The sequence below is a fragment of the Streptomyces yongxingensis genome (genome assembly GCF_055597465.1).
The window spans coordinates 1,825,483-1,882,369 of the sequence record NZ_CM145717.1 but is presented as its reverse complement, the minus strand read 5'-3'; the positions used below and the strand labels follow the sequence as shown (position 1 = coordinate 1,882,369).

Sequence of the window (56,887 nt, the reverse complement as noted above, 5' to 3'; positions counted from 1 at the left end):
GTAGTCGCCGCGGAGGCCGTGGACGACCGAGGGGTCGTCGGAGGGGGTGTCGGCCGCGGCCGGACCGGGAGCGGTCAGCAGACCGAGCGCGCCAAGCGCCAAGGTCACGGTCGCGACCACGGATCTGGCGAAAGATGAACGAAAACGCACATGTCCTCCTTGCTGGAACAGCTTTTGGGACAGCTGCTGGGACAAGTGGGGCGCCGCCATTGCGCCATCCTCAACAGAACCTGTCAATAGTGAACGCAAGGCAACAGCCCGGCTGTTGGGTACTGAGCCTTGACGGGAATGCGCTTTCTTCCTAGCGTGCTTGTTCATAGATGTGACCGGAATTCAATAAGCTGCACTGAGGAGGCCCGTGATGGGGCGACGGATCGTGGTGTCGGGCGGCGGTACGGGCATCGGACTGGCGACCGCGGAGACCTTCGCCGCCGAAGGCGACCGGGTGGTCATCCTCGGGCGCCGCGCCGAGGTGCTGCGCGCCGCGGCGGACAAGCTCAACGCCGCCCACGGCGCCGACCTGGTCACCTGGACCAGCGCGGACCTCAGCGACCCGGAGCAGACCCGGCGCGCCGCCGAGTTCATCACCGCGGACGGTGAGGTGGATGTCGTCGTCACCAACGCCGGCGGGAATGTCGCGCCCTCCAACGACGGCACCCTCGAGGGCATCGCCGGCCAGTACCAGCGGAACTTCGAGGCCAACGTGCTGACCGCCGTGCTGCTCACCGAGGCGCTGCTGCCCCACCTCACCCGGCCCGGCGGCCGGATCGTCCACCTGTCCTCGGTCGCGGCGCTGCGCGGCCCCGGATCGTACGGCGGCACCAAGGCCGCGCTGCACACCTACACCTTCGAGCTGGCCAGGCGGCTCGGCCCGGAGGGCGTCACCGCCAACGCGGTGGCCCCCGGCTATGTCGAGGACACCGAGTTCTTCGGCGAGCGCGGCACCCCCGAGTTCATCGCCCAGCAGATCGGGCAGACGCTCACCGGACAGCCCGGGACGCCCGTCGAGATCGCGGCCGCCATCCGCTATCTGGCCTCCCCCGAGGCCGCGTATGTCACCGGCCAGGTGCTGCACATCAACGGCGGGGCGCAGTACGGCCGCTGACCCGGGCCCCACCATGGGCAGGGGGCCGTGAACCGGATCCGCGCTAGGGCCGTACGGCCCTGGAGCATGGGCCACACAGCCCTGCCGCCGCGTTCCGGCCATGGTCCACTCTGGTCCTCCACACAGGTGGGGGGAAGACGGACGGACGGCCGCGCCGAAGGAGTCAGCTCGCTGACTCCAAACCATCTTCGGGCGCGGCCGCCCGTCCGTCCTGCGCTAGAGCCTGTGTCATATCCCCGGTCGGATCAGCGTGCGTGCCAGGCGTCGCACGCCCGGCCGGGGATATGACACAGGCTCTAACCACCGCTTCACCACGCACCAACGCAAGGGGGGACTCATGTCCGCACGCACCGCCCGCATCGGCGCGGCGCTCGCCGCCGGCTGCGCGATCGCCCTGCTGTACCCGGCCACACCCGCCGGAGCCGCGGGCTCCGTACACCTTTCCAAGATCTACTACGACTCTCCGGGCACGGACAACCGGAGCAACTCCAGCCTCAACGGCGAGTACGTCCAGATCAAGAACTCCACCTCGCGCGGGGTCAGCCTCAAGGGCTGGGTGCTCGTCGACGCGAGCAACCACAAGTACACCTTCCCCAGCTACACCCTCGGCGCGGGCAAGACCGTGACCGTCCGGACCGGCTCCGGCTCCGACACCTCGGCCACCAAGTACCAGGACCGCCGGGCGTACGTCTGGAACAACGACCGCGACAAGGCCACCCTGCGCAAGACCGGCGGCTCCACGGTCGACACCTGCTCGTACAACAACAGCCGGGTCGACTACACGAACTGCTGAGCGCGCGCCGCGCGGGGGGCGCGGCGCAGCCGGTGAAGCCCTCCGGCCGGGACCACAATGGGGGTGTCGAGGAGGAGAGCCGGTGAGCGGCCGTGTCGGACTGGGTGTGGGAGTACGAGGGCTACGAGCCCGCCGAGGAGCGGTTGCGGGAGTCGCTGTGCACGCTCGGCAACGGCTATGTCGCCACCCGGGGCGCGGCCCCCGAAACGGCCGCCGATGACACCCACTACCCCGGCACCTATGTGGCGGGCTGCTACAACCGGCTGACCTCGGTGATCGGCGGACGCCAGGTCGAGAACGAGGACATGGTCAACCTGCCGAACTGGCTGCCGCTGCGCTACCGCGTCCGCGACCCGGACCGGCCCGCGGGTCCCGGGGGCTGGCTCACCCCCGACGGGGACGAGCTCAGCGGCTACCGGCAGACCCTCGACCTCCGGCACGGCACCCTCATGCGGCGGCTGCGGTTCACCTACGGCGACGGCCGGGTGCTCCACGTCGAGCAGCAGCGCCTCGTCCACATGGGGGATCCGCATCTGGCGGCCCTGCGCACCACCTTCCGGGCCGAGGGCTGGTCCGGCACCGTCGAGCTGGAGTCGGGGCTCGACGGTGCCGTGGCCAACACCGGCGTGGCCCGCTACGACGCGCTGGCCGGCCGCCATCTCGTCGACCACCGCACCGGCGCCGCGGGCCCCGGCACCGTATGGCTGAGCTGCCGCACCACCAGCTCCGAGGTGCGGGTGGCCATGGCCGCGCGTACCCTGGCCGTCCGCGGCGGGACGCCCACCGGCACCGGGCAGCGGCTCACCCACAGCGCCGCGCTGCGCACCCTGGCCGTGCCGCTCGCGCCGGACGCTCCCGTCACCGTCGAGAAGACCGTGGCGCTCTACACCTCCAAGGACCCCGCGATCAGCGATCCGGCCCAGGCCGCCCTCGACGGGGTGGCCCGGGCGCCGGAGTTCGGGAAGCTGCTCTCCTCCCACCGCACCGCATGGGAACACCTGTGGCGCGAGGCGGCGTTGGAGGTCCCCGGCGAGCCGGGCCACATCCTTCGGCTGCACCTGTTCCACATCCTCCAGACGCTCTCGCCGCACACCGCGGAGCTGGACGTGGGCGTCCCCTCCCGGGGCTTGCACGGCGAGGCGTACCGCGGACATGTCTTCTGGGACGAGCTGTTCGTGCTGCCGTATCTGAACCTCCACTTCCCCGAGGTGTCCCGGGCCCTGCTGCACTACCGTCACCGGCGGCTGCCCCAGGCGTGCCGCGCCGCCGCGGACGCCGGCCGGGCCGGGGCGATGTACCCCTGGCAGAGCGGCAGCGACGGGCGCGAGGAGACCCAGATCCTGCATCTGAACCCGCGCTCCGGCCGCTGGCTGCCGGACCACTCCCGGCTCCAGCACCATGTGGGCTCGGCGGTGGCGTACAACGTGTGGCAGTACTGCCAGGCCAGCGGCGACACCGAATTCCTGCACACCAAGGGCGCGGAGATGCTGCTGCAGATCGCCCGCTTCTGGGCGGACACGGCCGTGTCCGATCCGGAGCGGGGGCGGTACCGCCTCCGCGGGGTGGTCGGGCCCGACGAGTACCACGACGGCTACCCCGGCACCGACCGCCCCGGCATCGACGACAACGCGTACACCAACGTGACCGCCGCCTGGGTGCTCGACCGGGCCCTGGAGCTCGCCCGCACCCTGCCAGAACCGCGCCGCCGCGCGCTGTTCGAGCGGGTGGGTCTGGACCGCGCGGAGCCGGAGCGCTGGGAGGACGTCTCACGGCGGTTGCTGGTCCCCTTCCACCGGGGCGTCATCAGCCAGTTCGACGGCTACGGGGAGCTGGCCGAGCTCGACTGGGACGGCTACCGCGCCCGCTACGACGACATCCGCCGGATGGACCGGATCCTGGAGTCCGAGGGCGACTCCGTCAACCGCTACCAGGTCTCCAAGCAGGCCGACGCGCTGATGCTCGGCTATCTCTTCGCCCCCGCCGAGCTGTCGGACCTCTTCCGGCGGCTCGGCTACGCCCTGGACGACGACATCTGGCGGGCCACCGTGGAGTACTACCTGTCCCGGACCAGCCACGGCTCGACCCTCAGCGAGCTGGTGCACGGCTGGGTGCTGGCGCGGGCGCGCCGGGCCGAGGCATGGCGGCACTTCCAGGAGGCGCTGCTCGGCGATGTGGCGGACGTCCAGGGCGGTACCACCGGCGAGGGCATCCACCTCGGCGCCATGGGCGGCACCCTCGATCTGGTGCAGCGCGGCCTGACCGGTCTTGAGACCCGGGAGGACGCCCTGTGGCTGGACCCGGTGCCGCTGCCCGAGCCGTCCGGGCTGCCAGGGTTGTCAGGGCTGTCGGAGTATCGGTTCTCGATGCGCTACCGCGGCCACTGGGGCGTCGCGCTGCGGGTGCGGGCCGGGCGGCTGTGGATCAGCGTGCCGGACTCCGAGGAGAGCCCGATCGAGGTGCGGCTCGCCGACCGTTCGCTGACCGTGGCCCCGGGCGAATCCCACTGGGTTCCGCTGCCACCGGGCTGAGTCCGCGTCTCCGCCCGGCCGGTTGCCCGTCGGCCCGCTCAGCCGAGGCCGGGGACCACCATCGCCAGCCAGACGACCGGCGGCACCGCGACCACCATGATCCCGCCGTAGATCATCAGCTGCCGGAAGAACCGGTCCCGGTCCACATCCGGCGCGTTGGCCAGCACCAGCGCGCCGTTGGTCGAGAAGGGGCTGACGTCGACGACGGTCGCCGAGACCGAGAGGGCCGCGATCATCCCCACCGCGCCGATGTCGCCCTGGGCGAGGAAGGGAACGGCGAGCGGGATCAGCGCGCCCATGATGCCCACCGAGGAGGCGAAGGCGGAGACGATCGCGCCGATGTAGCAGAGCAGCAGGGCGGCGAGCAGCGGAATCCCGATGTCGCTGACCGCCTTGCCCGCGTAAGTGATGGTGCCCATCTCGTCCAGCACCCCGACATAGGTGAGCACACCGCAGATCAGCAGCACGGTGGGCCAGGTGACCTCGTTCACCGCCTTCTTGCCGTGGTCCGGCCAGAACACGCTCAGGGCCACGGCGAGGGTGATCGACGTGAGCCCGGCGTCCAGGTCGAACGCGAGCACCGCGACCACCAGCGCCACCAGCGCGGCCAGCGTGGCGATACGGGCCGGGGTGAGACGGCCATCCGGGTCGGCCGGTGGCTCCTCCGCCCCGTCTTCCCGCTCCTCCCCGGCGGTGGCGACGGCGGTCCTGGGGAGCTTCAGCCCGCCGCAGACGACGAAGACGACGGCGGCGATGATCAGGTTGACCACCAGGCTCGCGAGGAACAGCGTGACCTCGTTGCCGGGGAGCTTCTCCCGGTCCACGATGCCGTTGACGATCGATCCGTAGATGCTGATCGGGGAGAAGCCACCGCCCTGGGAGCCGTGCACCACCATGGCACCCATCAGCAGCGGGCTGATCTGGTACCGCGCGGCGAACGAGAGTGCGAGCGGGGCGACGATCGCGACCGCCGCCGGGCTTACCGCCCCGATCGCGGTCAGCGCCCCGCTGACCGCGAACATCACCCACGGGATCAGCGCGACCCGCCCGCCCACCAGCCGGATCGAGGCGTGCACCAGCCAGTCCGTGGTGCCATTGGCGCGGGCGAGGGCGAACAGATACGTCACCCCCACCAGCACCACGAACAGATCGCCCGGGAACCCGGCGAAGATGTGGTCCGCGCTGAAGTCGGCGACCAGCTCGCCCACGCCGAAGGCGGCGGCGAAGGACAGGGCGCCCATGTTGATCGACCGGGTGGTGGCGATGACGAAGACCACCACCAGCACGAGTATCGAGATCAATTCGTCGGACATCGAGCGCTCCCGTCACGGGGACCCGGTCGGCGGACCGGGGACGGTCGGGCCAAGTGGCCTGCTGGCTGACTCACGTTGAGGGCCGGGCGGTTCGGCCGTCAAGACATCGGTGGCAGATTGGCTCAGCCAATTGACCAATGCTCCACCGGACCACACAACCACCACACCGCCCGGCCACCCGGTGCTACGCTGCGAATCGGGACCATCACAAACCGCGATGGGGGGAGCCCGAATGGTCGAGGACGCGCTGCGCCCGATGAGCCGTCAGCGCCTGTACGAGCAGGTGCTGGAGAGGCTGCGCGCCTACGTCGAGGAGGGCGGTCTGAAGGCGGGCGACCGGCTGCCCACCGAGCGCGAGCTGGCCCAGCGCCTCGGCATCAGCCGCGCCTCGGTCAAACAGGCCATCGTCGTCCTCGAGGTGCAGGGGCTCGTCGAGGTGCGCCAGGGCGGCGGGATGTGCCTGCTGCGCGACAGCCTCGACACCGAGCCCGTCGAGCGGCTGGTGGAGCGCCGCCGCAGACTGCCCGATGTGCTCGACGCCCGCGAGGCGTTGGAGACCAAGCTGGCCGAGCTCGCCGCCGAGCGCCGCACCGACGACGACCTCATCGCCCTCCAGCAGGCCCTGCACTGGATGGAGGACGAGATCGAGTCCGACCGCCACGGCGTCGAGGGCGACCGCCGCTTCCACGCCGCCGTCACCGCGGCCGCGCACAGCCCGCTGCTCGCCGAGTTCATGCGCTCGATCTCCGACCAGATCGCCGAGAGCCGCGAGGAGTCGCTGCGCCAGCCCGGCCGCCCCAGGCGTTCGCTCGCCCAGCACCAGCGCATCCTGGACGCCATCGCCGAGCGCCGCCCCAAGGCCGCCGCCGCGGCCATGCGCCGCCATGTCCGCACGGTCGCCCAGGTGCGGCTGCTCAACTGGAATCCGGACGAAGCCCCTTGAGCCCGTCGCGGCATCCTGCCCGACCGTGACCGATCACGGCTTTGGTCTGGACTTTCTCCGGTGGCTCGCTAGGCTCTGCGCGATCGACACGTGAAAGCGCTCTCACTGCCGAGCAGAAGGGGAACTTCCATGAGACGGAAGCCCGTTGTCCGTGCCGGACTGTCCGCACTTCTCGTCCTCGGCGCCCTCTCGGGCGCCGGCGGGGCCTTCTCGACCGCCGCCGCGGCATCCGGCGCCGACGCCCCCGCGGCGAAGCCCGCCGCCGCGTCGGCGCCGTCCGCCGGCCTCGTCCGCGCACTCGGCCGGGACCTCGGCCTGACCGCGGACCAGGCGCGGGAGCGGCTCGGCCAGGAGGCCGCCGCCATGAGGCTGGAGCCCAAGGCCAAGCGCGCCGCGGGCGCCTCCTACGGCGGCTCGTGGTTCGACACGGGCAGCGGGAAGCTGGTCGTCGGCGTCACCAGCGCCGAGCGGGCCGCGTCGGTACGGGCCACGGGCGTCACCACCCGGATCGTGAAGCACAGCGCCGAAGCACTCGACGCGGCCAAGGCGCGCCTGGACGAGAAGGCCCGGAAGCAGGCCGCCCCGGCCGGGGTGAGCAGTTGGAGCACCGACCCGCGGGCGGGCGCCGTCGTGGTCCGGGTCCGCGAGGGGCGCGAGGGCGACGCGGCCGTCCGCGCGTTCCTCCGCGAGGCGAAGCGCTCGGCCTCCGTCCCGGTCACCGTCGAGAAGGCCCCCGCCCAGGCGCCGACGACCTTCGCCGCCGGTACGGTCGGCGGCGACCCGTACTACACCGGCAACGTCCGCTGCTCCATAGGCTTCTCGGTCCAGGGCGGCTTCGTCACGGCCGGGCACTGCGGCCAGGCGGGGGGCTCCGTCAGCGGCTGGGACGGCTCGTACATCGGCAACTTCCAGGGCTCCTCCTTCCCCGGCAACGACTACGCCTACGTCAGCGTCGGCAGCGGCTGGTGGACCGTGCCGGTGGTGCTCGGCTGGGGCACCGTCCCCGACCAACTGGTCCGTGGCTCCGCCGAGGCCCCGATCGGCGCCTCCATCTGCCGCTCCGGCTCCACCACCCACTGGCACTGCGGCACGGTCCTGGCCAAGAACGAGACCGTGAACTACAGCCAGGGCGCCGTGTACCAGATGACCAAGACCAGTGTGTGCGCCGAGGGCGGCGACTCCGGCGGCTCGTTCATCAGCGGTGACCAGGCCCAGGGCGTGACCTCGGGCGGCTGGGGCAACTGCTCCAGCGGCGGCGAGACCTGGTACCAGCCGGTCAACGAGATCCTGTCGGTGTACGGCCTGCGGCTGCACACCGCCTGACGGGACGCGATACGGCGACGGGGCGGGCCCGGCGGCCCGCCCCGTCGTGTCGCTCCGGCGGCTACCCCGGGCGGTGCGCCGACAGCCGGTGCGGGTCGTAGCCGGGGATGGTGCCATCGGCCTTGGCGACCAGGAACAGCCCGGCCATGCCCATGTCGGAGTGGCTCTGGACATGGCAGTGGTACATCCAGGCGCCCGCGCCGACGTTCTCCCCGGCGATCACCTGGAAGCCGAAGGAGTCGGCGGGCCCGGTGATCTTGTTGTCGATGATCCGGCTCACATCGTCCGGGCCCTCCAGCAGTCCGGTGCGATTGTCCGCCCACCGGTGCCCGTGCATATGGAAGGTGTGGTAGTACTCGCCGTGGGTGATCATGATGATCTCGACGCGGTCGCCCACCGTGGCCCGGAACTCGGGGGCGTCATGCCCCGACTTGTTGTTGATCGTCATGTCGTTGAAGACGATCGTGAACTGCTTGTCCGGCAGGATGTCGCCCGCCCGCCGCACCACCACCGGTCCGTACAGCCCCTTCCGGAGGCCGCCGGTGCCGTGCGGGGTGCCCACCGCGTGGTCGTGGTAGTGCCAGTAGCCCGCGCTGCCCGGGCGCCAGGTGCCGTCGGCGCGCTTGCCCGGGACGTGGGTGCGCCAGGTGTAGGTGCGGGTGCCGCCCGGTTCCACGGCGCTGCGGTTGAGCTGGGTGCCGTCGCTGGCGACGTCGTAGTCCAGGCCGTGCACATGGAGGCTGGCCGTGACGTCCATGGTGTTCTCGAACTCGATGTGCAGGGTGTCGCCCTCGGTCAGCTCGATCAGCGGACCGGGGATGCTGGCCTTGCCCTTCTCGAGCCCGTACCCCATCTGGCCGTCCGGCAGCTTCTCCGCGTAGAGCTTGAGATGGCGGACCGCGCCGCCCGCGGCCGCCGTTTCGACCCCGCCGGACGGGGCCTTCGGCGCCTTGGCGGCGGCGGGGGAGGTGAGGGTCAGCGGTCCGACGGCCGCGGCGGCCGCGCCGCCGGTGAAGAGCCGTCTGCTGAGACCGCGTCTGGAGGTGGAGCCGGGTGCGTCGCTCATCGTTCTCCCAAATCGCTGTGGATCCCCTGCCGTTGACGATGCGCAGATGCCCCGGGGTGCTTTCACGGTAGCCGGGGGATCCTCGTTCATCCACACTCAGGACAAAGTTCGTTGAGTTGCGGTCATAGCTATTGGCGACTTGCGAAAAGCCGTCTAGCTTCCTTCAGCGGTGTTATCGGTACGTGAGAGGGATGGGTGACCAATGCGGGACATACCGTACCAAATGCCCTCAAAGAGGAGAGGGCTGACAGTCGGTCGGCTGCGAAGGAGACGTGCGGGGGTGGCGGCCCTGCTCTTCGGCGCCCTCACCGCGACCCTGCTCGGCGGGACCCCCGCCAGCGCCCGGCCCGAGGATCGTGCGCCACTCACGCTGCCGTCGCCGCCCGGCGGTGACAACGTCCGGGTCCTGGTGTTCCACGGCTCGGCGGGGGACGAGCCCGCCACGGTGAACGCGGGCATCGAGGCCATCGAGCGGATCGGCAACCAGGGACCCGCGGCGACCCGGTTCACCGTCGACGCCACCGCCGACGCCTCGGTCTTCACCAAGCCCCGGCTCGGCAAGTACAACGCCGTGGTCTTCCTGACCGGCGCCGGCGATGTGCTCGACCCCGAGCAGGAAGCGGGGCTCGAGGCGTACATGGAGGCGGGCGGCGGCTTCCTCGGCATCCGTGACGCGGCCCGCAACGAGCCGTACTCCGACTGGTTCACCGGGCTGATCGGCGCCCGCCCGGCCGCCGGCGGCCCGGCCACCGCCCAGCGCGCCGTGGTGGAGGTCGGCGACCGCGTCCACCCGGCCACCAAGGAGCTGCCGCTGGAGTGGAAGCGCACCGACACCTGGCTCAACTGGAAGAACAACCCCTCCGGCACGGTGCACACCGTGGCCCGGGTCCGCGAGTCCAGCTACCAGCCGGGCGCGGGCGCCAACGGCGCGGACCACCCGATCTCCTGGTGCCGTGACTACGACGGCGGCCGCTCCTTCTACACCGGTATGGGCGGCACGGTGGCCACCTTCCAGGAGACCGACTTCCGCGCCCATCTGCGCGGCGCGTTGCTGTGGACCACCCGCCTCTCCCGCGCCGACTGCAAGGCCACCATCAACGCGAACTACAAGGCCGAGCGCGTCACCAAGCCCAATCAGCCGGGCCAGTCCGACCAGATCGGCGAGCCGCACGGCCTCGTCGTCGCGGGGGACGGCCGGGTGCTGTACATCGGCCGGGGCGGCGGTGACAACAGCGCGCCCGTGGTCACCGACTGGAACGACCCGGAGATCGGCAAGGGCCAGGGCCAGATCCACGTCTACGACCCGGCCACCGGCAAGGTGACGCTCGCGGGTGCCGTGACCGTCTTCGGCAACAAGGGCGGCGGCGATGAGCTGATCAAGAACGAGGAGGGGCTGCTCGGCATCGAACTGGACCCGGACTTCCTCACCAACGGCTGGGTGTATCTGCACTACACCCCGCACTCCCGGATCAACCGGGACACCCAGATGGCCGAGCGCCGCGTCTCCCGGTTCACCCTGGACCTGAAGAGCAACAAGCTGGACCTGGGCTCGGAGAAGGTCCTGCTCTCCTGGCCGGTCCAGATCCACAGTTGCTGCCACGCGGGCGGCGGGATGAGCTGGGACTCCAAGGGCAACCTCTACATCGCCACCGGGGACAACAACTCCTCCCAGTTCAGTGACGGCTACTCCGGCAACAACCCGCAGCCGAACTACAAGGGCGTCTCCTTCGCCGACGCCCGCCGCACCGCGGGCAACACCCACAACCTCAACGGCAAGATCCTGCGGATCCACCCCGAGGACGACGGCACCTACACCCTCCCCGAGGGCAATCTCTTCACCGGCAAGGAGCCCGACGAGGGCGGGGGCAAGACCCGTGGCGAGATCTATGTGATGGGGGTGCGCAACCCGGCCAGGATCTTCGTGGACCAGAAGACCGACATCCTCTACGCGGGCTGGGTCGGCCCGGACGCGGGCGAGCCCAGCACCACCTGGGGCCCGGCCAAGTACGACACCTTCGCCGCCATCACCAAGGCGGGCAACCACGGCTGGCCGTTCTGCATGGGCAACAAGCAGCCCTACCGGGACCGCAATCTGCCCGACCCCAGCAAGCCGCTGGGCTGGTACGACTGCGACCACCCCAAGAACGAGTCACCCAACAACGACGGTCTGGTGAACCTGCCGCCCATCACCGGGAACACCATCTGGTACTCGCCCCAGGGCGGCGCCCCCGACTATCCGCGGGACGCGAACGGCATCCCCAGCTACAAGGTGTCGGAGGCCAAGTACCTGCTGCCGTGGCTCAAGGGCGGCGGCCAGGCCACCATGAACGGCCCGGTCTACCGGTACGACGCCACCAGTGACAGCACCACCAAATGGCCCCAGTACTGGGACGGCAAGTGGTTCGTCGGCGACTTCTACGACGCCGACCAGCCGCGCCACGCGGTGGTGACCGACCCGAAGACCGTCGGCAAGGGCGGGCTGCCGGTGCACGCCGAATCCCTCAAGAAGATCATCCCGGTGGGCGCCGACGGCATCCGCAACCTCATGGACTGGAAGTTCGCCCCGGACGGCTCGCTCTACGTCCTCGACTACGGGCGCGGCTTCTTCACCTCCGACTCCAAGTCGGCGCTGTGGCACATCACGTACACCGGCGGCGAGCCCACTCCGCTCGCCCAGGATCTGGCCAGGAAGGCGGAGTGACCGTGAAGCGAAGGCGCCCCAAACCCATCAGACCCTGGTTGCCGCTGCTCGCCGCGCTGCTCATGGTCCTCGGGCTGAGCTCGGCGACGGCGACGGTGGCCTACGGGCAGGACGACACCCGGCAGGCCGCCCAGCAGACCCTCACCTGGACCGCGGGTGACGACATCACCAAGTACACCTCGGCGCCCACCACGGCGGTCGCCGGGAAGGCCACCATCGTCTTCGAGAACAGCACGGCCACCGGCAACACCATGGGGATGCCGCACACCCTGACGTTCGATGTCTCCGACCCGGAGTACAACAACGACGTCCCGCTGAACATCCTCGCCAATCCCTCGGACGACAGCGGCGGCAAGCACACCGCCGAGGTCACCCTCAGCCCCGGCCGCTACCGCTACCACTGCACCATCCCCGGCCACGGCCAGATGCAGGGCATCCTGGTGGTCACCGACGGCGGCGGGGGCGAGGACACCACCGCGCCCGAGGTCTCGGCGAAGGTCGAGGGCGAACGAGACGCGGACGGCGCGTACATCGGGATGGCCACCGTCAGCGTGTCCGCCACCGACGAGGGCTCAGGCGTGGACCGGATCGAGTTCGCCGAAGGCGACGGGGCGTTCCAGCCCTACACCGCCCCGGTGATGGTCCACCAGGTCGGGCAGCACACCATCCGCTACCGGGCCGTGGACAAGGCGGGGAACGTGTCGGAGGTGAAGTCGGTGGACTTCCGCCTGGTGGCGCCGCCGACGGACGACACCACACCGCCGGAGACCTCCGCCACCGTCTCCGGTGAGAAGGACCCGTCCGGTGCGTACATCGGCATGGCCACCGTGACCATCACCGCCTCCGACACCGGCTCCGGGGTCAACCGGATCGACTACGCCCTGGGCCAGGGGGAGTTCCAGCCCTACACCGGTCCGGTGATGGTCCATGACGCGGGCGCGCACACGGTGCGCTTCCGGGCGGGGGACAAGGCGGGGAATGTGTCCCAGGTGAAGTCGGTGGACTTCCGCGTCGTGGTCCCGCCGGCCGAGGACACCATCCCCCCGGTGACCTCCGCGCAGGTCGACGGCACGAAGAACTCCGACGGCGCCTATGTGGGCAGCGCCAAGGTCACGCTCACCGCCGCGGACGACGACTCCGGGGTGGAGAAGGTCGAGTACTCCCTGGACAGCGGTCCGTACCTCGCCTACGCCACCCCCGTGGTGGTGGACCGGGTGGGGCGTCACACCGTGGCGTACCGCGCCACCGACAAGGCGGGCAACACCTCCGAGGCGCAGGCGATCGCGTTCACCGTGGCCGCGGGCGGTGGGGTGCCCGCACCCGCGTGTCCGGAGTGGGACGAGCGCCTCACGGTGATCGTCGGCACGGTGGACACCGGCGTCCCCAACCGCATCACCCGCAGCCGCTGCACCATCAATGAGCTGATCGAGGACGAGAAGGACTGGTCCTCCCACGCCCTCTTCCTCAAGCACGTCACCGCCGTCACCGACAAGCTGCTCGCCGACGGCGTCATCGACCAGCGCGAGTACCGGGCGATCAACAAGGCGGCCAAGCAGTCCGGGATCGGCAAGCCCGGTCAGGACGAGGGCTACCGCCCGCTGTTCGACGGCACCAAGAAGTCCTTCGAGAAGTGGCAGCACGTGGGTGGCGGGGCCTTCGGTCTCAACGACGACGGCAGCATCACCAGCAGCACCTCGGTCGAGGGCATGGGCATGCTGTGGTTCCCGCAGCGGACGTACGACGACTTCTCGCTGAAGCTCCAGTTCCGCGATGACGCACCCGGGACGGGCAATGCCAATGGAGGTGTCTTCGTGCGCTTCCCGTACGTCCATGACCACCCCGAGGAGTCCCGTCCGGAGTGGGTCGCCATCAAGTACGGGCACGAGGTGCAGATCCTCGACCGCCCGGACGGCGATATGTACAAGACCGGATCGATCTACGGTTTCGACCGGGTCGGGCTGGCCGGGGCGGGGGTCACTCCCAAGGGCAGCTGGAACGACTATGAGATCCGGGTGGTCGGTCAGCACTTCTCGATCTACCGCAACGGTGTGCTGCTCAATGAGTTCGAGAACACCGGCGGCCAGGAGTTCACCCCGCCGCGCTCGGACGACCCCGGCACGGACGGCCGTCGGTACTCCTCCGGATACATCGGTCTCCAGGTCCACAGCACCGATGATGTGATCTCCTACCGCGACATCCGCATCAAGGAGCTGTAGGGACCGCCTCGTACGGCATGAGGAACGGCGCGAGGGTGAGTGGCCGCCGGAGCACCCCAGTCCCCGGCGGCCACGGACCATGGGCCACGGGCCACGGGCCCTGACGTTACCTCAGGTAACACCCGTCGGTAACCCCTGTGCTCCAGGCATGCCAAACCCCCGCTCCCGGCTTGCGGAAGCGGGGGTTTGACGTATCGTCAGCAGATTGGCGGGCCGCCGCGGGCTCGAGGTGGGCCGCACCGGCTCGTCAGGAGGCCAGGGTGTCCAGAATCCCCTGCCCGTACTTCACCAGCTTGTTCTCGCCGACCCCACTCACCGTGCCGAGCTCCTCGAGCGTGGCCGGGGCACGGGTCGCGATCTCGCGCAGGGTGGCGTCGTGGAAGACCACATACGCGGGGACGCCCTGCTCCTTCGCGGTCGCCGCACGCCAGGCGCGCAGCCGCTCGAAGACCGGCACGGCCTCCTCGGGCAGATCCACCGGGGCCTTCTTGGCCTTCCCCGAGGCCCCCGTCTTCCCCGCCGCGGTGCGCGACGCCTTCTCCGGCTCGCGCCGCAGCCTGACCTCGCGCTGCCGGCCCAGCACCTCCGCGCTCGCGTCGGTGAGCACCAGCGTGCCGTAGTCCCCCTCGACGCCGAGCAGGCCCTGGGCCAGCAACTGCCGTACCACACCGCGCCATTCGGCCTCGCGTAGCTCGGTGCCGATGCCGAACACCGAGAGCGCGTCATGGTCGAACTGGATGACCTTGGCCGTCTTCTTGCCGAGCAGGATGTCGATGATCTGCCCCGCGCCGAACTTCTGGTTGCGCTCCCGCTTGAGCCGCACCACCGTGGACAGCAGCTTCTGCGCGGGGATGGTGCCGTCCCAGGACTCCGGGGGCGTGAGGCAGGTGTCGCAGTTGCCGCAGGGGGTGGACTTCTGGCCGAAGTACGCCAGCAGCCCCACCCGGCGGCACTCCACCGTCTCGCACAGCGCCAGCATCGCGTCGAGATGGGCGCCGAGGCGGCGCCGATGGGTGTCGTCGCCCTCGGAGGTGTCGATCATCTTCCGCTGCTGGACCACGTCCTGGAGTCCGTACGCCAGCCATGCGGTGGAGGGCTGTCCATCACGCCCGGCCCGGCCGGTCTCCTGGTAGTAGCCCTCCACGGACTTGGGCAGGTCCAGATGGGCCACGAACCGCACATCGGGCTTGTCGATCCCCATCCCGAACGCGATCGTGGCCACCACGACCAGACCGTCCTCGCGCAGGAAGCGCGCCTGGTGCTCGGCGCGGGTCCGCGCGTCCAGCCCGGCGTGGTACGGCACCGCGTCGATGCCCTGGGCCACCAGGAACTCGGCCGTCTTCTCCACCGAGGAGCGGGAGAGGCAGTAGACGATCCCCGCCTCGCCCGGGTGCTCGGTGCGCAACAGCTCCAGCAGTTGCTTCTTCGGCTCGTTCTTGGGGGCGATCCGGTACTGGATGTTCGGGCGGTCGAAACTGGCCACGAAGTGCAGCGCGTCCTGGAGCTTCAGCCGGGACGCGATCTCGGCGTGGGTGGCCTCGGTGGCGGTCGCGGTCAGCGCGATCCGGGGCACGGTGGGCCAGCGCTCGTGCAGCTCGGACAGGGCCAGGTAGTCGGGCCGGAAGTCGTGCCCCCACTGGGCCACACAGTGTGCCTCGTCGATGGCGAACAGCGAGACCTGGCCCCGGTCCAGCAGCCGCAGCGTGGACTCGACCCGCAGCCGCTCCGGGGCGAGATAGAGCAGATCCAGCTCGCCCGCGAGGAATTCGGCCTCGACCATCCGCCGCTCGTCCAGGTCCTGGGTGGAGTTGAGGAACCCGGCCCGCACCCCGAGGTTCCGCAGCGCGTCGACCTGGTCCTGCATCAGCGCGATCAGGGGGGAGACGACGACGCCGACGCCCTTCCGCACCAGCGCCGGGATCTGGTAGCACAGCGATTTGCCACCGCCGGTCGGCATGAGGACGAGCGCGTCACCACCGGCCACCACATGGTCGATGATCTCCTGCTGCCCTCCCCGGAACGAGTCGTAACCGAAGACGCGGTGCAGAACGCCGAGCGCCTCGCTCGTCTCGGGGCCGGGCGCGTCGCTCATGTCGGGGCCGGTGTCGGGGAGAGCCATCCGGCGATTCTAGGGTGCCGGGAGGTACTCGCGGTGACCACCTGTGGACAACCGGCCGGATGAGAGAAGGTGGGCGGGCACAGTGGCCGACGAGACGGCGACATGCCATGCTCATGCCCACTTGCTCCGTCCATCCTTCCCCCACGAGGAGGCCGATCGTGAGATCCAGCACGTTCGTACGCGCCTTACCCGCCGCGGTGACGGCGGTGCTCGCCCTGACGGCCGGACAGGCCGTGGCCGCCCCCGCCTCCGCCGCCCCGGCGGAGCACACCGCCGCCGCGCGGACGGTGACGTACGACGCCAGCGGGGCCGCCGAGTTCAAGGACGCCGTGGCCAAGGGCGCGGCGATCTGGAACCAGAGCGTGGTCAACGTCCAGCTGAAGCCGGCCACGTCCGGGCAGCGGGCCAACGTCCGCATCATCGCGGACAACGGCTGGCCCCGCACCCTCTCGACCGGTCTGGGCAGCGGCACGATCTACTTCGGCCGCCAGGCCGTCGACGAGGGCTACAACACGGTGCGGATCTCCTCGCACGAGCTCGGCCACATCCTCGGCCTGCCGGACATGAAGCCGGGGCCGTGCTCGAGCCTGATGTCCGGCTCCACCGCCGGGGTCTCCTGCACCAACCCCAACCCGAACGCCGCCGAGAAGGCCGAGGTCGAGGACAGCTTCGGCCTCGTGGGCGCGGGCGCGACGGCCGCGGCCGCGCCGCGGATGTACCGGGACTGACCCGAGCGGGCCAGGTACACCGGGACTGACCCGAGCGGGCCGGGAGCACGGCTCCCGGCCCCTCACCCCGTCGCCGCCACCGTGGCCGTGGAGGTGCGCCGTCAGACGATGATCACCTCGGTGTCGGGCAGCGCCCGGAAGGGGCCGAGCTGGTCATCGGTGGCGTCGCTGTCGGTGACCAGCGTCCACGGCCGGTCCAGCGGGGCCCAGGCGGTGAACGGGGACTGGCCCAGCTTGCTGCTGTCGGCGAGGACGTACACCTCCTTGCCGCGGTCGGCCATCATCTCCTTGAGCGAGGTCTGCTGGAGGCTCGCCTCGCAGATCCCCAGCCGCGCGTCCAGCCCGTCGGCGCCGAGGAACACCTTGTCCGCGGTCAGCCGGGACAGGGTCAGTTCGGCGAGCGGCCCGACGAAGCCCTGGCTGACGTGGCGCAGGGTCCCGGCGAGGGTGATCAGCTCGACGCCGTCCGCCTCGGCCAGCTCGCGCAGCGCGGTGAGCCCGCAGGTGATCACGGTCAGGTCGCTGCGGGCGCGCAGATGGTGGGCGAGCCGTCCGGTGGTGGTGCCGGCGTCGAGGATGACGGTGTCGCCCGGCCCGATCCGCGCGGCCGCCCATCGCCCTATGCGGTCCTTCTCGGCGACCGCGAGCCCGCTGCGCTGCCCGAGGGTGGGCTCGGCGGTGTGACCGGCGCTCATCGCGCCGCCGTAGGTGCGGGCGATGGCGCCCTGTTCGGTGAGGAGCGCGAGATCCCGGCGGATGGTGGAGGGTGTCACCTCCAGCGAGCGGGCCAGTTCCTCCACGACGACCGTGCCATCGGTCTGGATCATTCGGGCGATCAGTTCCCGGCGGTCCCCGGCGCGCAGCCGTCTGCGCTCCTCCGCCCCGGCCCCCTGACGCATCGCGGCCCCCATCCTTCCGTAACTCTGCGCGACTCTGCGCAGCCCTGAGCAACCCTATCAGTCTGCGCATTTCGCGCTGATTCCTCGCGGAAAATGCGCAGTCACTTGCGTGTTACGTGCAATCGTGCGAGCGTGCCGCTCATAACGCGCATGGAGCGAAGAGGCCGCACAACTCGCCGAAGGAGAGAAGCTGACAGCATGAACACTTCCCCCGCCGACTTCGCGGCCCGGCTGCGCGCACGCCAGCGGATCATCGGCTACTGGGTCGTCCTCGACAATCCCGTCGGCACCGAGCGCCTGGCCGGGCTCGGCTACGACTACATCTGCGTCGACGCCCAGCACGGCCTCCTCGACTACAAGGGCACCCTCGGCGCGATGACCGCCATCGACGCCCGCGGCACCGCCGCCGGTATGGTGCGCGTCCCGGGCAACGACGGCTTCTGGATCGGCCAGGCCCTCGACGCCGGCGCCCGCGGGGTGATCGTCCCGCTGGTCAACACCGCCGAGGAGGCGGCCGCCGCGGTGAGCTACTGCCGCTACCCCCCGCTCGGAGTGCGCTCCTACGGCCCGATGCGCGCGGGTCTGCGCGTCGGCCCCGCCCCGGCGGAGTCCAACCGGCAGGTGGCCTGCGTCGTGATGATCGAGACGGCCCAGGCGCTGGCCAACACCACGGAGATCTGCGCCACGGACGGGCTCGACGGCGTCTACATCGGCCCCTCCGACCTCACCATCGCGCTCGGCGGCCGCACCTCGACGGACACCTCGGTGGCGGAGAAGTTCGACGCGGCGCTGGCGAAGGTCGCCGAGGAGGCCCGGACCGCGGGCATCGCCGCCGGTATCCACTGCCCCGACGGGGCCACGGCCGCCAAGCGCCTGGCCCAGGGCTTCACCTTCGCCACGGTCAGCAGCGACCTGGCCCACCTGGAGCAGGCGGCGGCCGCGCATCTGCGCGACGCGACCGGCTGAGCGCACCCTCCCGGGCACTTTCCCGGGTCAGCTCTCCACACGCAGCGGCGGGTCCGTCAGGCCCCGGGCCCTCGGCAGCAGCACCGTCCGCAGGGCGACCCCGGGGGACAGCAGCCGGGACGGCCCCGCGGCCAGATAGATGACGTCGCGGAACGCCGCTCCGACCACCCGGTCGACCGACGCCCGGTCCGCCAGCCGCCCGACGTACCAGCTCCGCAGCCGCTCCGCCGCCCCCGGTGGCGTGGCGTCCCCGTCCGTGGCGTACGGGCGGTCCGCGCCGACGGCGGTCAGCCAGGCGGTGTCGCCCGCCCGGGCCACGGCGCGCTGCGCCGCGGCCGCGAAACCGGGCCGCAGGCCCCCCTCGGCCAGGCAGCGGCGCAGGGCCAGCCCGCTGAGGGCGGCCACCGCCATGCCCTGGCCGTAGACCGGGTTGAAGGTGCAGGCGGCGTCCGAGACCGCGAGGAACCCCTCCGGCACCCCGCCCGGGACGTCGTAGTGGCGGCGGCGGTTGGAGGTGTCGCGGAACCCGTACGGCGGGGACACCGGCTCACAGGTCAGCAGATGCTCGTACAGCGCGGGCTCGCCCAGGGACTTGACGAAACCGGGCACCTTCGAGCCCTCGGTCGGCGGATGGTGACCGCGCACACCGCCCAGCGTCAGCAGCCAGGTGCCCCCTTCGACCGGGGACCACGCCGCACCGCGCGGACAGTCCGGACGCGGCTGGACGACCATCGCCATGTCCAGCGGTTCGGCGGGCCGGAACTCTTGGGTGCAGTAGCCGATCCCGGCGTCGACGACCTCCTCGCGCGGCGCCGGAGCGCCCAGCTCCGCCAGCCACTTGGGGGCGCGCGAGCCGCGCCCCGAGGCGTCGACGACCAGATCGGCGGGCAACTCCCGCTCGGCGCGTCCGGCGTCCCGCGCCCGCACCCGTACGCCGGTCACCCGGTCCGCCCCGCCGAGTAACCCGATGGCCTCGGTGCCCTGGAGCACCTCCACCCGGGTCCCGGACCCCTCGGCCTCGGCGAGCACCCGCGCCCGTACGGTGGCGTCGAACAGCGCCCGGGTGCAGCTTGTGGTGGCGTGTCTGCCCTCGTGGAAGCGGCGCTGCCAGCCGTTGCCACCCTTGGTGATCACATCGCGGGGCGCCTCCAGGCGGTGCGCGCCCGCCGCCTCCAACTCGCCGTTCAGCCCGGGGAACAGCTCCTCCAGGGCGCGCCGCCCGCCGCTGAGGAAGACATGCAGATGGCGGCCCTGGGGCACGCCCTTGCGGAAGGCGGGCCGGTCCGGGTAGCGGTCGCGCTCCACCAGGGTGACCGTGTCGACGTGGCCGAGGAGCGCGCCCGCGGCCAGCGTGCCCGCGAGACCCCCGCCCACCACCACCGCGTCGCCCTTGCCCATGTGCCCGCCCCTCCCGCCGACCGTGATCGATAACGGCCCAAGCCTGGTGCTCCGGGCTTGGGCCGTCAACCACACACGGTTACGGGACGACCACGATCTTCCGGCCCACTCCCGCCTTGAACTGGTCGAGCGCCTTGGGGTACTCCTCCAGCGGCATCCGGTGGCTGATGAAGATCTTCGGGTCCAGCACCCCGCTCGCGAACAGCCCGGCGGCACGCTCGTAGCTGTGCAGTACGGCCATCGAGCCGGTGATGGTGATCTCCTGGTTGTAGATCTTGTACGGCTCGATGGTGGCCCGCGTCGCGTAGTCGGAGACACCGAACTGCAGGAACGTTCCGGCCTTGGCCACCCGGCCCAGGCCGTCCTGAATGGCGGCCTGGTTGCCGGTGGCGTCGATGACCACGTCCCAGCCCCGCGGCTGGTCCAGCTCGTCCGCCGAGGCGGCGGACCGGGAGCAGCCGAGGGTGGTGGCGGTGGACAGCCGCTCGGGGTTGACATCGAGCATGTCCACGCTGGTGGCGCCGGTCCGCTTGGCCAGCTCCAGCATCATCAGCCCCATGGTGCCGGAGCCGTAGATGAGCACCTCGGCGCCCAGGTTGCCGTTGAGCACGTCATAGCCGCGCACCGCGCAGGACAGCGGCTCGATCAGGGCCGCGTCGGCCACGTCCACCTGCTCGGGCAGCTTGACGCAGTTGGCCACCGGGGCCACCGCGAACTCGGCGGCCCCGCCGGGGACGCTGACCCCGATCGCGTTCCAGTTGTCGCACAGATTGCCCCGGCCGATCCGGCAGTAACGGCACTCGTGGCAGTGCAGGGAGGGGTCCACGGCGACCCGGTCGCCCACCGCCACCTCGGTGACATCGCTGCCTACACCGACGACCTCACCGGCGAACTCATGCCCGGGGACGATCGGCAGCGTGGGCGCGAACTCCCCCTGCAGGATGTGCAGATCGGTGCCGCACAGCCCGCAGGCCGCCACGTCCACCACGACCTCACGGGGGCCCGGGGTGGGGTCCGCGACGGTGGCGACGGTGACCTTCCCGGGCGCTTCGATGACTGCGGCCCTCATTTGACTGCTCCTAGCGACAGGCCCTGGACCAGCTTGTCCTGGGCGGCGAAACCGGCGGCGAGCACCGGCAGGGAAATGACGATCGACGCGGCGCACACCTTGGCCAGGAACAGCCCCTGGCTGGTCACGAAGGTCGTCAGGAACGCCGGGGCGGTCTGGGCGACCACACCGGTGAGCACTTGGGCGAAGAGCATCTCGTTCCAGCTGAAGATGAAGCAGATCAGCGAGGTGGCGGCGATGCCCGGACCCGCGATCGGGGCCACGACCCGCCACAGGATGGTGGGCAGCCGCGCCCCGTCCATCTGGGCGGCCTCGATGATCGACACCGGGATGTCGGCGAGGAAGGACTGCATCATCCACACCGCGATCGGCAGGTTCATCGAGGTGTAGAGGATCACCAACAGCCAGACGTTGTCCAGGAAGTTGATGTCCCTGGCGAACAGGAACACCGGCAGCAGTCCGGCCACCACCGGCAGCATCTTCGTGGACAGGAAGAAGAACATCACATCCGTCCACTTGCGCACCGGCCGGATCGACAGCGCGAACGCCGCCGGAAGCGCCAGCAGCAGCACGAAGCAGGTGGAGAAGAGGGATGTGCCCACCGAGTTGAGCAGCGCGGGCCAGGGGCTCGCCCCTCCGCCCACGCCGAAGAAGTCCTTGTACCCGTCGAGGGTCAGCGGAGCGGCCAGCGACGGCGGGTTGGTGGCGGCGTCGGCCTCGGAGTGGAACGAGGTCAGCAGCATCCACAGCACGGGCAGTACGAAGAGGATGCCGACGAACCAGGCCAGCACGCCGAGCGCGGCACCGCGCCGCTTGGCCCGGCGGGTGGCTTCCGGTACGGATGTGATGGTCACCGGGGTGCTCACGGCGGTCATGCGCGGGACGCCTCCTCACGGAAGAGGGACGACACCACGCGCAGCGCGAAGGTGGCGATGATGATCGTGCCGATCACCACCACGACTCCCGCGGCCGATGCCAGCCCGTACTCGTGGGCGTTGTAGAAGGTTTCGTAGATGGTGTAGGGGAGGTTGGCGGTGTCCAGGCCACCGCGGGTCATGGTGAAGACGGCGTCGAAGTTCTGCACGATGTAGATGGACCCCAGCAGGGTGCCGAGCTCCAGATAGCGGCGCAGATGCGGAAGCGTCAGAAAGCGGAAGATCTGCCAGTTGCCCGCCCCGTCCAGCCGGGCCGCCTCGACCATGTCCAGCGGGCGGCTCTGCAGTCCGGCCAGCAGGATGAGCATCATGAACGGCGTCCACTGCCAGATCAGCGACGCCTCCACCGCGATCAGCGGCGTATCGGTGAGCCACTCCGGCTGGGGCCCGCCCAGCCAGTTGAGCACGCCGTTGAACAGGCCGTACTCGGGGTTGTACAGCGCGTGCTTCCACAGCAGCGCCGAGGCCACCGGCACCAGCAGGAACGGCGCGATGAGCATGGTGCGCACCAGGCCCCGGCCGCGGAACTTGCGGTCCAGCAGCAGTGCCAGCAGCAGCCCCAGCACCACGCTGACGATCACCACGGAGGCGGTCAGCAGCACGGTGGTGACGATGGACTCGCGCAGCGAGGCGTCGCTGAGCACCGTCTTGTAGTTGTCCAGCCCCGCGAACGCACGGCGGTCGGGCCGGAACGAGTTCCAGTCGAAGAGCGAGATCACCAGCGTGGCCACGAACGGAAGCTGGGTGACCACGATCAGGAAGATCAGCGCGGGCAGCAGCGGTGCCCGGGTGGCCCACTCCCGGGCCCGGTTCCGGGTTGCCACGGGGCGCCCCGCGGAGGCGGGGGCCGCGGTCGGTGGCCGCTGGCCGCTCACGGGTACTGCCGTCGTCGGATTACTCATCGGTACTCCTCGCCGACCTTCTCGGCCAGCTTCTGCGAATTCTTCAATGCCGCCTCGACGGACTGCTTTCCGGCGATGGCGGCGCTGATCTCCTGGGCGACCTTGGTGCCGAGATCGGCGAATTCGGGGATGTCGACGAACTGGATGCCGATGGTCGGCCGCGGCTGCACTCCGGGATCACGGGGCTTGGCGCTGAGGATCGCCTTGCGGGTCTCCTCGGAGAAGCTGCCGGCGGTCTCGCGGTACTCCGGAGTGGTGTAGGTGGACGACCGCTTTCCCGCGGGCACATTGGCCCAGCCGAAGGTCTTGCCGACCAGGGCCTCGTACTTCTTGCTGGATGCCCAGGAGATGAACTTCCACGCGTTGTCGGGGTGGCGCGACGCCTTCTGGACGCCCCACGCCCAGGTGTAGAGCCAGCCCGAGCTCTCGGTCTTCACCACCGGCGCCTGGACATATCCGATCTTGCCCTTGACCGGGGACTTGCTCGCCTCCAGCGACCCGGCGGCCGAGGTGGCGTCGTACCACATGGCGCTCTTGCCCTGGGTGAGGTTGTTCAGGCACTCGGCGAAGCCCGACTGGGCCGCACCGGCCTCACCGTGCTTGCGCACCAGGTCGACATAGAACTTGGTCGCCTTGGTGAATTCCGGCGAGTCCAGTCGCGCTTTCCAGTCCTTGGTGAACCAGGTGCCGCCGAAGGTGTTGACCACCGTGGTGAGCGGGGCCATCAGCTCCCCCCAGCCGGGCAGTCCGCGCAGGCAGATGCCGTTCATCCCCTTGCGGGAGCCGTCCACCTTGGCCGCGATGTTCGCGACCTGCTGCCAGGTGGGCCGCTCGGGCATCTTCAGATGCTTCTCGGCGAGGACGTCCTTGCGGTACATCAGGAACGACGACTCACCGTAGAAGGGCTCGGCGTAGAGCTTGCCGTCCTCGGCGGTCAGCGACTGCCGCATCGAGGGAAGGACGTCCTTCTGGTCGAATGCCTTGTCCTTGGCGGCGTAGCCGTCGAGCGGCAGCAGCCAGCCGTTCTTCGCGTAGAACGGCACCTCGAAATTGCTGATGGTGGCCACGTCGTACTGGCGCGCCTGATTGGCGAAGTCCTGACTGATCTTGTCGCGGACCTCGTTCTCGGGCATCATCGTGAAGTCGACCGTAATGCCCGTTTCCTTGGTGAAATACTTCTTGGTGAGTTTTTGCAGGTCCACCATCTGCGGGTTGTTCACCATCAGGACGCGGATGGTCTTGTCGCCTGAGCTGCCGCCCCCCATACCGGCGCAACCGCTCAGGAGCGCGCCCGCGGTCAGGGCCACCAGCGGTATCCGGGCAGCGCGAAGAGTCAGGACTGGCATAACGGGTCCAATCGAAGGGACGTGGGGAAGGAAAAACAGCGGGGGAAGGGCGTCAGACCCTGACGATCTGGGGGCCCAGCAGCGAATAGCGGTGTGCCTCGGTCAGCGGTAGACCCGTGTCGGTCACGATCGTTTCGAAGTCCGAGACATCTGCGAACCGGCAGAAGCTGACGGCTCCGAATTTGGTGTGCACCCCGGAGAAGATCTTCCGCCGGGACACCCGCACCACCTGCGCCTTGATCTCGCTGACCGCCGGATCCGGGGTGGTCAGGCCGTACTGGCGGGAGATGCCGTTGGCGCCGATGAACGCCAGGTCGATGACGAAGCCCGAGAGCATATGCGTCGCCCAGTGATCGACGGTGGCCATCGTGCCCCCGCGCACCCGGCCGCCGAGGAGCAGCACGGTGGTGTTGTCACGGGTGGCGAGGCCGGTGGCGGTCGTGAGGGAAGCGGTGATCACGGTGAGCGGCCGGTCCCTGGGCAGGGCCTCCGCGATGAGCTGCGGGGTGAAGCCCTCGTCGATGAAGACCGTCTCGGCATCGCCCAGCAGATCGGCCGCCGCGGTCGCGATCCGCGACTTCTCCGGTACGTGCATGGTGGTGCGGAAGGCGAGGGTGGTCTCGAAACCGGCGCTCTCCACGGGGTAGGCGCCGCCATGGGTACGCCGCACCAGTCCGTGCTGTTCCAGGACCCGCAGGTCGCGGCGCACCGTCTCCTTGGACACCCCGAGGTCGGCGGCGAGCTTGCCGACGTCGACGACGCCGGCACGGCGAGCCGTGTCGAGGATCTCCCGACGGCGTTCCTCCGCGTCCACGCCGCACCTCCTGCCTAGGTCTTTCGGCTTGCGTGGCAGTTTTACAAGCCTGCAACAGGGGAAGCCAGCCTTGGCACCACAGAGATCATGACCGTATGCGCCCGTTTCACAACCGTTATAAGAGCAGGCCGAGGCGGATGAGGCAACGGACGGTGAGGAACCCGGCTGCCTGGTTGTCCATCCGGTGGGCCCGTTTCTCGCCCGTTTGCCGAAAGGGGGCGTGAACGGAGCCCGTCCGGGCGGGTTCAGATACTGGGGAATGCCCGAACGGACATGTGCTAGAGGCGGGCCGGCGCCCCGGAGGCGTCGAGAATCCGGCCCGCGACCTTGACCGAGTCCACCAGTGGATGGAGCGCCAGGGCCCGCAGGGCCGCACCGCGGGCGATGCCCGAATCGCTGCCCGCTTCGGTCGTGACCGCCTCGATGGCCGAGCGCTCCACCGCCTTGATCGACAGCATCAGACCGAGCTGGTCCGGCGCCACCGCACCGGTCGCCAGCGGCCGCGCCCCGCCCGCGTCCACCAGACAGGGCACCTCCACCACGGCGTCCTCGTCAAGACCGGGGACGGCCGTCCGGTTGCGTACGTTGAGGATCAGCGTGGCGCGCTCATCGCGGGCGATGGCCCGCATGATGGCCAGCGCGATCCGGTCGTAGCCGCCGCCGTCCAGATCGCAGGAGTCGCGCTCCCAGCCGCCGGTGGCCTCGCGGCTCTCGGCCATGTAGGTGGCCTCGCGCTCCAGCCGGGTGCGCTCCCACTCCCTGAGCGCGCCGGGCGCGCCGGAGCCCGCCGTCTCGTAGAACCGGGCCTGCTGGTCGCGGAGGAACTCGCCACGGGTGGCCGGGGCCTGGCGGATCGAGGCCACCGCCTCCCGGTTGAAGTAGTAGTAGTGCAGATACTCGTTCGGCAGCGCGCCGAGCGCCCGCAGCCACTCGGCGCCGAAGAGCTTGCCCTCCTCGAACGACTCCAGGGCGCCGGTGTCGCCGAGCAGTTCCGGCAGCCGGTCCCGGCCGTCCACCACCACCCGGCGCAGCCAGCCCAGATGGTTCAGGCCCACATAGTCGTACACGGCCCGGTCCGGATCGGCGCCGACCGCCCGCGCGGCGCGGCGGCACAGGCCGACCGGGGAGTCGCAGATGCCGATCACCCGGTCGCCGAGCACCCGCTGCATCGCCTCGGTGACCATGCCCGCCGGGTTGGTGAAGTTGATGACCCAGGCGTCCGGGGCCACGGTGGCGATCCGCTCGGCGATCCGCAGCGCCACCGGCAGGGTGCGCAGCCCGTAGAGCACCCCGCCCGCGCCGACGGTCTCCTGCCCCAGCACCCCTTCGCCGAGCGGAATCCGCTCGTCGTTCGCCCGGCCCTCGAGACCGCCCACGCGGATGGCCGAGAAGACGAAGTCGGCGCCGCGCAGCGCCTGATCGAGATCGGTGGTGGCCCGGACCGCGGGGGCGGTGGGGCGGCCCGTGGCCTGTTCGGCCAGGACGGCGCGGATCGCGTCCAGCCGGCGGGAGTCGGTGTCGTACAGCACCAGTTCGGTGCAGCGCCCCGCCTCGTCCCCGGTGTCATCGAGCAACGCCCGGTACACCAGGGGCATACGGAACCCTCCGCCGCCCAGCACAGTCAGCCTCATACGGTCACTACCTCCACATCGCCCTCGCGGAACACGGCGAGCGTCGCCGGGTCGGATGTCTTGTTGGTGATCAGGGTGTCGATGCCCTCCGGTCCGCAGATCCGGGCCAGGCCGGTGTCACCGGGGAACTTCCCCGCGGTGACCAGCAGCACCACCTCCCGGGCCGCGCCGAGCATGGCCCGTTTGACCGGCACCTCCACATGGGTGCTGTCCAGCACGCTGCCGTCGGGGAGCACCCCGCTCGCGCCGAGGAAGAGCCGGCCGACCCGCAGCTGGCGGACATTGGACTCGGTGAGGAAGCCGACCACGGAGCGGTAGTTGGCGCGCACCTGCCCGCCCAGCAGGATCAGGGTCACCCGCGGGTCGTCGCGCAGCTCGTCGTAGACCGCGAGATTGCTGGTCACCACGGTGACCGGACGGCCGCGCAGCAGCTTGGCGAGCTGGAGGGTGGTGGTGCCGATGTCCAGCAGCAGCACATCGCCGTCCGCCACCAGCTCCGCGGCGGCCCGGGCCACGGCCTCCTTGTCGGCCAGGTCGTCGACCACCACCTCGCTGAACGGGCGCTCCTCGTCCTGAGTGGGTGCCGCCACCGCGCCGCCGTAGACCCGGGTGAGCCGGCCCGCCCGGCCCAGCTCGGTGATGTCCCGGCGAGCCGTGGCCTCGCTGATGCCGAGACGCGTGGCGATCTCCCCGATGGGGAGCACGCCCTCCTCGCCGAGGATGCTCAGCAGCTTCTCGTGGCGGCTCTCTCGCAGCATGGTGGCAACGTACTGCAGATGAGCGAGTGTGCGCGACTCTGATCGACCTCTTGCATTCACCTCGGGTGAGGTGCAAGGTGTCGCTCACGCCACCAGGGTCCTTCTGACGGATTTCCGTGGGCGAAGGAGCGGCGTCCGGTACGGCGAGAGGGCGTGCCGGGCGTCGCGACGCCGCGGAGATCCGTCAGAAGGACCCTGGGCGCGAACAGGCCATGCCGCACAAGGAAAGGCACGTCGGTGAGCACCACGGCCGGAACCCCTGATCCGATCCAACCGATCGACCCGCTCGCGGCGCTGCGCGCCGCCACGGATCCCGAGCACGACGTCTACCTCACCGGCACCGTGTTCCTGGACATCATCTTCACCGGGCTCGACCACGCCCCCGTCCGCGGCACCGAGTCCTGGGCGCGCGGCATGGGATCGAGCCCCGGCGGCATCGCCAACATGGCCACCGCCCTGGCCCGGCTGGGCCTGCACACCACGCTCGCCGCCGCCTTCGGCACCGATGTCTACGGCGACTACTGCTGGGAGAGCCTCGCCCTCGGCGAGGGCGTGGACCTCACCCCCTCCCGCCGTGTTCCCGGCTGGCACTCCCCGGTCACGGTCTCCATGGCGTACGAGGGCGAGCGCACCATGGTCACCCATGAACACCCGGCCCCGCCGCCCGCCGTAAGGGGCGCGCCGCCCCGCTCCCGCGCCTGTGTGGCCTCCTTCGAACCGGGGCGGCAGGAGGACTGGGTGCGCCGGGCGCACGCCCAGGGCAGCAAGATCTTCGCCGATGTGGGCTGGGACGAAACCGGCCGCTGGGACCCCGCCGCGCTCCCCGATCTGCCCTACGCCCACGCCTTCCTGCCCAACGCGGCCGAGGCCCAGCGCTACACCCGCACCGACAGCCCCGAGCGGGCGGTGCGCGCCCTGGCGGAGCTGGTGCCGATCGCGGTCGTCACCCGGGGCGCCGAGGGCGCCGTGGCCATCGACTCGCTCACCGGGGAGAGCGCGGAGGTGCCCGGGCTGCCCGTGGACGCGCTGGACCCGACCGGGGCGGGCGATGTCTTCGTGGCCGGATTCATGACCGGCACGCTCGCGGGCTGGCCGCTCGCCGACCGGCTCGCCTTCGCCAACCTCACCGCCGCCCTCTCCGTCCAGCACTTCGGCGGCTCCCTGGCCGCGCCCGGCTGGCCGGAGATGGCCGCCTGGTGGAACCGTGCGCGCCGGGCGGCCGACGGCGGGGCGGACGCGGCCGGACTCGCCCGCCGCTACGCCTTCCTGGGCGATCTGATCCCGGACCGGGTGCACGGCTGCCCACGGCTGCGGGCCCTGCCCACCATCGGTTTCCGGGTGCATGACAGTGCGCAACGGTCCTGACGGTCCTGATCACCGCATCGAGGAGAACCCCATGGAACTCGCCCGTACCGGGGCCCGCCGGACCCGCGGCAGAGCCGTTCCGGCCGCGCTCGCCATCGGCGTCGTCCTGCTCGCCGCGGGGTGTGTCCCCGGCACCGACGGCTCGGGGGCCGCCGGTGCCGGGACCGGCGCGGCCACCGCCATACCCGATCCGGCCAAGGCCGGAAAGACCACGCTGACCGTGTGGGACCAGGAGATACGCGGCGGAACCAACGGGGAGATACAGCAGCTCAACCGGGAGTTCGAGCGCAAGTACCCCAATGTGCGGATCAAGCGGGTCGCCCGGAGCTTCACCGATCTGAAGACCACCCTGAAGCTGGCCGTCTCCGGCAACAATCCGCCCGATGTCATCCAGGCCAACCAGGGCTACCCGGACATGGTGGCCTTCGTCCGGGCCGGGCTGCTCGCCCCGCTGGACAACTACGCCGGGATCTACGACTGGAACACCCGCTACCCCGCCACCCTGCTGGGCCTCAACCGGGTCTCCGCCGACGGCAACGACTTCGGCAGGGGGCGGCTGTACGGCATCTCCCAGACCGGCGAGTACATCGGCCTCTACTACAACAAGGACCGGCTGAAGCAGGCGGGGCTCCGGCCCCCGCGCACCTGGGGCGAGTTCACCGACGGCCTGGCCCGGCTCAAGGCCCGCGGCGAGCTGCCGATCCAGTTCGGCAACCTCGACAAGTACCCCGCCATCCACACCTTCGGGGTGCTGCACGACCAGCTCGGCGCCGCCGACGCCCGCGACACCGTCCTCGGCCGCGGCGACGGCTTCGACAACGCCGCCACCAAGAACGCCGCGGCCACCCTCGCCGACTGGGCGAAGCGCGGCTATCTGCCCGGCGGCGCCAACGGCCTCGGCTACGACGACGCGGCCAAGAAGTTCGCCTCCGGCGACGGCGCGTATCTGCTGACCGGCACCTGGCAGCTGGCCGACCTGAAGAAGCCCATGGGGGACAAGCTGGGCATCATGCCGCCCCCGCCCGCCAAGGCCGGCGGCGACCCCGTCACCACCGGGGGCCAGGGCCTCGCCTGGTCCATCACCTCCCGCTCCCGCCACCCGGAGGTGGCCGCCGCCTATCTGGACTTCCTCACCAACGCACACGCCGCGGACGTGATGACCCGGCACGGAGTGCTGCCCGCCGTCCCCGCGAAGGCCGCGGCAGGGGTGCGCCCGGACAGCGCCGACGGCCAGATGATCGCCGGCTGGAAGCGGCTGAGCGCCGCCGATGGACTCGTCCCGTACCTGGACTACTCCACCCCCACCTTCTACGACACCCTCTCGGCCGCCCTCCAGGGCGTGGTCAGCGGCAAGACCTCCCCGGACGCCTTCGCCGCGACCCTGCAGAAGGACTACGGGGCCTTTGTGAAGAAGCAGCGCGAGCAGCACACCTCAGCGGGGCCCCGATGAGGCTCGCCGCCCTGACCAGGGCCTACCGCCGCCGCGCGCCCGGCGAGCCGCGGGCCATCGGCTACCTCTACATCCTGCCCGCGCTGATCGTGTACGCCGTCTTCCTGCTCTACCCCTTCGGACAGTCGGTGTGGCTGTCCTTCGTGCACTGGGACGGGCTGACGGTCGCCACCCCCGCCGGATTCGACAACTACCGCGCGCTGTTCACCGACGCCGGCCTGCGCGCCCCCTTCCTCCACGCGCTGCTGCTGCTCGTCTTCTACGCCGCCCTGCCGGTGGCCATCGGGCTGCTGCTGGCCGCCGTGATGTCCCGGGCCCGGGTGCGGGGGATGACCTTCTTCCGTACGGTCCTGTTCCTGCCGCAGGTCCTGGCGCTGATCGTGGTCGGCGTGGCCTGGCGCTCGATCCTCGCCCCCGACGGGCTGCTCAACGACGTCCTCCGCGCCGTCGGCCTCGGCGGCCTCGCCCGCCCCTGGCTCGGCGACTACACCTGGGCGCTGCCCGCCGTCGGCGTCGTCGGCACCTGGGTCGGCACCGGGCTGTGCATGGTCCTCTTCCTCGCCGGAGCCCAGCGCATCCCGCGCGAGCTGTACGAGGCGGCGCGGATGGACGGCGCCGGGCCGCTGCGCGAGTTCCTCACCGTCACCCTGCCCGGTCTGCGGCCGCAGATCGCGGTGGCGCTGACCCTGACCATCGTGGCGGGGCTGCGCAACTTCGACCTGATCTACATCACCACCAGCGGCGGCCCCGGAAACGCCACCTCCGTCCCCGCCTACGAGGTCTACCGCCGGGCCTTCGAGACCAACCAGGTCGGCTCGGCCGCCGCCGTCGGCGTGGCCCTCACGGTCCTGATCTTCGTCCTGACCGTCACGGTCTCCCGGCTCGTGGAAGGGCGGCGGGCATGACCACACGCCTGGAACGCAACGTCACCTACGGCATCCTCGCCCTCTTCACCGTCATCGCGCTCACCCCCGTGATCGGCATCCTCTCCACCGCCTTCGGCTCACAGAGCTCCCTGGACACCGGCTTCTCACTGCCCAGGGACGGTCTGCACTGGAGCAACTTCGCCGACGCCTGGAGCCGTGGCCACTTCGGCACCTATCTGGGGAACTCGGTGCTGGTCACGGTGGTCGTGGTGGCCGCCACCACGGTGCTGGCCATCCTCGCCGCGTACGCCTTCGGGGTGATGCGCTTCCCCGGCTCCACGGTGCTGTTCCACCTCTTCGTGATCGGGCTGACGCTGCCGCAGGAGGCGCTGGTCGTCCCGCTCTACTTCGATCTGCGCTACGCCGAACTCACCGACAGCTACTGGGCGTTGATCCTGCCGCAGACCGCGCAGTCCCTGGCCTTCGGGGTCTTCTGGATGCGCACGTACTTCCGCGGCAGCGCACGGTCGGTCATCGAGGCGGCCCGGCTCGACGGGGCGAACACCTGGACCACGCTGTGGCGGGTGCTGGTCCCGATGGGCCGCCCGGCGATCTCCACCATGGTCGTGATCACCTTCATGTGGACCTGGAACGAGTTCCTGATGGCCCTGGTGATGGTCAGCGACGAGGCTCATCGCACGGTCCCCCTCGGCCTCGCCTTCTTCCAGGGCCAGCACAGCTCCGACGCGGCGCTGCTCGCGGCGGCCTCGGTGCTCATCGCCCTGCCGGTGGTCGTGGTCTATGTGGCGCTGCAGCGCCGGTTCATCGAGGGCATGCTGGGCGGGGCGGTGAAGGAGTGAGCCCGGCGGGCGCCGGGCTCAAGCCGATGGGGTGCGGCTGACCGGGCGGCCGAGGCGGGCCACGGCGCGGGCGAAGACGGCCGCGTCGTGCACCGCCGCCCCTCCCGTGTCGTTGTTGAAGTACGCATAGACCTCCGCGTCGTCCGGCCAGGTGTCCCCGACCCGCCGCGCCCAGGTGGCCAGCGCCTGGCGCCCGTACCGCGGGGCCGGGCGGGCGAGGCCGCCGTGGAAGCGCAGATACCCCCACCCGGTGGTCCGCCACAGCGGGGTGACCGGGCGGGAGCCGGAGTCGGCCCAGCACAGCGCGGCCGAGCGGCGCTCCAGCACCGCGCGGATCTCCTCGGTCCACCAGGAGGTGTGCCGGGGCTCGACGGCCACCCGCGTCCCGGAGGGGAAGCAGCCCAGACAGCGGTCCAGCAGCTCGCCGTCGGCCCGCAGGGTGGGCGGCAGCTGCACCAGCACCGGGCCCAGCCGGTCGCCGAGCCCGGCCGCATGGGACATCAGCCGCTCCACCGGCTCCTCCGGATCGCGCAGCCGCTTGATGTGGGTGAGGTAGCGGCTTGCCTTGAGCGCCATCACGAAGCCCTCGGGCAGCCGCTCCCGCCAGGTGGTGAACTGGTCGTACGAGGGCAGCCGGTAGAAGGCGTTGTTGCTCTCCACCGTGGCGAAGGCACGGGTGTACTCCTCCAGCCACAGCCGCTGCGGACAGCCCTCGGGGTAGAGCCCGCCGCGCCAGTCCCGGTACTGCCATCCCGAGGTGCCGATCAGGACGGTCATGCCTCGCCCGGATGCCAGGGCGGCCACTGCCCGGGCCGGTCCTCCCAGTGCACCTGGGCCGGGTCCTCCAGGTCGATGTCGGGGAAGACCTGCCGGACCCGGGGCTCGAACTCCTCCCGTTCCAGCGGTTCGCACCCCAGGCCGCGCAGCCGCACCAGCCGGTAGCGGCTGTCGGCCTCGATTGACTCGACGAAGACGGGGTAACCGGACTCGTCCGGGCCTGTGGCGTTCTCCATACCTCCAGGGTGCCGGGTCTCCGGTATCCGCGCGCCCCGGCCATCGGCCGGGGACCGCCGGTTCGCGGACGGGCGAACCGTCGGCTTGATTCGCAGACGAGTCCTTCAGGAGCGGGGGTGAGTCATGATCTTCACCGACCGGACGGACGCCGGGCGGCGCCTCGGCGAGGCACTGCGCCCGTTGGCGGATGAGAAGCCGGTCGTGCTCGGGCTGCCGCGGGGCGGGGTGCCGGTGGCCTTCGAGGTGGCCCGGGCGCTCCATGCGCCCCTGGACGTGATCATCGTCCGTAAGCTCGGCGTCCCCTACCACCGGGAGCTGGCGTTTGGCGCCATCGGCGAGGGCGACGTACGGGTCGTCCACGAGGCGATCGTCCGGATGAGCCGGGCCGATGAGGAGGACCTCGCCGAGGTGGAGCGGACCGAGCGGGAAGAGCTGGCCCGCAAGGCGCGCCGGTTCCGCCAGGGCCGCTCGCGGATCCCGGCCGAGGGCCACACCGTGATCATCGTGGACGACGGCATCGCGACCGGCGCCACGGCCCAGGCCGCCTGCCGGGTGGCACGGGCCCAGGGAGCCGCGCGGGTGGTCCTCGCCGTGCCGGTGGCGCCGCCGGACGCGGTCGCCGCGCTGCGCGAGGACGCGGACGAGGTGGTGGCCCTCTCCACCCCCTCGGACTTCGCGGCGGTGGGGGAGTGGTACGAGGACTTCTCGCAGACCGCGGACGGCGAGGTGGTGGAGTTGCTGTCCCGGTCGACCGGAGAGACCGGTGAGGCGCATCCTGGAAGGTGACGCAGGAGGTGAGCGCGATGGAGACGATCGTGGGATGCGACATTCAGATGGAGTTCCGTGAGATCGGTCCGCTGACCGAGGCGGTCGTCCGGCTGAGGATGCACGACGGCACGGAGATGCTGGCCCAGGGCCGTGCCAACCGCAACCCCGACGACCCGGCACAGCCGAGGGTCGGCGAGGAGATCGCGGCGGCGCGGGCACTGAGCAATCTGGCGCACCGGCTGATCGGCAAGGCGGGCGGCGACATTGAGGAAGTCACTCATTCCAAGGCGCATTTGGTGATGTAAGGCCGCCCTGGCGAAGGAGCGTCCGCCGCGGTGGACCACCGCGGGCGGATGCTCCTGTGCGTATGCGCTGCTGGTGCGCGCGTTCGTTCAGTGGCGTCCGAGGGCGAGCTGCTGGCCGGGCCGGATCAGATCCGGGTCGGCGCCGATGACCTGGCGGTTGATCTCGTAAAGTCGCTCCCAGCCGCCCGAAACTCTCTCCCTGTCCGCGATCCGGGAGAGGGTGTCGCCGCGGACGACGGTGTACGACCCGGCCGGGGGCTGGGCCTTGGCCGGTGGCTCGGGCACGGCCTTCGGGGCGATGAGGAGCGGCTGGGCCTTCGTGGCCGTGACGGCCGTGACGGTGGTCGCGGCCGGGGTCGGCGAGGTGGGCGTGGCGGCTGAGGCGGCGTTCGCCTGGCCGATGCCGATGAGCGGCAGGGCGACGCCGGCGCCGCCCGCGGTGATCGCGAGCTGGGCGCGGGAGACACGGTGCGGCCGGGGCCGGCGATGACGTCCGCGTGCGGCCATGGATTCCTTCTTCCTGTCCTGGTACGGCAGTTGGCGATTGCGATGGCTGCCGAACAGTAATCCCAGGGTTCTGGCGTGGACAAGGTGTTCGGATGTTTGCGGTAGAGAATCCAATGTGAGGAATTTGAGCGCCGACGCGATCAATGTGCCCCGGACATAAGAGCCTGCGCGCGGGGAAGGGAGTCCCAGGGGGGAATGCACGGGAGGTGTCGGGGCACCCGACTTCGACGCCGGTGGCCCCGGCAGACGGCTGACCTCGGGAGGTCGCTCATGAGTCAACGGAACGGTTCGGCTCCTCGGCGCACGACGGCAGCGCGGTCCCGGCCGCCGGTCTTATGCGCGCTGCTGGTCGGCGCGCTGGCCACGGTCACCGCCTGCGGCAGCGACACCGGGGACGGGGATTCGGCGCGGCGCGCCTCGTCCGTCACCTCCGCCTCCTCCGCCGCGCCACCCGCCTCTCCTTCGGCCGCCTCCTCCGCCTCTTCGGAGAGCGGATCCTCCCGGAACGAGCGGCCCGCCTCGCAGACCGCGCAGTCCCCTCCGCCCTCGGCGCAGCCCTCGCGCCCGTCCTCCTCGCGGCCCGCCGCCGCGTCCGGTGTACGCCGCGTCTGCTCCAAGGCGCGGTTGACGCTGGCGGTCGGCCGGAAGGACATAGGCGCCGGCAATGTGTATCTGCCGCTGGTGTTCACCAACAAGTCCTCCACGGCCTGCACCCTCACCGGATACCCCGGTGTCTCGCTGCTCGACTCCACCGGCGCGGTGATCGGCGACCCCGCCACCCGGCGCGGCCCCACGCGCTCCCCGGTCTCCCTGCCGCCCGGCGGCAGCGCCTCGAGCAGTCTGCACACCCTCAACGAGGGCATGAGCGACACCCCGTGCCGACGCACCGCCGCGCGGATCCGGGTCTATCCGCCGGATTCCTTCGACGCGATGACCGTCTCGGCGCGGTCGTTCCGGGTGTGCGGAGGCGTCTTCGAGGTCGAGACGATGCAATCCGGAACGGGGGGATGACACCGGCATATCGGGGGGCTCCCAGGCGCGCGGAAGTGACCGAAAATCTTGACAAGGCAGGCGCCGACTGGCCGTGTTCACTCTTTCGCAATCAAAAGGGGTAGGACACCATAGGGATGCCTCATATGAGCCGTTAGGGAGCGTCCGGAGGGGGACGGTGTCATGGAGCGGGTCGCGACCGAGGTCGAGACAGAGCTGCTGGACCTTTCGGGGGCGACACTCGAAGACCTGGAGCGGCACGAAGGGCTTTCCGCGGTGACGGAGCGGCTGCTCGACATCGTCCAGTACCCGCCGACGATCAGCGGCAACTCGTCGTCGTCGGAAGGCTGTGGGAGCGGCTATGACGTCCTCCGCCACACGGGGCCTTAACCATCGTTTGTCGGTGGAGTCTTTCGCCGAGTTGGCGCGGGGTTCGGGTGGCCCCTCGACCGTGGCCGAACTGACGTCGGGGCAGCGCAGCCGGGCCATGCTGCTGCTGCGCGCCCTGGTGGACATCGCTGCCGCGCACCCCGCCCTGCCCGGCCCCCTTCCCCCGCCCCGGGACGCCTGGCACCTGCTGATTCGGGCCGAGCGCCGCTCCCCGGCCGCCGTGGAGACGCTGTTGCTGCACCCTTCCGTGGGGGTGTGGCTCAACCGCTGCCTGCGCAGGCTGCGCGGTCTGGAATCGGGGGACGGGCCGCTGTGGAGCGCGGTGGGTCATCTGCATGCCGTAGCCGCCTCGGCCGCTCTTCTCGCCGGAATCGACTTTCGCGGCGCCGTTCCGGTGCGTGAGGGCGCGGTGATGTTGCCCGCCCTGGGACTCGCCCGCATTCCGGACGCCACCGATGTCGCCGAGGTCGTCGGATACGGCCGGAAGGCGGCGGTGTTATCCGGCCCCAATTCGGTGACGCTGCCCGCCGACTTCTCCGAGGACGCTCCCGGTTGGCACGGCCTGCGGCGGTTGCGCGGAGAGCACGGGGGGATTGTCTGTGCCCCCCTCGTCGATGACCTCGATCCCTATCGCGACTTTCTCCGGATCCGGGCCCCGGAGCGGCTCGGCGACGAAGAGTGGCAGGGCTGGCAGGAGCGATTCGGCAATGCGTGGCGGCTGGTCGCGGAGCAGCGCCAGGTGGACCCGCGGGGAATCGGAGCCTGCCTGGCCTCCGTCGTGCCCGTGCCGTACGCCGCCTGGCCCGAACCGTTCAGCGCCTCATCGCCGGAGGCGTACGGCTGTGTGCTGCTCAACGGGGTCACGGACCCACTGACCCTCGCCGCCGCGCTGGTGCACGAGGCCCAGCACATCAAGCTCAGCGCCCTGATGGACCTGGTGCCCCTGATCGAAGGGGGTCTGGAGGAGATCCACTACGCGCCCTGGCGGCTGGACCCGCGACCGCTGCGCGGGCTCCTCCAGGGGGTGTACGCGTTCCTGGGCGTGACCGGATTCTGGTGGGACCGGCTGCGGCGCGCCGAGACCGGCCCGGCCCGGGACAACGCCGCGTACGAGTTCGCCCTGCGCCGGGCACAGACCGCCTCGGGACTGCGCACGCTCCTCACCCACGCCGAACTGACCCCCAGGGGCGGGGAGTTCCTCCACCGGCTGGAGGAACGGCTGACCCTGTGGCTCGCGCAGCGGGTGCCCTCCGTACCGGCGCGCCTGGCGGCGGACCTGATCCACGATCACCGGCTCGTCCACCGCATGCGCCACCTGGTGGCGGACCCGGAGCCGACCGCCCGGTGGGCGCGGGCCTGGCGGGAGCGGACCGACCCTCCCGGGGAGCTGCCCGGGACCTCGGTCCGGCCGACCCGCCCCGAGGCGCCGGCGCGCCCCGCGCTCGCCCGGCTCCGGCTCGGGGACCCGGCGGGGTTCGCCCGGCTGCGCGAGGGCGCGGGAGCGGGGCTGCCCGGGGGCGGTGACGCCCCCGACCGGGCCGACCTCGACTGGGCCGCGGGGGACACCGCGGCCGCGCTGCGCGGCTACCGGGCCCGCTTGGAAGCGGACCCGGACGACATCGCGGCATGGGCGGGGCTCGCGCTCGGCCTGCCGGACGGCGCGGCCAGGACGACGCTGCTGAACCACCCCGAACTGGCCCTGGCCGTCCACCGGGAGCTGCGCACCGCACCGGGCACGGGCCCCGATCCGGTGGCGCTTGCGCGGTGGATCGGGACGCGTACGCGCGGGTGAACGGCGCGCGGCACGGCGCCCCGCGAACGGCGCCGCGGACGCCGGTTCAGATGGAGATCGACTCCACATCGCAGTCCGCCCGGATGCCCCGGGCCGCCGCCACCGTCGCCGGGTGGTTGGCCGTCAGCACCCGGCGCAGCCGGCCGAGCGCGTCCTGGTGCAGCTCCTCCGCCTGCCTGCCCTCGCCCAGCGCGCGCAGATCCCCCGACAGGTTGACCGCACACGCGAGCGTGGTGGGATGGTCCTCACCGAGCCCGGACCGGCAGGCCGCCAGGGTCTCGGTGTCCAGGTCGTGGGCCTCCTGGTAGTCCGCGAGGGTGTAGTGGTCGCTGGCCATATTGATGGCACAGGCCAGCGCCATGGGGTGGCCGGCCCCCAGCCGCTCGACGAGTACCGGCAGCGTCTGCTTGTTCAGCGCGAGCGCCTCGTCCGTCTCGCCCAGCAGCCGCAGCGTCACGGCGAGGTCGACCGCCGCGCCCAGGGTCGCCGGATGCCGTTCCCCCAGCAGGACGCGCATCTCGTCGAGGCATTTCCGACCCAGCTCACGGGCGCCCTCCAGATCGGCGGTCTGCCGCAGATCCATCGAGAGGGCCAGGGCCGTGATGGTGATGTGGAGGTTGGGCTCGGTGTAGCGCAGCCGGTACCGCTCCAGCACCTCCCGGCTGAGGTCCAGGGCGCCCTCGTGGTCGCCCGCCTTACGACGCGCCACGGCGAGGTTGCGCAGGGCGAAGACCCCGATGGGCGCGTTCTGCGGGAGCACTCGGCGGACGCGGGCACAGGTCTGCTCCAGCATGTCGCGGGCGGCCATGTAGTCCCCGCTCTCCCGGACGTCGATGCTGAGGTTGGCCTCCACCAGAATGGTGAGCAGGGCGTCCTCGCCGAGCACCAGACCGGCGGTGCGCCGGGCGCCCTCGTCCAGCTGCCGGGCGCGTTCGTAGTCCCCCACCGCGCGCAGTGCCAGGGCGTAGTCGTTCGCCGCGCCGATGGAGTACGGGTCCTCGTCCCCGAAGAGCCGCAGGGTCCTGGTCCAGCGGTCCTTCTCCAGCTCCACGTATCGCGTGTAGTCGCCCTGGTAGCGGGTGTCAACGGCGACCGCGCCCTGGGTCACCAGGGTGTTCTCGTGGTCGTCGCCGTCTTTGGCACGCTGGAGCTCCAGCGTCCGGCGGTTGAGCTCCCGGGCCTCGTTGAAGTGGCCGAGCACGGTCAGGACATGGCCCAGGGTGCGGGAGACGGCCAGCGTCTCCGCGCTGTCCTCGCCGAGCGTCTCCACCCATTCCCGGCGCACCTGGGTGCCGAGCTCCAGCGCACCCTCGTGGTCCCCCCAGATGTAGAGGAAGCGGACCAGATTCCGCACCATCTGCCGCACCCATTTGTCATCGCACTCCATCGCGCGCGACGCCCGGACATGGGAGAGGAGGTCGGCGTACCGCCCCCAGTTCGCGGGAGTCACGTCGTTGGGGTCGCCGACGGCCAGCAGCACATGGGCGCTGTGCCGCATGTCCGCCTGCTGCTGTGTGGACATCTGGCCGATCAGCACGGCCTGCACCAGCCGGTGCATCTCGATCGTGTTGCTGCGGTGATTGATCTTGATCAGGGCGTAGCGGTTGATCTCACGGATCGCGTGGCCGAGCTTGATGGGGTCCTGCAGCACCTCCGACAGCTCGGGGGAGAGGGACACCCCGCGCACGCCGGAGAAGAGCCGGCGGGAGACCGGCTCGGGCGCGAAGAACGAGCACATCTGGAGGAGTTGGAGCGCGCCGGGATGGGTTTCGGCCAGCCGCCGCAGCGACATGTTCCAGGCGGCGGCGACCGGTTCGGGGTAGTCCACCGGAACGCCCGCCGCCAGCAGCTCGTTGCGGCGGGTGGAGACATCGGCCCGCTCGTCCTCGAAGACCTGGAGATACTCGTCGACCGGCATCCCGGTCTCGGTGAGCCACGCGGCCGCCTGCTCGATGGCCAGCGGAAGGTCCCCCAGCGCGTCGGCGACCCGGTCCGCCTGGTCGCGCGGCAGCTCCGGCCCCCGGCGGCGCAGCAGCTCGATGCTCTCCTCCCGCTCGAAGACGTCCACTTCGACGGTGCGGGCGGCGCGCGACCACTGGGCGTTCCTCGAGGTGACCAGGATCCGGCCCGGCCCGCCCGCGGGGAAGAACGGCCGAACCGTCTCCAGCTCCTCGGCGTTGTCGAAGACCAGCAGCCAGTTTCGGCAGGGGCGCCCGGTGCGCAGCGCGTCGAGCACGCTGGGCACGGCCGTGTTGGCCTCCATGCCCGCGTGCAGCCCGAGCCGGTCGGCGAGCTGGACCAGCGCCTGGCGGATCTGCTCGGGGCGCTCCGCCGGGATCCACCACACCGCGTCGTAGTCGGCGGCGTGCTGATGGACGTACTCCAGGGCGATCTGTGACTTGCCCACCCCGCCCAGCCCGTGCAGGGCCTCCGGCAGCACGGCGGCGGTGCCCTCGCTCCTCAGCCGCTCGTGGAGGGTGTCGAGCAACGTCTGCCGCCCGGTGAAGTTGTTGTTCCGGGGCGGTACATTTCCCCAAATGGACGGGGGTTCCCCGGGCTGGCGCTCCTCCACGGCGGGCAGGGACCGGGCAGCGGTCACGGACACGAATGTTCCTCTCAGATGCTCCCCCGCCGGGCCCGGCGCGCCGTGCGCCGGCGGGGATGGTGAATCGTCGGCCTGGGACAGCGGGTCTGTTCGGGGAGTCGTGGAGTCAGTCATGGCCGCAACCGCCTCGGAGACCACATATTTTCCCCTGTGTGATGCGTCTTCAACTGGATCGGACGGGCTTTCCCCCGAGCGGGCGAGCGCCTGATGGGCCAGGACCAGGGCGCGAAAGGAGCGCGCACCCTCCAGATACGGCCCGGAGAGCGCCTGGTAGACCTGCTCCTGGAGGCGGATGTACGGCAGCAGGCGCTCCGTCCTGGGAAGGTCCCCCACCGAGCCCGAGGGGTGGTTGAGCAGATCGCGCAGCATCAGCAGCGGTTTCCAGCGGCGGCCCAGCCGGTCCAGGACGCTGCCGAGGATGTACAGCGACTCGTCCCGCATCCCGGCGGACAGCAGCAGTTCCCGCACCCCGTCGTGGAACTCGTAGCCGATGCCCGTCTCGTCCAGCGGGTCGGCGGTCCCCACCTTGCGCAGCAGCCCGCCCAGCAGCACCTCGGCCAGATCGCCGGGGCTGCCCTCCGGCTGGTGGATCCCCTGCACGAACTCCATCACGGGAATGTTCAACGGGGCCGCGGCCAGCCGGGACGCCAGCCGGAAGGCGCTCGGCGAGGCCGCGGCGCGGAACCGGAAGACGCGGTCCCAGGCGCTCGGTTCCGGTTCGGGATCCCAGCGCTCGGCGGGCGCCCCGGGCAGCAGCGCCATCGTGTCCTCGCCGCGCGCCGACGGGCGGGCCACCAGCCGCGCCCAGTTGGCCATCCACCGCGCGTCCAGCTCCAGCACCGGGACCGGTGGCGCGCCGCCCGGCCAGGAGCCGCCGTCCGCCCGCCGCCAGGTGCCGTTGGGAGCGCCCGGTCCGGGGACCCGCACCCGCACCCGCTCCGGCGCCACCCCGGTGTGGCGCCAGCGGCCCTGACGTAAGACGTGCAGCACCGCGACCGACGCGTGCCGCGCCCATTCGGCCAGTGCGCGCCGGGCGCTCTCATCGCCCCAGGCCGCGCCGATGCCGTCGGTCAGCACCAGCACCGTCCGCTTGCCGCGCGGCTCCATCCCCGCCACCGGCGACCGGTCCTCGGCGGGTAACGGATGGTCGGTGTTGACCCGGTGCACCCGCACGTCCCGGAAGGCGCCGGTGCGTTGCAACACGGTGACCAGATGCGCCGCCGTCCGCCGCCACACCACCATCGAACTGGCGCAGTCCACCACCAGGACGGCGTCCATCCAGCGCTCGCGCACGGGCACCAGGTCGGGCACCCACAGCCCCTCGCGCGCCGCCCGCTCGGCCGTGGCCTCCTCGTCGACCTCCGTCTCGACCGGCGAGGGCGAGGTGCGCTTGAGCGGCCGCAGCGCTCGGGACAGAGCGCGCTCGGGCAGCGGCGGCCCGTCGGGGGACGGCCGGCGCACGGGCGCGAAGACCTCCGCGACGGTCGCCGGCTCCGCCTCGCCGGGCGGCGCGGAGACGCCGACCAGCTCCGCGGGGAGCAGTGGTTCCGCGACCGCGGGCGCCGTCTCCGGGCGGGACGCGGGGCGCTCCCCCTGCCGGTCCTGCCGCGGCTCGTCCGGCGGCTCGTCACCGGGCGGCGGGGCGTCCGCCTCCGGTGTCCCGGGGAGGGGACCGGGGTCCGGCCGTCCGGGGCCACGGTCCGTCTCGGCCTTGCAGACCGCCAGCCACAGGGCGTCCGCGAGCTGCCGCCAGTCGAGGTCCCGTGGGCCCGGCCCGGCGGACCTACCGCCTGGGTCGTGTGTCATGTCGAGCCCGCTGCGCTGTCCAGCCGGTGCCAGACGGCCTGCAGTAGCTCCTCCCACTCGGGCCCCGGAACATGTGACTGGGACGTCACCAGATACACCGCGTTGAGCAACTGGTCGGCGGCGAGGCCGCCTTCGCGCTCGCTGCGCTCGAGGAACATCTGGATCAGCTCCCGCGCACGCGGATCGTCGGCCCGCCCCAGATGCGCGGCCACGATCGCGGCGAGCCGGTCCGCGTCCGGGTCGGGCAGCCGGAGCTGGAGACAGCGCCGCAGGAACGCGGGCGGGAACTCCCGCTCGCCGTTGCTGGTGATGACGACGACGGGGAAGGCGCGGCAGCGCACCCGCCCCGAGGCGATGACGGTACTGCGCTCCGGGTCGTCGGTGAGGACCGAAACGGCCGGGCGGCGCCTGCGGATGCGCACCAGCTCGGGGATGGAGTACTCGCCGGCCTCGAAGATGTCGAGGAGGTCATTGGGCAGATCGATATCGCTCTTGTCGAATTCGTCGATGAGCAGGACGCGCGGCAGGCGGTGCGGGAGCATCGCCGTGCCCAGCGGCCCGAGTTGGAGGAAGTCGCCGATGTCCTCCGGTCCGGGTTCGAGGCTGTCCCCCTCCGACGCCTGGCCGGCCGCGGCGGCGTGCACACGGCCGACGGCATCGTAGCCGTAAAGCCCGGACCGCAGGGTCGATCGCGTGGTGATCGGCCAGCGCAGCACCCGGCCCAGGCCCAACTCCCGGCTGATGCGGTACGCCAGCGTGGACTTGCCGGTGCCCGGGCGGCCGGTCACCAGAAGGGGGCGCCTGAGGATCAGCGCCGCGTTGACGAGATCCGCCTCCTCCGGATCGGAGCGCACGCCCAGGGGAGTCGCGCCCAGCCGCCGGGCGGCGTCCTGCTCGTCCTCCGGCGGCGCCGGGGGCTCGGTCGGGGCGTCGTCCGCGTCCGATAACGCGCCGGGCCGGCCGTTGCCCTCGACCGGGCAGGCCGAGACCCCGCCGAAGGCGCGCCACGGGGGCGGCGGCGGAAGGATCTCCTCCAGGCTCACATCGTGGAGCGGGCGCCCGGTGCCCTGGTAGATCCACCAGGGGCGCGGTATCCCGGACGGCAGGGCGGCCGAGGCGGAACCGGAATCCTGGTGGACCCGTCCGTTGTGGCGCCGCGCAGGCTCTTCGTCGCTCATCGACCACCCACCCCCTCGTCCGGCCCCGTCATGCGCCCTTGCGGTTCCACGGGACGGGTCGGGTCGTCCCAAACGAGCACCACATGCTGCCCCAGGTGATGCTCCCGCTCCGCGGAGTCGATCGTATGGGCGTCCAGACGTAACTCTGTCACGGCTTCGCGGAGCCGTGCCAGGTTCCCGCTGGCGTCGGCCTGTTTTTGTCTGAGCCGCTCGACGAAGTCGGGGTCCCGGGTCGCCCGGCCGTCCCAGGCGACCACCGGAATCCCGGCCCGCCAGGCGGTCAGCGCCTCCGAGGTGCCCTCGGGGGTGGTGCCCGGGGGCGAGGTCAGGACCAGGGCCACCACCTGCGGATCGGCCTTGAGCCGGGCCAGCAGGGCGGTGGGGTCGCCGGAGCGCGGGCTGTCCGGGTCCTCGCCGTCCACGACGAGCTGCTTGGCGCGCTCGGGCTGCTGGTCGAAGAGGTTCCAGCGGTGCTTCCACTCCCGGTGCCAGCGCCTGGTCCAGCTGCGCTCCAGGCTCCGTACGACCACCGGATGGTCCATGTACAGCGGGATCGGCAACTCGCTGTCGAGCTCCAGACGCCAGCGGTGGACCGGCAGATTCAGGTCATCCGGGCCGAGCATGAACTCGATGTGGATCGCCCGGGCGTCGTCCCACTCCTCGGCCGCCTGGTACACCAGCGTCTGGACCGCCCGCTCCGCGGTCTCCGCGGTGACCTGCGTGACCGGGCCGCGGACCGGATGCCAGCCGGTGGGGTCGTACTGGTGCCAGGACGAGAGCTCGTAAGCCCCGGCCTCCTCCTGCGGCAGCAGCCGGATCACCAGATAGGCGTCCACCGGACCGGCCGGGGCGGCATGCCCCACCTGCTGCCGCAGCGACCGTAGCTGGGGCGTCAGACCCAGCTCCCGCGCCTGCTCATCGGCCCAGTCGCGCAGCGCGTCGGCCCTCTGCAGCGGACGCGCCGCCGCCGCGAGGTACTCCACGAGGGCGAGCCCCGGCGGCAGCCCGCCCGGCTGTGCGTTCATCCGGCTCAGCACCTCGAAGGCGTGCCAGGGGCCGGTGACCGCCGGGACGTCCTGCAGCGGGCCCGCCGCCGTACGGCAGAGCTGGCCAAGCTGCTCGATCTCCAGCTCCTCCAGCAGCGACCGCAGCTTCGCGGTGGCGGTCCCGGGCAGCGCCGGACGGGCCGTCATCTGCTCCATGACCGAGTCGAGCCGCTTGATGGCGTCCTCGTCGGCCGCCGCCATCACCGCGAGGGACGCGCGTAGCGCGTGCATGATCCGCACGTTTTCCAGGCATTCGCGGGCCAGCTCCACCAGGAAGTAGTCGGTCACCCGGTGGGCGCGTACGGGGACGCTGGTCATCTCCAGCTCCATGGCGACCAGATCCAGACACAGCGTGCGCAGATCCGGATCCGTCAGACAGCGGAACTCCTTCAACGCCGTGACGAGGTTGCCGACCGATTTCAGGCCACCTTCCCCCATGGCCGCCATGCCGTGCCCTCCCCCGAGGCCGCATCATCGGTCCCCGCCGCCGATGATCCCGCCGGAGACCCTGCCACACGCGGGCGCCACCCGCCCGGACTCCGGGACAACTTGTATGCCCCGCAGGTCTCTCGTGACACCCCCTGGGCGAGTATGTCCGTGGCACCGTCCCCCGCGCCCGGGGCGGACCCCGCCGCGGCCGGGACACCTCCCGGCCGTGGACCGGGGAGCCCGCGCCCGCGGCGGCCGTGAGGCGGAGGGCCGTCCTCCTCAGGGGCCCACCTGGACGGTTCCGGTGAAGCCGCGCGGGGAACGCGGTCCCGGGGTGGCCCAGGGAAGGCGCGGGGGAGGGCAGCCCGGGGCTCGGGCACGCCGGGGCGGGAGGGTGAGGAGGGTCACTCCAATCCGAGTTCCTCGACGCGCCGGGCGAGTTCGGCGGCCGCCGGATCGTCCGGCGCGAGCACCGCGACCACCTCCACCAGCTCGCCCATGGCCCGTCGCGCCTCGCAGACGCGCAGCAGGGACAGGGCCTCCGGACGGCTCGCCGACTGACGGCCCACCGCGGTGCCGACGGTGGGCAGCTCGTCGAGCAACTGCTGCCAGCGCGCGGGGGAGGTCATCCCGACCACGGCCAGCAGGGTGTCCGCGAGTACGCCGAGGTCGCGGATGGTCAGCCTGCGCCGCCGGGGGCCCTCGGGCGGCGTACCGGCGGCGAGGAACCGCGTACCGGCGGCGAGCGGCCCGGCCGTTGCCGGGGCGTCCGCGGCGACCGGGATACGGCCGATCAGCTCGAAGGCGAAGGCGGCCGCGTGCCGGGAGGCCACCGGCTGCCAGCGCTCGTCATGTGCCTCGCCCTTGTCCCCGAGCAGATCCGAGATGCCGCGGATCACCAGCGCGTCCAGGTGCTGGTTGACATACGCGCCGGCGAGGAAGCCGAAGCCCTCCATGTCCACCGCGAGCGCGTCACCCGCACTGGCGGCGAGCCTGAGCCCGACGTCCGAGCGGTGGTGCGCCACCACCCGGCCGCCCGCCGCGAGGGGCTTCACGTGGGCGCGGGGGCGTGGCGCGTCGTCCCCGGGGCGGATCCGCCGCTGCCACGTGTCGCCCGCCGCCACCAGCCGGGCCGGCTGCACCAGCCCGTACGCGGACTGATAGGTCTTCTGCCGGGGCCAGAACCCGGTCTCGGTGTCCTTGCCGGTCTCGTAGTCGTACACCGCGTCGGCGGCCACCACATCGCCCAGCGCGACGTCCTTGACACCGCCCGCCACCCCCACGAACAGCACCGCCCGGGGTGCGAAGAGCGCCGCCGCCCGCTCGACCGAGGCCGCGGCGCCCGGATTCCCCGGGCCGGTCATATGGATGGCGACCGTCCGCTCCCCGGACTCCTCGCGGAACACGCCCAGCTCGAACAGCGCGCCCCGCTCCGCCTGGACCGGACGCGGATCCTCCAGATGGGCCCGCACCGCCCGGTACTCGACCTCCAGCGCGGTCAGGACCACCACATCGGCCCGCACCGCACCCCCGTTGTCACCAGCGCCCACCGATCCCCCCTAGGACAGCCTCTGCCGATACCTTCCGGGCCCGACGAACCCCACGGGTCTTCCCCCATCATGGCCGGTGCAGATCCGCGTACAGCACGATCTGCACCGCCAGTACGGCGATCAGCGCCGCCTCCGCCACCGACACCGCCAGCAGCACCGCCCGCACCGGCTCCGACGTCCAGTACACGATGAGCGCGGCGATCGGCGCCACGGTGAACAGCAGCAGATCGGCCGCGAGCTGCAGCCGCTTGCGGGAGACCCGGCGGCCGTCGTCGCGGTGGGCCCGCTCCCAGCCGAACACCGGTGGCCGGCCCGGGGCGAGCGCCGTCAGCCGGGGCCCCAGATCCTCCCGGACATACCGTCCGATGGCCGATATCTTCTCGTCGTTCACCAGATACGCCCAGCCCAGCAGCGCCGACGCCGGGGGCAGCAGCAAGAGCAGCTCCGGGCGCCCATGGCTCTGCAGGGAGAAGGTGATGATGGCCGCCATCGCGGCCAGCGTCGCGTAGAGCAGATTGTCGCGGAATCCGATCCGCGCCCGCTGCTCCTCCTTCACCTGCTCGTACTCCAGGATCAGCAGCCTGCCCGTGACCGCCTCGCTCTCGGCGCTGTTGTCTCGCGTCACCGTGCCCCCTCCGCGGCCCATGACCGGCTCCGGTGTGACCGGCCCCCCTGGTGACTGTTTCCGCCGCTACGCCTGGTCCATTCCGTACGCCCGCAACTTCCGGTACAACGTGGCCCGGCCGATGCCCAGGGACGCGGCGGCCCGCGCCTTGTTGTCCCCGTGCCGGCGCAGCGCCTCCAGGATGGCGGTGCGCTCCGCCCGTTCGATACCGCTCAGCCGGCGGGTGGCCGGCGGCACCCGCAGTCCGTACGGCAGCTCCTCGCGCCGCACCGGCCCCGTGGCGCGGCGGTGCTCGGCCACCTCCCGTACGACATGGGCGAGTTCGGACACATTGCCCGGCCAGGTGTGCTGCTCCAGCGCTCGGCGGGCGTCCAGGCTCCAGGTCAGCGGGGGACGCCCGGGGGAGGGGCGCCGGGCGAGGCCCGCCAGCAGCGCCGGGATGTCCTCGACACGTTCGCGCAGCGGCGGCAGCGTCACCGACCGGGCCGCGAGGATGTCCAGCAGTCGGCTCAGACACGGACCGGTGGGCGCGCCCGGGGTGTGCGTCGCCACCAGCGGCACCGCTGGCCGCTCCGCGAGCAGCGACAGCAGCGCCGCCACATCGGCCTGGCCCAGCCGCTCGGCGTGGCGCAGGAGCAGCGGCGGCGCGCCGCCGTCCCCCTCCGACTCCGGGAGCTCCGCGAGCGCGCGGCACCAGCGCGGGACCTCGCCGGGCACCTGCTCGGCGGCGTCGACGACACGTGGTGCGGCCGTGCCCCGCAGGCCGAGCAGGGCGCGGGCCAGCGCGGTCTTGCCCACGCCCGGCTCGCCGATCAGCAGCAGCGGCTCCACGGCCCGCGCCAGCTCCGTCGCCCGGGAGACGGCCAGCCGCCAGGGCCGGGACGTGCCCACGAGCCCCGGGAGCCGGTCATGGCCCCGCCGCTCCGCCGACCGCGCCCGCCGGGCCGCCGTGCACACGGTGGCCACGGCTCCGATGACCTCGCCGCCGTGCACCAGGCGCGTCATCCTTACGGTGAGCCCGGCGCCGTCCGGCACGGCGATCTCGCCGTCCGGTACGGGGATCTCCTCCGGTGCGTGCTCCTCCGGCCCCGTGGCCGCGTCCCTGAGGAGGGCCGTGGCATGCCGCTCCAGCCGCGCCAGCGTCTCGTGCGACAGCAGCCGCGCGGCCTCCGGGCTGACGAGGCGGCTGCCGCCGTCGAGCGCCACCACCGCCGCCCCCTCGGCCCGCTGCCGCAGATACGCGTCGAGCAGCACCCGCTCCGGCGGGCGCGCCCGGCCCAGCAGCTCCGTCTCGACGGCGTGCGCGGTGGCCTCGGCGAGCGCCGTGCCCGGGTGGGCGGTGCGGCCCTCGTCCAGCGGGGCCACCACGGTGACGGCGCCGGCCGGGCGGCTCGCCGTCGGCTCGTACAGCGGAACGCTGACCACCGACACCTCCTGCCACACGTCGAGGAAGTGCTCGGGGCCGTGGACCTCGGCCCGGCGCCCCGTGCGCAGCGCGAGCGCGGCGCTGTTGTGCCCGACCGCCTTCTCCGACAGATCGAAACCGGCCATCCCGCCGGGCGTACCGGCGTAGCGGCCGCCGCCCGACCACAGCGCCCGGCAGCGGGAGTCCACCAGCACCAGCCCCATCGCACCGCCCAGCGTGGGCGCCACGCGGTCCAGCACGGGGCGCGCCGCGGCCAGCAGCGGTGAGTCCACCGGCGGCCGGACCCTGGGCGGGGCCGCCAGATCGCGCGGTACGCCGAAGAACCGCGCCCGCCGCCAGGCTTGGGCGAGGTCCTCGGGGAGCCCGTCGCCCGGTGGCCGTCCGCTGAAGAAGCGGTCCCGCGCCCGGCGCAGCGACGAGAGGGCCGGGTCGGCGGGGGTGTCGTCGGTGGTCGTCACAAGCCCTCCACCGTATACGTCGCCACTGTTTCGAAATGAGACACCTCGGGGTCCGGGTTCTGGAACAAGATCATCAATGGTCGATCGGCGATCACGATCGCGCCGGGAGATCGGCCGTCACGGGGGAGAGGACGGGGAGAGGACCGAGAGGAGCCCTTCAGCAGTGGAGACCGTCGAGACCGACGTACTGGTCGTGGGCAGCGGCCCCGCCGGCGCCGCGACGGCGCTCGCCCTGAGCACCTACGGCGTGCCCAACGTCATGGTCACCCGGTACGGAAGCCTGGCGGACACGCCCCGCGCGCACATCACCAACCAGCGCACCATGGAGGTGCTGCGCGACCTCGGCGTCGAGGACCAGGTCACCGCCCTGGCCACGCCGCAGCCGCTGATGGGGAACACCGTCTTCTGCACCAGTCTCGCGGGCGAGGAGCTGGGACGGCTGCGCTCCTGGGGCAATGACCCGCTCATCCAGGCGGCGCACGAACTGTCCAGCCCCAGCCGGATGTGCGACATGCCGCAGCACCTGATGGAGCCGGTGCTGGTGAACGCCGCGGTCTCCCGGGGCACCGCGCTGCGCTTCCACACCGAGTACCTCTCCCACGAGCAGTCGGACGACGCCGTCACCGCGCTGGTCGAGGACCGGCTGCGCGGGGACACCTACCGCGTCCGGGCCCGTTATCTGGTCGGCGCGGACGGCGGGCGCAGCCGCGTCGTGGAGAACGCCGGGCTGCCCACGGTCGGCCGGATGGGCGTCGCGGGCAGCCTCAACATCGTCTTCGAGGCGGACCTCACCCACCTGACCGCCCATCGCCCCTCCACGCTCTACTGGGTGCTCGCCCCCGGCGCGACCGTCGGCGGCATCGGCGCGGGCCTGGTGCGCTGTGTGCGCCCCTGGACCGAGTGGATGGTGGTGTGGGGCTACGACCTCGACGCGGGCCCGCCGGACCTCACCGAGGAGTTCGCGCGGTCCGTGGTGCACCGGCTGCTCGGCGACGACACGATCCCCGTGCGCATCACCTCCACCTCGGCGTGGACCGTCAACCACCTGTACGCCGAGACCTACGCCGACCGGCGGGTGCTGTGCGCGGGCGACGCCGTCCACCGCCATCCGCCGTCCAACGGGCTGGGCTCCAACACCTCCATCCAGGACGCCTACAACCTCGCCTGGAAGCTCAAGCTGGTCCTCGACGGCACCGCCGCCCCGGCCCTGCTGGAGACCTACTCCGCCGAACGGGCCCCGGTGGGACGGCAGACCGTCGAGCGGGCCAACCGCAGCATCGGTGAGACCGCGCCGGTTTTCGAGGCGCTGGATCTGCTCTCCACCTCCGATCCCGAGCAGATGTGGCGCAATGTCGACGCCCGTAAGGCGGCCACGCCCGAGGGCGCCAAGCAGCGGCAGCGGCTGCGCGAGGCCGTCGCGGCCAAGGTGTACGAGTTCAACGCGCACGGCGTGGAGATGAACCAGCGGTACGTCTCGGACGCCGTCGTGCCCGACGGCACCCCCGACCCCGGCTTCGACCGCGACCCCGAGCTGCACCACCAGCCCACCACCCATCCCGGCGCGAAGCTGCCGCACGCATGGGTCGTCCGGGGCCGTGAGCGGCTGTCGACCCTCGACCTCGGCGGCCACGGCCGGTTCACCCTCTTCACCGGCATCGGCGGTGGCTGCTGGCAGGAGGCGGCCGCGGCGGTCCGGCGGGAACTGGGCGTCGAGCTCGCCACCGTCTCCATCGGCCCCGGCCAGGAGTACGAGGACCCCTACGGCGACTGGGCCCGGCTGCGCGAAATCGGCGACTGCGGCGCCCTGCTGACCCGCCCCGACAACCACATCGGCTTCCGCCACGCCGAAGCCTCCCCACAGGCAGGGGAGTTGCTGCTCGGCGCGCTACGGAAGATCCTCGGCCACGGCTGACAGCCACCCCCCGGGCGTCCGGAGTCCACCCTGGGGCTTCATCATGGACGCGCCCCATCCCCAGAGAAACCGTTAGTGAGATGACTGCAATGCCCCTCGCAATGCTCCGGCGCATGCGCACCAAGCGTCCGGACCGCGGATCAGGACTCAGGATCCCCCTGCCCGTGGGCGCCGGAGCCTTCAGCTGCGAGGTCCTGGACCCCGTGGGCCAGGCCCTGGGCGGCGTGGAGGTCACCGTCACCGAGATGCGTGGCGCCGCCCGTACGGTGGCCAAGGCCACCACCGATCCGCATGGACTCTTCCTCGCCACGCTCGAGCCGGGGCAGTACACGGTGCTGCTCACCGGAAGCGGTCTGCAGCCCAACCGGCTCACCGTCGACATCGCCCCCGGCCAGAGCGAACCTCCCCGCCGGGTGCAGATGGAGCCCTCGCAAGCGCTGGAACTCCCGCCGCCCGGCACCTGGCTCTTCGACCCGCCGCACACCGCCATCCGCTTCATCGCCCGCCACGTCGGCATGGCCAATGTGCACGGCCGCTTCACCCGCTTCCGGGGCGGCATCCACATCGCCGATCGGATGGAGGACTCCCGGGTCGAGGTCGTCATCGACGCCTCCAGCATCAACACCGGCAACAACACCCGCGACGCCCATCTGCGCTCGGCGGACTTCCTCGACGTCGACAACTTCCCGGAGATCCACTTCGTCAGCAACCGCTTCACCTGGCGCAGCGGCCCCAAATGGACCATCCAGGGCCCCCTCACGATGCACGGCGTCAGCCGCTCGGTGACCCTGGACACCACGTACCTCGGCGCCGTCAACGGCGGCTACGAACAGGAACTGCGCTGCGCCGCCCTCGCCACGGCCGAACTCCACCGCGAGGACTACACGCTGAACTGGCGCAACATGCTCGCCCGCGGTATCGCCGTGGTCGGCCCCACGGTCAAGCTGGAGCTCGACATCCAGGCGATGTACCGCAACCACGACACGCCGACCCCGCCGGAGTAGGCGGTCACGCGGCTATCGATGGGGGCGGGCCCTGCGGCCCGCCCCCATGTCGTCAGTCCCAGCCGCCCGAGAAATCGCCGTTCAACTGCGCCGAGCAGATGTTGTAGCCGCCGCGGGCGTGTCCGGACTTCGTCTCGCCGTCGATCGTGACGGAGCAACGGATGTCGCCGCCGCCCATGAGCTGCGCGGTGACCTGGTAGTAGAGCGCGTCGTCCTTGACCTTCAGCTTCTTGGTCAGCGGCAGACCGCTGCCGTCGAGGTTTTCGCCGTCGCTGCCGTAGGTGATGTCCACCCCCGAGGGGGCGCTGCCCCACACCTTGAAGACGGCCGTTCCGGCCGGTGCCTCCTCGGTCCTCTTCGGCTTCGGTGCGGCCTTCGGCTTCGCGGTGACGGTCTTGGTGACCGTCACGGTGGGAGCCGGTTCGGCCGCGTCCTTCACCCGGGCGGGCTTGGCCGTGACGGTCACCGTCACCTTGGGCGTGGGCTTGTCGCCGGCCTCCTTCGTGTCCTCGCCCTGGGCCGAGCCGATGCCCACTCCGGTGAAGAGCAGGATGGCCGCCGCCGGAACGGCTATGCGCTTGCGTGCCCATCCGGGACGCTTCGGCGCCGGAGCGGCAGGTACCGGTGATGGCTGGTTATTCCAGGACATGGTCCCCCCTTGAGTGATACGCGAGGAACCGACCTTAACCGCGCTGATTGAAAAGTGAAGAGGTTGTGTGCGCCAGGTGTTCATATTGTGATCCGCGGTCATGGGCGCGTGACCACATAGATTGGGCTCACCCACCGAACGACGAAGGCGGTAGATCCCATGAGCCTGTACGACATCCCCCTGCGCACCCTCGCCGGCGAGCCGACCTCGCTCGGTGAGCACCGGGGTGCGGCGCTGCTGGTGGTCAATGTGGCGTCCAAGTGCGGCCTGACCCCGCAGTACGAGGGGCTCGAGCGGTTGCAGCAGCGCTATGCCGGGCGCGGGTTCACCGTGCTGGGGGTTCCGTGCAACCAGTTCGCGGGGCAGGAGCCGGGGACGAGCGAGGAGATCCAGACGTTCTGCTCGACGACCTACGGGGTGTCCTTCCCGCTGCTGGAGAAGACCGACGTCAACGGCGAGCAGCGGCATCCGCTCTACGCCGAGCTGACGCGGACGCCGGACGCCCAGGGCGAGGCGGGCGATGTGCAGTGGAACTTCGAGAAGTTCCTGATCTCGCCGGACGGTGAGGTCGTGGGCCGGTTCCGGCCGCGGACCGAGCCGGAGGCGGACGACGTCGTCGCCGCGATCGAGGCCCAGTTGCCCCGGTGAGGTGAGGCGAAGGGGGCGGGGCGAGGGGCCGGGAGGCCCCTCGCCCGCCCGGTCAGCCGCGTTCCGCGGCAAACGCGGCCAGCCACGCCAGCGGCGCGTTCCAGTTGACCGCCACCTCATTCGTGGAGTACGAGCCGATGTCGTCGATGTAGCACGCCGCGGGCGCGCAGCCCGGGAGCTTCTCCTGCGCCACCGGATCCTGCAGCCCCGAGTTCGCGCCGCCCGCGATCGATCCGGCGGGCGGGTTCGGCAGCGAGGCGTCGTACTGGTGCGCCCAGAAGCGGTGGTGCTGGTTCTGGGAGGCGTGCTCGCCGTAGCCGGTGACATAGGACTGGCCGAGGGCGTTGCGGCCGAGCAGATAGTCCAGCGTCTCCAGTGCCCCGGCGCGGTACCGCCGCTGCTTGGTGAGCTCGTAGGCGACGGCCAGGACCGTCCCGTTGTTGGCCACCTGGCCGTTGGAGCCCCATACGTAGCCGTCCGCGGGCAGCGGCACCGCATAGCCCTGGCCGGCCATCGTGCTCAAGCGGGCATCGGCCGCGGACACCACGGAGGCGCGGACCCGGGCGAGGTCGGTGGCGGGCAGGCCGTTGCGGACGGTGGCCAGGACGATCCGCCCGAGGGGCCCGGTGGCCTGCCAGCTGAAGCCGCCCGGGGTGAACACATCGCTCGCGGTGTGGTACGGCGAGGAGGTGACCGCGTCCCGGTACCGTGCCTCCCCGGTGGTCGCGTACAGCTCCGCCGCCGCCCAGTAGAACTCGTCGCCCACCTCGCTGTCGTCGTACGCCCCGCCGCCGGTGGAGTCGGACGCCGGTGCAAGCACATCGGGGTTCGCCCGCGCGGCGGCCCAGGCGCGGCGCGCCGAGTCCAGGCAACGGGCGGCGAAGGCGGCGTCGTACGGCGCGTAGACCCGGGCGCACTGCGCCGCCGCGGCGGCCAGGTTGAGGGTGGCGGCGGTGGACGGCGCGTGCAGCTCACGCGGCTCGGCGTCCTGCTCCGGCCGGGTGGGCAGCCCGGTCCAGGCGGCGTCATGGACCTTGTGGAAGGCCATGCCCGCCCGCGGCTTGCCCTCCGGGATCTGCATGCGCATCAGGAACTCCAGCTCCCAGCGCGCCTCGTCGAGCACATCGGGGATCCCGTTGCCCCGCTCGGGGACGCGCAGCGTGGAATCCCCGAGCGCGGCCGCGTGTCCCGCACGCTTGGCGCGCTCGAAGGAGTTGACCAGCTGCCAGACCGCGAGACCGCCGTTGACCACGTATTTGCCCTGGTCACCGGCGTCGTACCAGCCGCCGCGGACATCCCGGGTGTAGTCGCACACCCCGCTGACGCAGGGCACGGCGGTGTCGCCCCGGTTGGGGGCGACGCCCAGATGGCCCGCCGGGCGCGCGTAGGCCGCACCGGCGAGCGACGCCTCGATGGGGATACCGCTGCGCTGCTGGTAGAAGAAGGACATCGCGTCCGCGCGCAAGCCCTCGTAGAGGTTCGCGCGGATGTCGAAGGGGTGGCTGCTCCGCCCGTCCACGGTGAGCGTGTAGCCGGTGCCCGTCCCCCGGTACGAGGAGAAGTCCACCAGATGCGCCGACTGCCCGGAGGCGGCGTCCGCGCCCCGTACGGTGGTGGTGCCCGAGGCGGCGGTCCGCCCCGCCGCGTCGCGCAGCTGCCAGGGCAGGGCGGTGGTGCTCGCGCTGACGACGGTGGCGCGTTTGGGGCCGTCCGGCAGATAGCCCAGCTGATTGACCTGGACGGCGGACGGCGCGACGGAGGCCGAGGGTGCGGCGGGGGAGTCCGCTCCGGCGGGCGCGGACTGGGCCGCGATCAGCAGCAGCGCACCGGTGAGCAGCGCGGTGGCGGCCCGCGCACCGCGCGGACGGCGTAACAGGGGCAGGGACATGACGGGCCCTCCAGGGGGAGTGGGAGGTGTGGGAGCGCTCCCAATTGGTGTAATGACGTGATCGCAGCGCGTCAAGGGGCTGGACGGGTGCACGGTCCATCCCGCCCCCTCTGTCACATCGCACCCGGCCCATCCGTCAGCACGGTGTGGCCTGTGACGGTGCGGTCCGGACAAGGGGATGTGACCGATGAACGAGAACGACCTTCTGGCGGAGGGCTTCGAGGCCCACCGCAGCCATCTGCGCGCGGTGGCCTACCGCATGCTCGGCTCGCTGAGCGAGGCGGACGACGCCGTCCAGGAGGCATGGCTGAGGCTCAACCGCTCCGACACCGGCGCGGTGGAGAACCTGGGCGGCTGGCTGACCACCGTCGTCGGCCGGGTCTGCCTGGACATGCTGCGCTCGCGCACCGCCCGGCGCGAGGAACCCCTGGGGGTGCGCCTCCCCGACCCGGTCATCAGCCGTGCGAGCGGACCCGGCCCCGAGGACCAGGCGCTGCTCGCCGACTCCGTCGGCCTCGCCCTGCTGGTCGTCCTGGAGACGCTGGCCCCCGCCGAACGCCTGGCCTTCGTACTGCACGATCTGTTCGCCGTGCCGTTCGACGAGATCGCCCCCATCGTCGACCGCACCCCGGCCGCCGCCCGCCAGCTCGCCAGCCGCGCCCGCCGCCGGGTGCGGGGAGCGGCCCCGGTCCCCGACGCGGACCTCGCCCGGCAGCGCGAGGTCGTGGGCGCCTTCCTCGCCGCCGCCCGCGACGGCGACTTCGAGGGGCTGATCGCCGTGCTCGACCCGGATGTCGTCCTGCGCGCCGACTACGGCCCCGCGCCCGCCCGCGCCCCGCGCGAGGTGCACGGCGCCGCGGCCGTGGCGGACCAGGCGCTCACCTTCTCCCGCCTCAGCGGACCGGGCCTCCACGCCCGGCCCGCGCTCGTCAACGGGGCCGTGGGCGTGGTCAGCTCGCGGGAGGGGCGGCCGTACTCGGTGCTGGCCTTCACGGTCGCGGACGGCAGGATCGTGGCGATCGACATCCTGGCCGACCCCGAGCGGCTGAGCGGGCTCGATCTGGCGGACCTGGACTGACGAACTGGCTGGCGAACCTGGGCTGGCGAAACAGCAATGGCAGGGAGGTACTCCTCCCTGCCACTATCAACCTATAGCGCACCGGGGGGCTTGCGGCAAGGCCCGGGTCATGCCTCAGGATGGGCGGCCGATGCCAGTACCTGGGGAAACGGGGGGTTTGCGATATGCGTGTGGTGTTGTCGACGTGGGGGTCGCGCGGGGACGTCGAGCCGCTGGCGGGGCTCGCGGTGCGGTTGCGGGAACTCGGCGCGGAGACGCGGGTGTGCGCGCCGCCGGACGAGGAGTTCGCGGCACTGCTGGCCGGTGCCGGCGTGGAGCTGGTGCCGCTCGGCCCGACGGTGCGCTCGGTGGTGACCGCCGAGCGGCCGCCGTCGGCGGCGGCCGCCTTCCGGCTCGCGCCCGAGCTGGTCGCCGCGCGGTTCGAGACGCTCGCCGCGGCGGCCGAGGGATGCGATGTGCTCCTCGCGACCGGCCTGATGCCGGCCGGCGCCCGCTCGGTGGCCGAGAAACTGGGCATCCGCTATGTGTTCGCGTGCTTCCATCCGTTCGGACTGCCCTCGCGGCACTTCCCTCCGGGGAGGCGGCCGGGCACGCCGTCCCCGCGGGAGGAGACCGACCTCAAGGTGTTGTGGGAGCAGGACGCCCAGCGGGTGAACGAGCTGTACGGCGAGGCGGAGAACCGCCACCGGGCGGCGATCGGCCTGCCGCCGGTGGACAACGTCCGC

Annotated in this window: 47 protein-coding genes and 2 pseudogenes (2 of these 49 running past the window's edge); 23 read left to right on the top strand and 26 right to left on the bottom strand. The window is 71.6% G+C overall.

The window, feature by feature from the left end; translation table 11 throughout:
- Positions 1 to 210, bottom strand: partial view of a PA14 domain-containing protein gene (locus tag ACZ6TD_RS07420; RefSeq protein WP_471351757.1) — the start only. Its footprint begins 2,454 nt before the window's first position; 210 of the gene's 2,664 nt are visible here — the first part of the coding sequence; it begins with the start codon at positions 208 to 210; its stop codon lies beyond the left edge, outside the window.
- A gap of 151 nt (positions 211 to 361) precedes the next feature.
- On the opposite strand from ACZ6TD_RS07420, the gene ACZ6TD_RS07415 reads away from it, so the two are divergent.
- From ACZ6TD_RS07415 to ACZ6TD_RS07405, 3 genes are all read left to right on the top strand, one after another.
- On the top strand, positions 362 to 1,105 hold the full coding sequence (locus tag ACZ6TD_RS07415; RefSeq protein WP_471351756.1) for an SDR family NAD(P)-dependent oxidoreductase: 744 nt from the start codon (positions 362 to 364) through the stop codon (positions 1,103 to 1,105).
- Between the two features lie 337 nt (positions 1,106 to 1,442).
- Positions 1,443 to 1,898 (top strand): lamin tail domain-containing protein, encoded by a 456-nt coding sequence (locus ACZ6TD_RS07410; RefSeq protein WP_471351755.1) that lies wholly within the window; start codon positions 1,443 to 1,445, stop codon positions 1,896 to 1,898.
- 92 nt (positions 1,899 to 1,990) lie between these two features.
- Positions 1,991 to 4,426 (top strand): glycoside hydrolase family 65 protein, encoded by a 2,436-nt coding sequence (locus ACZ6TD_RS07405; RefSeq protein ID WP_471351754.1) that lies wholly within the window; start codon positions 1,991 to 1,993, stop codon positions 4,424 to 4,426.
- Between the two features lie 38 nt (positions 4,427 to 4,464).
- Here the strand turns inward: ACZ6TD_RS07405 and ACZ6TD_RS07400 are convergent, their stop codons facing one another.
- Complete coding sequence (locus tag ACZ6TD_RS07400) at positions 4,465 to 5,739, bottom strand: SLC13 family permease (RefSeq protein ID WP_471351752.1); 1,275 nt, start codon at positions 5,737 to 5,739, stop codon at positions 4,465 to 4,467.
- Positions 5,740 to 5,971: 232 nt separating this feature from the next.
- Here ACZ6TD_RS07400 and ACZ6TD_RS07395 point away from each other — a divergent pair, with 232 nt between their 5' ends.
- Together ACZ6TD_RS07395 and ACZ6TD_RS07390 are read left to right on the top strand one after the other, a co-directional pair.
- Positions 5,972 to 6,682, top strand: a complete 711-nt coding sequence (locus tag ACZ6TD_RS07395; protein ID WP_471351750.1) for a FadR/GntR family transcriptional regulator — start codon at positions 5,972 to 5,974, stop codon at positions 6,680 to 6,682.
- A 129-nt stretch (positions 6,683 to 6,811) separates the two neighbouring features.
- On the top strand, positions 6,812 to 8,005 hold the full coding sequence (locus ACZ6TD_RS07390) for a S1 family peptidase (RefSeq protein ID WP_471351748.1): 1,194 nt from the start codon (positions 6,812 to 6,814) through the stop codon (positions 8,003 to 8,005).
- Positions 8,006 to 8,066: 61 nt separating this feature from the next.
- On the opposite strand, the gene ACZ6TD_RS07385 is transcribed toward ACZ6TD_RS07390, so the two are convergent.
- On the bottom strand, positions 8,067 to 9,071 hold the full coding sequence (locus tag ACZ6TD_RS07385; protein WP_471351746.1) for a multicopper oxidase domain-containing protein: 1,005 nt from the start codon (positions 9,069 to 9,071) through the stop codon (positions 8,067 to 8,069).
- Between the two features lie 223 nt (positions 9,072 to 9,294).
- Between ACZ6TD_RS07385 and ACZ6TD_RS07380 the strand changes: the two genes are divergently transcribed.
- Together ACZ6TD_RS07380 and ACZ6TD_RS07375 are read left to right on the top strand one after the other, a co-directional pair.
- Positions 9,295 to 11,772 (top strand): ThuA domain-containing protein, encoded by a 2,478-nt coding sequence (locus ACZ6TD_RS07380; RefSeq protein ID WP_471351745.1) that lies wholly within the window; start codon positions 9,295 to 9,297, stop codon positions 11,770 to 11,772.
- A 62-nt stretch (positions 11,773 to 11,834) separates the two neighbouring features.
- Complete coding sequence (locus ACZ6TD_RS07375; RefSeq protein WP_471357533.1) at positions 11,835 to 13,988, top strand: OmpL47-type beta-barrel domain-containing protein; 2,154 nt, start codon at positions 11,835 to 11,837, stop codon at positions 13,986 to 13,988.
- A gap of 247 nt (positions 13,989 to 14,235) precedes the next feature.
- Here the strand turns inward: ACZ6TD_RS07375 and recQ are convergent, their stop codons facing one another.
- The gene (gene recQ, locus ACZ6TD_RS07370) at positions 14,236 to 16,107 is read right to left on the bottom strand and encodes a DNA helicase RecQ (protein ID WP_471351744.1); all 1,872 of its coding nucleotides are present in this window, start codon (positions 16,105 to 16,107) and stop codon (positions 14,236 to 14,238) included.
- A 158-nt stretch (positions 16,108 to 16,265) separates the two neighbouring features.
- On the opposite strand from recQ, the gene ACZ6TD_RS07365 reads away from it, so the two are divergent.
- Positions 16,266 to 16,835: a snapalysin family zinc-dependent metalloprotease gene (locus ACZ6TD_RS07365; RefSeq protein ID WP_471351743.1), complete on the top strand. Its 570-nt coding sequence runs from the start codon at positions 16,266 to 16,268 to the stop codon at positions 16,833 to 16,835.
- 101 nt (positions 16,836 to 16,936) lie between these two features.
- Here ACZ6TD_RS07365 and ACZ6TD_RS07360 read toward each other — a convergent pair whose 3' ends face one another.
- Positions 16,937 to 17,734: a DeoR/GlpR family DNA-binding transcription regulator gene (locus tag ACZ6TD_RS07360; protein WP_471351741.1), complete on the bottom strand. Its 798-nt coding sequence runs from the start codon at positions 17,732 to 17,734 to the stop codon at positions 16,937 to 16,939.
- A 198-nt stretch (positions 17,735 to 17,932) separates the two neighbouring features.
- On the opposite strand from ACZ6TD_RS07360, the gene ACZ6TD_RS07355 reads away from it, so the two are divergent.
- Positions 17,933 to 18,700, top strand: coding sequence for an HpcH/HpaI aldolase family protein (locus ACZ6TD_RS07355; RefSeq protein ID WP_471351740.1), 768 nt, complete (start codon positions 17,933 to 17,935; stop codon positions 18,698 to 18,700).
- Positions 18,701 to 18,727: 27 nt separating this feature from the next.
- Here the strand turns inward: ACZ6TD_RS07355 and ACZ6TD_RS07350 are convergent, their stop codons facing one another.
- The 8 genes from ACZ6TD_RS07350 to ACZ6TD_RS07315 all read right to left on the bottom strand — a co-directional run bounded on the left by ACZ6TD_RS07350 (position 18,728) and on the right by ACZ6TD_RS07315 (position 27,553).
- Complete coding sequence (locus ACZ6TD_RS07350; protein ID WP_471351738.1) at positions 18,728 to 20,098, bottom strand: NAD(P)/FAD-dependent oxidoreductase; 1,371 nt, start codon at positions 20,096 to 20,098, stop codon at positions 18,728 to 18,730.
- A gap of 79 nt (positions 20,099 to 20,177) precedes the next feature.
- Complete coding sequence (locus ACZ6TD_RS07345) at positions 20,178 to 21,167, bottom strand: zinc-dependent alcohol dehydrogenase family protein (protein ID WP_470007278.1); 990 nt, start codon at positions 21,165 to 21,167, stop codon at positions 20,178 to 20,180.
- Positions 21,164 to 22,042, bottom strand: a complete 879-nt coding sequence (locus ACZ6TD_RS07340; protein WP_471351737.1) for a carbohydrate ABC transporter permease — start codon at positions 22,040 to 22,042, stop codon at positions 21,164 to 21,166. The genes ACZ6TD_RS07345 and ACZ6TD_RS07340 overlap by 4 nt, the downstream gene beginning before the upstream one ends.
- Positions 22,039 to 23,004, bottom strand: coding sequence for a carbohydrate ABC transporter permease (locus ACZ6TD_RS07335; protein WP_471351736.1), 966 nt, complete (start codon positions 23,002 to 23,004; stop codon positions 22,039 to 22,041). The genes ACZ6TD_RS07340 and ACZ6TD_RS07335 overlap by 4 nt, the downstream gene beginning before the upstream one ends.
- Entirely contained in the window at positions 23,001 to 24,350 is a 1,350-nt protein-coding gene (locus ACZ6TD_RS07330) for an ABC transporter substrate-binding protein (RefSeq protein WP_471351734.1), read from the bottom strand. The genes ACZ6TD_RS07335 and ACZ6TD_RS07330 overlap by 4 nt, the downstream gene beginning before the upstream one ends.
- Before the next feature lie 52 nt (positions 24,351 to 24,402).
- Positions 24,403 to 25,164, bottom strand: a complete 762-nt coding sequence (locus tag ACZ6TD_RS07325) for a DeoR/GlpR family DNA-binding transcription regulator (RefSeq protein WP_137981334.1) — start codon at positions 25,162 to 25,164, stop codon at positions 24,403 to 24,405.
- Between the two features lie 278 nt (positions 25,165 to 25,442).
- A complete protein-coding gene (locus tag ACZ6TD_RS07320) occupies positions 25,443 to 26,795 on the bottom strand; it encodes a 6-phospho-beta-glucosidase (protein WP_471351732.1) in 1,353 nt (450 codons plus the stop codon).
- Complete coding sequence (locus ACZ6TD_RS07315; RefSeq protein WP_471351730.1) at positions 26,792 to 27,553, bottom strand: DeoR/GlpR family DNA-binding transcription regulator; 762 nt, start codon at positions 27,551 to 27,553, stop codon at positions 26,792 to 26,794. Before ACZ6TD_RS07315 ends, ACZ6TD_RS07320 begins: the two co-directional genes overlap by 4 nt.
- A 237-nt stretch (positions 27,554 to 27,790) precedes the next feature.
- Between ACZ6TD_RS07315 and ACZ6TD_RS07310 the strand changes: the two genes are divergently transcribed.
- From ACZ6TD_RS07310 to ACZ6TD_RS07295, 4 genes are read left to right on the top strand one after another with little or no spacing between them, the layout of a single operon-like run.
- On the top strand, positions 27,791 to 28,918 hold the full coding sequence (locus ACZ6TD_RS07310; RefSeq protein WP_471351728.1) for a carbohydrate kinase family protein: 1,128 nt from the start codon (positions 27,791 to 27,793) through the stop codon (positions 28,916 to 28,918).
- Between the two features lie 31 nt (positions 28,919 to 28,949).
- Complete coding sequence (locus ACZ6TD_RS07305; protein ID WP_471351727.1) at positions 28,950 to 30,368, top strand: extracellular solute-binding protein; 1,419 nt, start codon at positions 28,950 to 28,952, stop codon at positions 30,366 to 30,368.
- Positions 30,365 to 31,273 carry a carbohydrate ABC transporter permease gene (locus ACZ6TD_RS07300; RefSeq protein ID WP_471351726.1) on the top strand — a complete coding sequence of 303 codons (909 nt, stop codon included), beginning with the start codon at positions 30,365 to 30,367 and terminating at the stop codon, positions 31,271 to 31,273. The genes ACZ6TD_RS07305 and ACZ6TD_RS07300 overlap by 4 nt, the downstream gene beginning before the upstream one ends.
- A complete protein-coding gene (locus tag ACZ6TD_RS07295; protein WP_471351724.1) occupies positions 31,270 to 32,094 on the top strand; it encodes a carbohydrate ABC transporter permease in 825 nt (274 codons plus the stop codon). Before ACZ6TD_RS07300 ends, ACZ6TD_RS07295 begins: the two co-directional genes overlap by 4 nt.
- Before the next feature lie 18 nt (positions 32,095 to 32,112).
- Here the strand turns inward: ACZ6TD_RS07295 and ACZ6TD_RS07290 are convergent, their stop codons facing one another.
- Together ACZ6TD_RS07290 and ACZ6TD_RS07285 are read right to left on the bottom strand one after the other, a co-directional pair.
- Entirely contained in the window at positions 32,113 to 32,871 is a 759-nt protein-coding gene (locus tag ACZ6TD_RS07290; protein ID WP_471351722.1) for a DUF72 domain-containing protein, read from the bottom strand.
- On the bottom strand, positions 32,868 to 33,107 hold the full coding sequence (locus ACZ6TD_RS07285) for a hypothetical protein (RefSeq protein ID WP_471351721.1): 240 nt from the start codon (positions 33,105 to 33,107) through the stop codon (positions 32,868 to 32,870). Before ACZ6TD_RS07285 ends, ACZ6TD_RS07290 begins: the two co-directional genes overlap by 4 nt.
- A 124-nt stretch (positions 33,108 to 33,231) precedes the next feature.
- Between ACZ6TD_RS07285 and ACZ6TD_RS07280 the strand changes: the two are divergent.
- Positions 33,232 to 33,879: pseudogene (locus ACZ6TD_RS07280) on the top strand (phosphoribosyltransferase); the annotation flags it as partial.
- Between the two features lie 32 nt (positions 33,880 to 33,911).
- Entirely contained in the window at positions 33,912 to 34,181 is a 270-nt protein-coding gene (locus ACZ6TD_RS07275) for a DUF1876 domain-containing protein (protein ID WP_039940568.1), read from the top strand.
- A gap of 87 nt (positions 34,182 to 34,268) precedes the next feature.
- On the opposite strand, the gene ACZ6TD_RS07270 is transcribed toward ACZ6TD_RS07275, so the two are convergent.
- Together ACZ6TD_RS07270 and ACZ6TD_RS07265 are read right to left on the bottom strand one after the other, a co-directional pair.
- Positions 34,269 to 34,688 carry a LysM peptidoglycan-binding domain-containing protein gene (locus ACZ6TD_RS07270; RefSeq protein WP_471351720.1) on the bottom strand — a complete coding sequence of 140 codons (420 nt, stop codon included), beginning with the start codon at positions 34,686 to 34,688 and terminating at the stop codon, positions 34,269 to 34,271.
- 275 nt (positions 34,689 to 34,963) lie between these two features.
- On the bottom strand, positions 34,964 to 35,305 hold the full coding sequence (locus ACZ6TD_RS07265) for a hypothetical protein (RefSeq protein WP_471351718.1): 342 nt from the start codon (positions 35,303 to 35,305) through the stop codon (positions 34,964 to 34,966).
- Positions 35,306 to 35,312: 7 nt separating this feature from the next.
- Between ACZ6TD_RS07265 and ACZ6TD_RS07260 the strand changes: the two genes are divergently transcribed.
- From ACZ6TD_RS07260 to ACZ6TD_RS07250, 3 genes are all read left to right on the top strand, one after another.
- Positions 35,313 to 35,699 (top strand): DUF4232 domain-containing protein, encoded by a 387-nt coding sequence (locus ACZ6TD_RS07260; RefSeq protein ID WP_471351716.1) that lies wholly within the window; start codon positions 35,313 to 35,315, stop codon positions 35,697 to 35,699.
- Between the two features lie 162 nt (positions 35,700 to 35,861).
- A complete protein-coding gene (locus ACZ6TD_RS07255) occupies positions 35,862 to 36,068 on the top strand; it encodes a hypothetical protein (RefSeq protein ID WP_471351715.1) in 207 nt (68 codons plus the stop codon).
- Positions 36,069 to 36,081: 13 nt separating this feature from the next.
- Positions 36,082 to 37,860 carry an HEXXH motif domain-containing protein gene (locus ACZ6TD_RS07250; RefSeq protein WP_471351713.1) on the top strand — a complete coding sequence of 593 codons (1,779 nt, stop codon included), beginning with the start codon at positions 36,082 to 36,084 and terminating at the stop codon, positions 37,858 to 37,860.
- Between the two features lie 46 nt (positions 37,861 to 37,906).
- Here ACZ6TD_RS07250 and fxsT read toward each other — a convergent pair whose 3' ends face one another.
- From fxsT to ACZ6TD_RS07215, 7 genes and pseudogenes are all read right to left on the bottom strand, one after another.
- Complete coding sequence (gene fxsT, locus ACZ6TD_RS07245; protein WP_471357530.1) at positions 37,907 to 40,465, bottom strand: FxSxx-COOH system tetratricopeptide repeat protein; 2,559 nt, start codon at positions 40,463 to 40,465, stop codon at positions 37,907 to 37,909.
- A 438-nt stretch (positions 40,466 to 40,903) separates the two neighbouring features.
- Positions 40,904 to 42,271: pseudogene (locus ACZ6TD_RS07240) on the bottom strand (SAV_2336 N-terminal domain-related protein); the annotation flags it as partial.
- Positions 42,268 to 43,449 (bottom strand): AAA family ATPase, encoded by a 1,182-nt coding sequence (locus ACZ6TD_RS07235; RefSeq protein ID WP_471351711.1) that lies wholly within the window; start codon positions 43,447 to 43,449, stop codon positions 42,268 to 42,270. The pseudogene ACZ6TD_RS07240 and the gene ACZ6TD_RS07235, both read right to left, overlap by 4 nt.
- The gene (locus ACZ6TD_RS07230) at positions 43,446 to 44,942 is read right to left on the bottom strand and encodes a VMAP-C domain-containing protein (protein ID WP_471351710.1); all 1,497 of its coding nucleotides are present in this window, start codon (positions 44,940 to 44,942) and stop codon (positions 43,446 to 43,448) included. Before ACZ6TD_RS07230 ends, ACZ6TD_RS07235 begins: the two co-directional genes overlap by 4 nt.
- Before the next feature lie 386 nt (positions 44,943 to 45,328).
- Positions 45,329 to 46,474, bottom strand: a complete 1,146-nt coding sequence (locus ACZ6TD_RS07225) for a phosphorylase family protein (protein WP_471351708.1) — start codon at positions 46,472 to 46,474, stop codon at positions 45,329 to 45,331.
- Positions 46,475 to 46,541: 67 nt separating this feature from the next.
- Positions 46,542 to 47,099, bottom strand: coding sequence for a hypothetical protein (locus ACZ6TD_RS07220; protein ID WP_471351707.1), 558 nt, complete (start codon positions 47,097 to 47,099; stop codon positions 46,542 to 46,544).
- 66 nt (positions 47,100 to 47,165) lie between these two features.
- On the bottom strand, positions 47,166 to 48,983 hold the full coding sequence (locus tag ACZ6TD_RS07215) for a sigma-54-dependent Fis family transcriptional regulator (RefSeq protein ID WP_471351705.1): 1,818 nt from the start codon (positions 48,981 to 48,983) through the stop codon (positions 47,166 to 47,168).
- Between the two features lie 163 nt (positions 48,984 to 49,146).
- Here ACZ6TD_RS07215 and ACZ6TD_RS07210 point away from each other — a divergent pair, with 163 nt between their 5' ends.
- Positions 49,147 to 50,895 carry an FAD-dependent oxidoreductase gene (locus ACZ6TD_RS07210; protein WP_471351704.1) on the top strand — a complete coding sequence of 583 codons (1,749 nt, stop codon included), beginning with the start codon at positions 49,147 to 49,149 and terminating at the stop codon, positions 50,893 to 50,895.
- A gap of 89 nt (positions 50,896 to 50,984) precedes the next feature.
- Positions 50,985 to 51,899 (top strand): YceI family protein, encoded by a 915-nt coding sequence (locus tag ACZ6TD_RS07205; protein ID WP_471357528.1) that lies wholly within the window; start codon positions 50,985 to 50,987, stop codon positions 51,897 to 51,899.
- Between the two features lie 52 nt (positions 51,900 to 51,951).
- Here ACZ6TD_RS07205 and ACZ6TD_RS07200 read toward each other — a convergent pair whose 3' ends face one another.
- Positions 51,952 to 52,548, bottom strand: coding sequence for a hypothetical protein (locus ACZ6TD_RS07200; protein WP_471351702.1), 597 nt, complete (start codon positions 52,546 to 52,548; stop codon positions 51,952 to 51,954).
- A gap of 159 nt (positions 52,549 to 52,707) precedes the next feature.
- Here ACZ6TD_RS07200 and ACZ6TD_RS07195 point away from each other — a divergent pair, with 159 nt between their 5' ends.
- Positions 52,708 to 53,196, top strand: a complete 489-nt coding sequence (locus ACZ6TD_RS07195; protein ID WP_471351701.1) for a glutathione peroxidase — start codon at positions 52,708 to 52,710, stop codon at positions 53,194 to 53,196.
- Between the two features lie 52 nt (positions 53,197 to 53,248).
- Here the strand turns inward: ACZ6TD_RS07195 and ACZ6TD_RS07190 are convergent, their stop codons facing one another.
- Positions 53,249 to 55,084 carry a glycoside hydrolase family 9 protein gene (locus tag ACZ6TD_RS07190; protein ID WP_471351699.1) on the bottom strand — a complete coding sequence of 612 codons (1,836 nt, stop codon included), beginning with the start codon at positions 55,082 to 55,084 and terminating at the stop codon, positions 53,249 to 53,251.
- Between the two features lie 187 nt (positions 55,085 to 55,271).
- On the opposite strand from ACZ6TD_RS07190, the gene sigJ reads away from it, so the two are divergent.
- Together sigJ and ACZ6TD_RS07180 are read left to right on the top strand one after the other, a co-directional pair.
- Positions 55,272 to 56,162, top strand: coding sequence for an RNA polymerase sigma factor SigJ (sigJ, locus tag ACZ6TD_RS07185; RefSeq protein WP_471351698.1), 891 nt, complete (start codon positions 55,272 to 55,274; stop codon positions 56,160 to 56,162).
- Positions 56,163 to 56,326: 164 nt separating this feature from the next.
- On the top strand, positions 56,327 to 56,887 hold the 5' end (the start) of the coding sequence (locus ACZ6TD_RS07180) for a glycosyltransferase (protein ID WP_471351696.1). Its footprint extends 672 nt past the window's final position; 561 of the gene's 1,233 nt are visible here — the first part of the coding sequence; it begins with the start codon at positions 56,327 to 56,329; the stop codon falls past the right edge of the window.

Bases quoted from the DNA above. Each gene is read 5' to 3' on its own strand.
- ACZ6TD_RS07200 (WP_471351702.1), bottom strand. From the start codon at position 52,548: ATGTCCTGGAATAACCAGCCATCACCGGTACCTGCCGCTCCGGCGCCG.
- ACZ6TD_RS07255 (WP_471351715.1), top strand. From the start codon at position 35,862: ATGGAGCGGGTCGCGACCGAGGTCGAGACAGAGCTGCTGGACCTTTCG.
- ACZ6TD_RS07235 (WP_471351711.1), bottom strand. From the start codon at position 43,449: ATGAGCGACGAAGAGCCTGCGCGGCGCCACAACGGACGGGTCCACCAG.
- recQ (WP_471351744.1), bottom strand. From the start codon at position 16,107: ATGGCTCTCCCCGACACCGGCCCCGACATGAGCGACGCGCCCGGCCCC.
- ACZ6TD_RS07395 (WP_471351750.1), top strand. From the start codon at position 5,972: ATGGTCGAGGACGCGCTGCGCCCGATGAGCCGTCAGCGCCTGTACGAG.
- ACZ6TD_RS07230 (WP_471351710.1), bottom strand. From the start codon at position 44,942: ATGGCGGCCATGGGGGAAGGTGGCCTGAAATCGGTCGGCAACCTCGTC.
- ACZ6TD_RS07270 (WP_471351720.1), bottom strand. From the start codon at position 34,688: ATGGCCGCACGCGGACGTCATCGCCGGCCCCGGCCGCACCGTGTCTCC.
- ACZ6TD_RS07285 (WP_471351721.1), bottom strand. From the start codon at position 33,107: ATGGAGAACGCCACAGGCCCGGACGAGTCCGGTTACCCCGTCTTCGTC.
- ACZ6TD_RS07305 (WP_471351727.1), top strand. From the start codon at position 28,950: ATGGAACTCGCCCGTACCGGGGCCCGCCGGACCCGCGGCAGAGCCGTT.
- ACZ6TD_RS07335 (WP_471351736.1), bottom strand. From the start codon at position 23,004: ATGAGTAATCCGACGACGGCAGTACCCGTGAGCGGCCAGCGGCCACCG.
- ACZ6TD_RS07415 (WP_471351756.1), top strand. From the start codon at position 362: ATGGGGCGACGGATCGTGGTGTCGGGCGGCGGTACGGGCATCGGACTG.
- ACZ6TD_RS07410 (WP_471351755.1), top strand. From the start codon at position 1,443: ATGTCCGCACGCACCGCCCGCATCGGCGCGGCGCTCGCCGCCGGCTGC.
- ACZ6TD_RS07320 (WP_471351732.1), bottom strand. From the start codon at position 26,795: ATGAGGCTGACTGTGCTGGGCGGCGGAGGGTTCCGTATGCCCCTGGTG.
- ACZ6TD_RS07390 (WP_471351748.1), top strand. From the start codon at position 6,812: ATGAGACGGAAGCCCGTTGTCCGTGCCGGACTGTCCGCACTTCTCGTC.
- ACZ6TD_RS07330 (WP_471351734.1), bottom strand. From the start codon at position 24,350: ATGCCAGTCCTGACTCTTCGCGCTGCCCGGATACCGCTGGTGGCCCTG.
- ACZ6TD_RS07375 (WP_471357533.1), top strand. From the start codon at position 11,835: ATGGTCCTCGGGCTGAGCTCGGCGACGGCGACGGTGGCCTACGGGCAG.
- ACZ6TD_RS07300 (WP_471351726.1), top strand. From the start codon at position 30,365: ATGAGGCTCGCCGCCCTGACCAGGGCCTACCGCCGCCGCGCGCCCGGC.
- ACZ6TD_RS07290 (WP_471351722.1), bottom strand. From the start codon at position 32,871: ATGACCGTCCTGATCGGCACCTCGGGATGGCAGTACCGGGACTGGCGC.
- ACZ6TD_RS07400 (WP_471351752.1), bottom strand. From the start codon at position 5,739: ATGTCCGACGAATTGATCTCGATACTCGTGCTGGTGGTGGTCTTCGTC.
- ACZ6TD_RS07340 (WP_471351737.1), bottom strand. From the start codon at position 22,042: ATGACCGCCGTGAGCACCCCGGTGACCATCACATCCGTACCGGAAGCC.
- ACZ6TD_RS07385 (WP_471351746.1), bottom strand. From the start codon at position 9,071: ATGAGCGACGCACCCGGCTCCACCTCCAGACGCGGTCTCAGCAGACGG.
- ACZ6TD_RS07195 (WP_471351701.1), top strand. From the start codon at position 52,708: ATGAGCCTGTACGACATCCCCCTGCGCACCCTCGCCGGCGAGCCGACC.
- ACZ6TD_RS07360 (WP_471351741.1), bottom strand. From the start codon at position 17,734: ATGCGTCAGGGGGCCGGGGCGGAGGAGCGCAGACGGCTGCGCGCCGGG.
- ACZ6TD_RS07350 (WP_471351738.1), bottom strand. From the start codon at position 20,098: ATGGGCAAGGGCGACGCGGTGGTGGTGGGCGGGGGTCTCGCGGGCACG.
- ACZ6TD_RS07345 (WP_470007278.1), bottom strand. From the start codon at position 21,167: ATGAGGGCCGCAGTCATCGAAGCGCCCGGGAAGGTCACCGTCGCCACC.
- ACZ6TD_RS07295 (WP_471351724.1), top strand. From the start codon at position 31,270: ATGACCACACGCCTGGAACGCAACGTCACCTACGGCATCCTCGCCCTC.
- sigJ (WP_471351698.1), top strand. From the start codon at position 55,272: ATGAACGAGAACGACCTTCTGGCGGAGGGCTTCGAGGCCCACCGCAGC.
- ACZ6TD_RS07380 (WP_471351745.1), top strand. From the start codon at position 9,295: ATGCCCTCAAAGAGGAGAGGGCTGACAGTCGGTCGGCTGCGAAGGAGA.
- ACZ6TD_RS07315 (WP_471351730.1), bottom strand. From the start codon at position 27,553: ATGCTGCGAGAGAGCCGCCACGAGAAGCTGCTGAGCATCCTCGGCGAG.
- ACZ6TD_RS07275 (WP_039940568.1), top strand. From the start codon at position 33,912: ATGGAGACGATCGTGGGATGCGACATTCAGATGGAGTTCCGTGAGATC.
- ACZ6TD_RS07205 (WP_471357528.1), top strand. From the start codon at position 50,985: ATGCCCCTCGCAATGCTCCGGCGCATGCGCACCAAGCGTCCGGACCGC.
- ACZ6TD_RS07190 (WP_471351699.1), bottom strand. From the start codon at position 55,084: ATGTCCCTGCCCCTGTTACGCCGTCCGCGCGGTGCGCGGGCCGCCACC.
- ACZ6TD_RS07355 (WP_471351740.1), top strand. From the start codon at position 17,933: ATGAACACTTCCCCCGCCGACTTCGCGGCCCGGCTGCGCGCACGCCAG.